The sequence below is a fragment of the Paenibacillus sp. JT31N17 genome, assembly GCF_056269255.1.
The window spans coordinates 115,344-173,014 of sequence record NZ_JBWDNP010000016.1; the positions used below are offsets into that span (position 1 = coordinate 115,344).

54 protein-coding genes (2 of these 54 cut by a window edge) are annotated in these 57,671 nt (G+C 47.0%); 28 read left to right on the forward strand and 26 right to left on the reverse strand.

The features are described from left to right. The 4 genes from AC0YOB_RS31865 to AC0YOB_RS31880 all read left to right on the forward strand — a co-directional run. Positions 1-59: the final stretch of a carbohydrate ABC transporter permease gene (locus AC0YOB_RS31865; protein ID WP_475796206.1), read on the forward strand. 868 nt of this gene lie to the left of the window's left edge; only the last 59 of its 927 coding nucleotides appear in the window; the start codon falls outside the window, past its left edge; it ends in the stop codon at positions 57-59. A gap of 10 nt (positions 60-69) precedes the next feature. Beyond that, positions 70-882: a carbohydrate ABC transporter permease gene (locus tag AC0YOB_RS31870; RefSeq protein WP_210044684.1), complete on the forward strand. Its 813-nt coding sequence runs from the start codon at positions 70-72 to the stop codon at positions 880-882. Positions 883-977: 95 nt separating this feature from the next. Continuing rightward, positions 978-2,453 carry an ABC transporter substrate-binding protein gene (locus tag AC0YOB_RS31875; RefSeq protein ID WP_475796207.1) on the forward strand — a complete coding sequence of 492 codons (1,476 nt, stop codon included), beginning with the start codon at positions 978-980 and terminating at the stop codon, positions 2,451-2,453. Between the two features lie 29 nt (positions 2,454-2,482). Next, positions 2,483-3,973 carry a sulfatase family protein gene (locus AC0YOB_RS31880; RefSeq protein ID WP_475796208.1) on the forward strand — a complete coding sequence of 497 codons (1,491 nt, stop codon included), beginning with the start codon at positions 2,483-2,485 and terminating at the stop codon, positions 3,971-3,973. Positions 3,974-4,036: 63 nt separating this feature from the next. On the opposite strand, the gene AC0YOB_RS31885 is transcribed toward AC0YOB_RS31880, so the two are convergent. Both AC0YOB_RS31885 and AC0YOB_RS31890 read right to left on the reverse strand, forming a co-directional pair. Next, entirely contained in the window at positions 4,037-4,849 is an 813-nt protein-coding gene (locus tag AC0YOB_RS31885; RefSeq protein WP_475796209.1) for an AraC family transcriptional regulator, read from the reverse strand. Positions 4,850-4,865: 16 nt separating this feature from the next. Then, complete coding sequence (locus tag AC0YOB_RS31890) at positions 4,866-5,624, reverse strand: phytanoyl-CoA dioxygenase family protein (protein WP_475769966.1); 759 nt, start codon at positions 5,622-5,624, stop codon at positions 4,866-4,868. A gap of 469 nt (positions 5,625-6,093) precedes the next feature. Here AC0YOB_RS31890 and AC0YOB_RS31895 point away from each other — a divergent pair, with 469 nt between their 5' ends. After that, positions 6,094-11,052 carry an S-layer homology domain-containing protein gene (locus AC0YOB_RS31895; RefSeq protein ID WP_475796210.1) on the forward strand — a complete coding sequence of 1,653 codons (4,959 nt, stop codon included), beginning with the start codon at positions 6,094-6,096 and terminating at the stop codon, positions 11,050-11,052. A gap of 377 nt (positions 11,053-11,429) precedes the next feature. Here AC0YOB_RS31895 and AC0YOB_RS31900 read toward each other — a convergent pair whose 3' ends face one another. After that, positions 11,430-11,975, reverse strand: a complete 546-nt coding sequence (locus AC0YOB_RS31900; protein ID WP_210044678.1) for a GbsR/MarR family transcriptional regulator — start codon at positions 11,973-11,975, stop codon at positions 11,430-11,432. A 316-nt stretch (positions 11,976-12,291) separates the two neighbouring features. Here AC0YOB_RS31900 and AC0YOB_RS31905 point away from each other — a divergent pair, with 316 nt between their 5' ends. The 6 genes from AC0YOB_RS31905 to AC0YOB_RS31930 all read left to right on the forward strand — a co-directional run bounded on the left by AC0YOB_RS31905 (position 12,292) and on the right by AC0YOB_RS31930 (position 17,537). Next, positions 12,292-13,116: a carbohydrate ABC transporter permease gene (locus tag AC0YOB_RS31905; RefSeq protein WP_475770050.1), complete on the forward strand. Its 825-nt coding sequence runs from the start codon at positions 12,292-12,294 to the stop codon at positions 13,114-13,116. Between the two features lie 29 nt (positions 13,117-13,145). After that, complete coding sequence (locus AC0YOB_RS31910) at positions 13,146-13,988, forward strand: carbohydrate ABC transporter permease (protein WP_475769968.1); 843 nt, start codon at positions 13,146-13,148, stop codon at positions 13,986-13,988. 28 nt (positions 13,989-14,016) lie between these two features. Further along, positions 14,017-15,387, forward strand: coding sequence for an ABC transporter substrate-binding protein (locus tag AC0YOB_RS31915; protein ID WP_475796211.1), 1,371 nt, complete (start codon positions 14,017-14,019; stop codon positions 15,385-15,387). 14 nt (positions 15,388-15,401) lie between these two features. Next, complete coding sequence (locus AC0YOB_RS31920) at positions 15,402-16,187, forward strand: HAD family hydrolase (RefSeq protein WP_475796212.1); 786 nt, start codon at positions 15,402-15,404, stop codon at positions 16,185-16,187. Next, positions 16,184-16,525: a DMT family transporter gene (locus AC0YOB_RS31925; protein WP_379114647.1), complete on the forward strand. Its 342-nt coding sequence runs from the start codon at positions 16,184-16,186 to the stop codon at positions 16,523-16,525. Before AC0YOB_RS31920 ends, AC0YOB_RS31925 begins: the two co-directional genes overlap by 4 nt. Before the next feature lie 130 nt (positions 16,526-16,655). Next, complete coding sequence (locus AC0YOB_RS31930) at positions 16,656-17,537, forward strand: metallophosphoesterase family protein (RefSeq protein WP_475796213.1); 882 nt, start codon at positions 16,656-16,658, stop codon at positions 17,535-17,537. 645 nt (positions 17,538-18,182) lie between these two features. On the opposite strand, the gene katA is transcribed toward AC0YOB_RS31930, so the two are convergent. Then, the gene (katA, locus tag AC0YOB_RS31935; protein WP_475796214.1) at positions 18,183-19,640 is read right to left on the reverse strand and encodes a catalase KatA; all 1,458 of its coding nucleotides are present in this window, start codon (positions 19,638-19,640) and stop codon (positions 18,183-18,185) included. A 1,067-nt stretch (positions 19,641-20,707) separates the two neighbouring features. After that, a complete protein-coding gene (locus tag AC0YOB_RS31940; RefSeq protein WP_475796215.1) occupies positions 20,708-21,961 on the reverse strand; it encodes an MFS transporter in 1,254 nt (417 codons plus the stop codon). Positions 21,962-22,645: 684 nt separating this feature from the next. On the opposite strand from AC0YOB_RS31940, the gene AC0YOB_RS31945 reads away from it, so the two are divergent. Next, positions 22,646-23,260 carry a P-loop nucleotide/nucleoside kinase family protein gene (locus tag AC0YOB_RS31945; protein WP_475796216.1) on the forward strand — a complete coding sequence of 205 codons (615 nt, stop codon included), beginning with the start codon at positions 22,646-22,648 and terminating at the stop codon, positions 23,258-23,260. On the opposite strand, the gene AC0YOB_RS31950 is transcribed toward AC0YOB_RS31945, so the two are convergent. Both AC0YOB_RS31950 and AC0YOB_RS31955 read right to left on the reverse strand, forming a co-directional pair. Further along, positions 23,241-23,918: an LrgB family protein gene (locus AC0YOB_RS31950; RefSeq protein ID WP_475796217.1), complete on the reverse strand. Its 678-nt coding sequence runs from the start codon at positions 23,916-23,918 to the stop codon at positions 23,241-23,243. The two genes, AC0YOB_RS31945 and AC0YOB_RS31950, sit on opposite strands and share 20 nt — an antisense overlap. Next, positions 23,918-24,292 (reverse strand): CidA/LrgA family protein, encoded by a 375-nt coding sequence (locus tag AC0YOB_RS31955; protein WP_475796218.1) that lies wholly within the window; start codon positions 24,290-24,292, stop codon positions 23,918-23,920. The genes AC0YOB_RS31950 and AC0YOB_RS31955 overlap by 1 nt, the downstream gene beginning before the upstream one ends. Before the next feature lie 111 nt (positions 24,293-24,403). Between AC0YOB_RS31955 and AC0YOB_RS31960 the strand changes: the two genes are divergently transcribed. From AC0YOB_RS31960 to AC0YOB_RS32015, 12 genes are all read left to right on the forward strand, one after another. Continuing rightward, entirely contained in the window at positions 24,404-25,315 is a 912-nt protein-coding gene (locus AC0YOB_RS31960) for a LysR family transcriptional regulator (protein ID WP_475796219.1), read from the forward strand. A 138-nt stretch (positions 25,316-25,453) separates the two neighbouring features. Then, positions 25,454-26,290, forward strand: a complete 837-nt coding sequence (speD, locus tag AC0YOB_RS31965; protein WP_210044663.1) for an adenosylmethionine decarboxylase — start codon at positions 25,454-25,456, stop codon at positions 26,288-26,290. A gap of 4 nt (positions 26,291-26,294) precedes the next feature. After that, positions 26,295-26,546 carry a hypothetical protein gene (locus AC0YOB_RS31970; RefSeq protein WP_475769981.1) on the forward strand — a complete coding sequence of 84 codons (252 nt, stop codon included), beginning with the start codon at positions 26,295-26,297 and terminating at the stop codon, positions 26,544-26,546. A gap of 423 nt (positions 26,547-26,969) precedes the next feature. Then, positions 26,970-27,956 carry a bile acid:sodium symporter family protein gene (locus AC0YOB_RS31975; RefSeq protein WP_475787836.1) on the forward strand — a complete coding sequence of 329 codons (987 nt, stop codon included), beginning with the start codon at positions 26,970-26,972 and terminating at the stop codon, positions 27,954-27,956. A 124-nt stretch (positions 27,957-28,080) separates the two neighbouring features. Further along, positions 28,081-28,923, forward strand: a complete 843-nt coding sequence (locus AC0YOB_RS31980) for a metallophosphoesterase family protein (protein WP_475796220.1) — start codon at positions 28,081-28,083, stop codon at positions 28,921-28,923. Positions 28,924-28,936: 13 nt separating this feature from the next. Beyond that, on the forward strand, positions 28,937-29,566 hold the full coding sequence (locus tag AC0YOB_RS31985; RefSeq protein WP_475796221.1) for a glycerol-3-phosphate responsive antiterminator: 630 nt from the start codon (positions 28,937-28,939) through the stop codon (positions 29,564-29,566). Between the two features lie 709 nt (positions 29,567-30,275). Further along, positions 30,276-31,631, forward strand: coding sequence for an ABC transporter substrate-binding protein (locus AC0YOB_RS31990; protein WP_475796222.1), 1,356 nt, complete (start codon positions 30,276-30,278; stop codon positions 31,629-31,631). A 167-nt stretch (positions 31,632-31,798) separates the two neighbouring features. Then, entirely contained in the window at positions 31,799-32,710 is a 912-nt protein-coding gene (locus AC0YOB_RS31995) for an HAD family hydrolase (protein ID WP_475796223.1), read from the forward strand. Beyond that, entirely contained in the window at positions 32,664-33,734 is a 1,071-nt protein-coding gene (locus AC0YOB_RS32000) for an ABC transporter ATP-binding protein (RefSeq protein ID WP_475796224.1), read from the forward strand. The genes AC0YOB_RS31995 and AC0YOB_RS32000 overlap by 47 nt, the downstream gene beginning before the upstream one ends. A gap of 1 nt (position 33,735) precedes the next feature. After that, positions 33,736-34,608: a carbohydrate ABC transporter permease gene (locus AC0YOB_RS32005; RefSeq protein WP_475796225.1), complete on the forward strand. Its 873-nt coding sequence runs from the start codon at positions 33,736-33,738 to the stop codon at positions 34,606-34,608. A 156-nt stretch (positions 34,609-34,764) separates the two neighbouring features. Next, entirely contained in the window at positions 34,765-35,547 is a 783-nt protein-coding gene (locus tag AC0YOB_RS32010) for a carbohydrate ABC transporter permease (RefSeq protein ID WP_475770052.1), read from the forward strand. A gap of 25 nt (positions 35,548-35,572) precedes the next feature. Further along, positions 35,573-36,313 carry a glycerophosphodiester phosphodiesterase gene (locus AC0YOB_RS32015; protein WP_475796226.1) on the forward strand — a complete coding sequence of 247 codons (741 nt, stop codon included), beginning with the start codon at positions 35,573-35,575 and terminating at the stop codon, positions 36,311-36,313. Positions 36,314-36,511: 198 nt separating this feature from the next. Here AC0YOB_RS32015 and AC0YOB_RS32020 read toward each other — a convergent pair whose 3' ends face one another. The 19 genes from AC0YOB_RS32020 to AC0YOB_RS32110 all read right to left on the reverse strand — a co-directional run bounded on the left by AC0YOB_RS32020 (position 36,512) and on the right by AC0YOB_RS32110 (position 50,667). After that, positions 36,512-36,793, reverse strand: a complete 282-nt coding sequence (locus AC0YOB_RS32020; RefSeq protein ID WP_475796227.1) for a hypothetical protein — start codon at positions 36,791-36,793, stop codon at positions 36,512-36,514. 85 nt (positions 36,794-36,878) lie between these two features. After that, positions 36,879-37,736, reverse strand: a complete 858-nt coding sequence (locus AC0YOB_RS32025) for an Rpn family recombination-promoting nuclease/putative transposase (RefSeq protein WP_475796228.1) — start codon at positions 37,734-37,736, stop codon at positions 36,879-36,881. A 147-nt stretch (positions 37,737-37,883) separates the two neighbouring features. After that, positions 37,884-38,606 carry a site-specific integrase gene (locus AC0YOB_RS32030; protein ID WP_475796229.1) on the reverse strand — a complete coding sequence of 241 codons (723 nt, stop codon included), beginning with the start codon at positions 38,604-38,606 and terminating at the stop codon, positions 37,884-37,886. After that, positions 38,570-39,103 carry a tyrosine-type recombinase/integrase gene (locus tag AC0YOB_RS32035; RefSeq protein ID WP_475796230.1) on the reverse strand — a complete coding sequence of 178 codons (534 nt, stop codon included), beginning with the start codon at positions 39,101-39,103 and terminating at the stop codon, positions 38,570-38,572. Before AC0YOB_RS32035 ends, AC0YOB_RS32030 begins: the two co-directional genes overlap by 37 nt. Positions 39,104-39,215: 112 nt before the next feature. Then, on the reverse strand, positions 39,216-39,467 hold the full coding sequence (locus AC0YOB_RS32040) for a helix-turn-helix domain-containing protein (RefSeq protein ID WP_475796231.1): 252 nt from the start codon (positions 39,465-39,467) through the stop codon (positions 39,216-39,218). Positions 39,468-39,489: 22 nt separating this feature from the next. Then, complete coding sequence (locus AC0YOB_RS32045; RefSeq protein ID WP_475796232.1) at positions 39,490-39,924, reverse strand: hypothetical protein; 435 nt, start codon at positions 39,922-39,924, stop codon at positions 39,490-39,492. 64 nt (positions 39,925-39,988) lie between these two features. Further along, entirely contained in the window at positions 39,989-40,303 is a 315-nt protein-coding gene (locus AC0YOB_RS32050) for a hypothetical protein (RefSeq protein WP_475796233.1), read from the reverse strand. Between the two features lie 202 nt (positions 40,304-40,505). Continuing rightward, the gene (locus tag AC0YOB_RS32055; protein ID WP_475796234.1) at positions 40,506-42,257 is read right to left on the reverse strand and encodes a DNA primase family protein; all 1,752 of its coding nucleotides are present in this window, start codon (positions 42,255-42,257) and stop codon (positions 40,506-40,508) included. Positions 42,258-42,262: 5 nt separating this feature from the next. After that, positions 42,263-42,805 carry a hypothetical protein gene (locus tag AC0YOB_RS32060; protein ID WP_475796235.1) on the reverse strand — a complete coding sequence of 181 codons (543 nt, stop codon included), beginning with the start codon at positions 42,803-42,805 and terminating at the stop codon, positions 42,263-42,265. 199 nt (positions 42,806-43,004) lie between these two features. Beyond that, on the reverse strand, positions 43,005-44,270 hold the full coding sequence (locus AC0YOB_RS32065; protein WP_475796236.1) for a hypothetical protein: 1,266 nt from the start codon (positions 44,268-44,270) through the stop codon (positions 43,005-43,007). Between the two features lie 57 nt (positions 44,271-44,327). Next, on the reverse strand, positions 44,328-44,513 hold the full coding sequence (locus AC0YOB_RS32070) for a helix-turn-helix domain-containing protein (protein ID WP_475796237.1): 186 nt from the start codon (positions 44,511-44,513) through the stop codon (positions 44,328-44,330). A 425-nt stretch (positions 44,514-44,938) separates the two neighbouring features. Beyond that, on the reverse strand, positions 44,939-45,877 hold the full coding sequence (locus AC0YOB_RS32075; protein ID WP_475796238.1) for a hypothetical protein: 939 nt from the start codon (positions 45,875-45,877) through the stop codon (positions 44,939-44,941). After that, on the reverse strand, positions 45,867-46,229 hold the full coding sequence (locus AC0YOB_RS32080) for a helix-turn-helix domain-containing protein (RefSeq protein ID WP_475796239.1): 363 nt from the start codon (positions 46,227-46,229) through the stop codon (positions 45,867-45,869). Before AC0YOB_RS32080 ends, AC0YOB_RS32075 begins: the two co-directional genes overlap by 11 nt. A gap of 305 nt (positions 46,230-46,534) precedes the next feature. Further along, positions 46,535-46,792, reverse strand: coding sequence for a DUF960 family protein (locus AC0YOB_RS32085; RefSeq protein WP_475796240.1), 258 nt, complete (start codon positions 46,790-46,792; stop codon positions 46,535-46,537). Between the two features lie 120 nt (positions 46,793-46,912). Next, a complete protein-coding gene (locus AC0YOB_RS32090) occupies positions 46,913-47,644 on the reverse strand; it encodes a Rad52/Rad22 family DNA repair protein (protein ID WP_475796241.1) in 732 nt (243 codons plus the stop codon). Further along, the gene (locus tag AC0YOB_RS32095; protein WP_475796242.1) at positions 47,634-48,614 is read right to left on the reverse strand and encodes a YqaJ viral recombinase family nuclease; all 981 of its coding nucleotides are present in this window, start codon (positions 48,612-48,614) and stop codon (positions 47,634-47,636) included. Before AC0YOB_RS32095 ends, AC0YOB_RS32090 begins: the two co-directional genes overlap by 11 nt. Positions 48,615-48,658: 44 nt before the next feature. After that, entirely contained in the window at positions 48,659-49,267 is a 609-nt protein-coding gene (gene radC, locus AC0YOB_RS32100; RefSeq protein ID WP_475796243.1) for a RadC family protein, read from the reverse strand. A gap of 62 nt (positions 49,268-49,329) precedes the next feature. Then, positions 49,330-50,265, reverse strand: a complete 936-nt coding sequence (locus tag AC0YOB_RS32105; RefSeq protein WP_475796244.1) for a DUF932 domain-containing protein — start codon at positions 50,263-50,265, stop codon at positions 49,330-49,332. 102 nt (positions 50,266-50,367) lie between these two features. After that, positions 50,368-50,667 (reverse strand): DUF960 family protein, encoded by a 300-nt coding sequence (locus tag AC0YOB_RS32110; protein ID WP_475796245.1) that lies wholly within the window; start codon positions 50,665-50,667, stop codon positions 50,368-50,370. Positions 50,668-51,171: 504 nt separating this feature from the next. On the opposite strand from AC0YOB_RS32110, the gene AC0YOB_RS32115 reads away from it, so the two are divergent. From AC0YOB_RS32115 to AC0YOB_RS32130, 4 genes are all read left to right on the forward strand, one after another. Next, entirely contained in the window at positions 51,172-52,056 is an 885-nt protein-coding gene (locus AC0YOB_RS32115; RefSeq protein ID WP_475796246.1) for a DUF4007 family protein, read from the forward strand. Beyond that, positions 52,056-55,541, forward strand: a complete 3,486-nt coding sequence (locus tag AC0YOB_RS32120) for a frataxin family protein (protein ID WP_475796247.1) — start codon at positions 52,056-52,058, stop codon at positions 55,539-55,541. Before AC0YOB_RS32115 ends, AC0YOB_RS32120 begins: the two co-directional genes overlap by 1 nt. Before the next feature lie 4 nt (positions 55,542-55,545). Continuing rightward, positions 55,546-56,427: a hypothetical protein gene (locus tag AC0YOB_RS32125; RefSeq protein WP_475796248.1), complete on the forward strand. Its 882-nt coding sequence runs from the start codon at positions 55,546-55,548 to the stop codon at positions 56,425-56,427. 234 nt (positions 56,428-56,661) lie between these two features. Next, on the forward strand, positions 56,662-57,671 hold the 5' portion of the coding sequence (locus tag AC0YOB_RS32130) for a hypothetical protein (RefSeq protein WP_475796249.1). 841 nt of this gene lie beyond the right edge of the window; 1,010 of the gene's 1,851 nt are visible here — the first part of the coding sequence; the start codon lies at positions 56,662-56,664; its stop codon lies beyond the right edge, outside the window.

Sequence of the window (57,671 nt, forward strand, 5' to 3'; positions counted from 1 at the left end):
TGCTTATTCTGACCTTCGTCATTCAGAAGCTTATCAAAAATACAGAAAAAATCGATTAGAGGGTGCAGCATGAAAAAAGGAAGCTTGGGAATCAACCTGACCGCCGTTGCCATTCTCGTTCTGTCTTTATATCCGTTCTTCGTGATGCTGGTCTCGGCATTCAAGCATCAGATGCAAATTTACGAAAATCCCTGGTTTTTCTCGATGCCGCTGCATATGGATAATTTCTCGAGCGCGTTTGAGCAAATATCGCGTCCGATCGTCAACTCGGTCATCATCACGCTCATCGGCATCGTCGTTACGCTGACCGCGTCATCGACGGCTGCCTATGCATTTGCCAAATTTTCATTCCCGTTCAAAAATTTCTTCTATACCTTCATCGTGATGCTGCTGATGATTCCGGGCTTCGTTATCCTGGTTCCGCAGTTTATCAATATCAAGAATCTGGGCATGTACAACACGCTGATCGGCCAGGCGCTTCCGCCGGCGGCGAGCTATACGGCGATGGGGGTCCTGCTGATGCGCACCTTCTTCGAGGGGCTATCCAAAAGCCTGTACGAGGCTGCCGAAATGGAAGGAGCCAGGGATGTCCGGATATTCACGCAAATCGTCATCCCGCTCTCCAAGCCCATTCTCGCAACCGTTGCCATTATGTCGGGTCTGCAGATCTGGAACAACTTTGTATGGTCCCTGGTTGTGACCTCGGGCGACAGCGTCAAGCCGGTTATTCTGGCGATTACCACGATAGCGGGCGGCGTGAATCAAGGCGACGGAGTGAAGCTTGCCGGCTATATCATCGCATCGCTGCCGCTCCTGATCCTGTTCTTCGCGGCCACGAAGCCGTTCGTGTCCGGTCTTACCCAGGGAGCCGTGAAAGGTTAGCCAAATAACCCTGCCCGAGAGGTCAACCTCCGGGAAAGGCTTATATATAATCACCATCCAAATTGAATCATGATCATCAGGAGGGGTATTGCAGGATGCATAAAAAATTAAAGTCGGGTCTTCTGGCGCTGAGCCTCATCATCGCGCTAACCGCATTATCGGCATGCGGAGGGAACAATGCCAACGTGAATTCATCTGAAGCTTCGACAGCCGGTGAAGCTGCGAACACGGGCGGCGAAGCAACCAAAATCACCGTGGCCTATTGGGGCGCCGAATTCGCCACCGCGCAGAAGGTCGAAGAGACGTACAAAGAAATATTCGACGAATACAAAGCGAAAACGGGCACAGAAGTGGAATTCACCTTCATTCCGGACAACAACTACAGAACGTGGATGGTCACGCAGCAGGCTGCCAACAGCATGCCAGAGGTGGTCCTGACCCGGATGGCATGGGTTTGGGAAGATTTTGCCAAGCAGCAGGTTCTGGATCTGACGCCTTATATGGACAAGGAATCGCCGTACAACCCGGGGAAGCCATGGAAAGAAACGTTCCTCCCGTCCTTTTACAAAGACAGCATCAACCCGGCCAACGGGATCATCAACTCCGCTCCGGCGTTTACTGCCATGATCCGGATCCTGTATAACAAGGAACTGTTCGAGCAGGCGGGAATTGCCAAAGCTCCGGAAACCTGGACAGAATTCATTGACGCATGCAAAAAGCTCCAGGAAGCGGGCATTACTCCGATGGCCATGTCGGGACAATCCAACAGCCATATGAGCTGGTTCTTAACCTCGATATTCGGTCAGCTTGATGAGCAGCTCCGCAAAAAAATGGACACGGACGGAGACAACCAGGTTATCAAAAACGAACTGGCGCGCGCTACGGACGAAGGCTTGGTCGACTATACGAAATATCCGTTCAAGGACGGACTTGAGCTGTTCAAGGATTTCTCGCAGTACTGGAATACGGATTTTAACGGCATCGACGAGAAAACGGCTCAGCAGCTTTGGCTGACAGGCAAAGCCGCTATGCTTCCGCTGAATTCCGCCGATCTGTCGCTTGTGGAAGATATGGAAGGCCGGAATTTCGAATACGGCGGCATGCCGATTCCGGTCATCACGAAGGAGCAGTTCCCGGAAGCGATGGGCAAATCCGTTATGCTGGGCGGAGCCGCGAACGAGTCGTGGGCAATCTCCAGCAGCGCCAAGGACGAGAAGCTGGACGCAGCCGCAGACCTGATCATGTACCTGACATCGCCGGAAATTCAGGGCAAGCTTGGAGAAGCCTTGAGCTACCTGCCGACAATCAACAATGCCAATCTGCCTGAGAAGCTGCAGGGCTTCGTGATGCAGAATGAAGACATCCGCAGGGCGAATTACACCGGGCCTGCCACAATCAAGGAATTTTCCGACTTCCTGGTGAAGTCCCTGCAGCTTTATCTGGGCGGTTCGGTAGACGTTGCCAAGCTGACGACGGAACTGAATATGGAATGGAAAAAAGGCATGGATAACGCGAAGACGACAAATGATTGGACGAAAGAGAACGATTACGGCATGAAAAAGGCCGAATAGCGCAGGAGCGCAAGGCGGGAGCGGATCTAATGAAACAACCCAATATTCTGCTGATCATGTGCGATCAGCTGCGTGCGGATGCCATCGGCGCGCTCGGGGACGGCATTGTAAAGACCCCTAATATGGACCGGCTGGTTGCGCGCGGACTAACCTACGACAAAGCCTATTCCACCTGTCCGGTCTGTGTGCCCGCACGGTATACGATCCAGACGGGAAGGGAGCCTTACCATACCGGGTATTACGATAACGGCGGTCTGCATCTTTCGGACCGCCAGCCCCGGGGCCCCGAGGAGCGCTGCGGAGATTACTTGCCGCGGACGATGAAAGCCATGGGCTACAGGACGTTTGGTGTCGGCAAGTTTCATACGGATCCATGGAATGAAGATCTGGGTTATGAGGTTCAGCTGCGAACCGAAGAGCTGATGGACACCGAGGAGCAGCTGCAGGGAGACGACTACGCCAGATTTATCGCCGAGCAGCATCCGGAGTACAGTCATATCGAGCAGCTGCACGGCGAAAGGACCGAAATGTATTACATGCCCCAGACCAGTCCGCTTCCGGCGGAGCTGACTGTGGAGGCATGGGTCGCGGACCGGGCGGTCGAGCTATTGCAGGCGGAAGCGGACGAACGGCCCTATTTCGGGTACGTTTCGTTCATCGGCCCGCATCCGCCGCTCGCTCCTCCCGTACCGTTCAATCGCATGTACAATCCCGACGCGATGCCAAGTCCTATCCGCGGGGATCTGGAGACGGATTTCATGGACGAGCAGCTCAGCTGGATGAATCATCTTATCTGGGCGGAGAATATCGACGATCCCCGCGCCCGGGCGCTGAAGGCGCGTTATTACGGGGAGATTACCTACATTGATCAATGTCTGGGCAGGATCCTCGATGCCGTAGAGAGCAGGCCCGATGCGGATGATACGCTTATTTGCTTTTACAGCGACCATGGCGACCATATGGGCGACCATCATGCCTGGCAGAAGGAAAGCTTCTTCGAAGCGTCGGCCCGCGTGCCGTTCATGGTCAGTTGGCCGGCGCGGCTGCCGAAGGGGGAACGAAGAGATGAGCTCGTCTGCCTTACGGATTTGTTCTCCATCGTCACGCATGCAGGCGGGGACCTTCAGACGAGGGACGGAGTCGATGTGCTGGGAAGCGTAACTGGCAAGGCGGCTCCCCGGGAATTGCTGTTCGGCTGGTACGGCAAGCCGGGAACCCCGAACTTTAAAGTCATGGTCAGGAATCAGGATTATAAGTACATCTACATGTCGAACGGCGGGCGGGAGCAGTTGTTCCATCTCACGGAAGACCGCAACGAGCTAAACCAGCTGGCGGATCTGTATCCTGAGATAACGGCAAGGCTCAGACTGGCGGCTGTCGATGAAATAAGCAGGCATGAACCGCTTGCCGGGGCGCTCACGTTCGGCGGCTTAAGGAGCTTCCCCTTTAAGGAGAGGCCCCTTGCGAGAATCAGGCAGTTTAATCAGGCAATAGGCGTGAAAGATTTTACGGTCAATTAAGGCAAAAGCAGGCAGCAAAAGGCGTCCACCAAGTCGGATTATGGCTTGGCGGACGCCTTTTTTCTATTCATATAACAGGGCTTCCCGCCTGATCTCGCTTGGTGTCATGCCGGTCTGCCGCTTGATCATCCGATTGAAATGGTAGACCGTCTTGAATCCGGCCTGCCCGGATACCTCGCTGATCGACAGACCCGTGCTGCGCAGCAGGCCCAGTCCCTGCTGCAGCCTGTAGCGCCACAGGTACTGAATCGGCGTTACCCCTTCGTCCCGGCGAAACAGCCGGATCAGATGCTCAGGCGACAGGCCTGCGGCGCGGGCGAGGTCATTCAGGCTCAGATTGTCTGCATATCGGATGCGGATTTCATCCTTGGTCACCAATACCGAGGGATGCTTCCGGACATTGGCGCTAATGCGCCCATGCTCCTCGAGGAAGAGCTGCATGGCGGCCCATCCCAGCGTGCGGATCACGTCCGCCTCCGGAGCGGAGCCGCTGCGCTGCAGGGCGAGCATCAGCTCCGCCAGCCGGTTCATTTCATCGGACAGCGGCAGGGCCAACGGCAGCGCGTTGAAGCCGTCCAGCAGGGAAGGAGGCAGCCCGTCAGGACAGACGTTGATCCATAGATGCAGGGTATTCCGATGGGTATCGAATTGAAAAGCTTCATGGTGGTTCGGCTTCAGCAAGGCGGTGTGGCCTGCAGGTACCGCATAAGGAGTGCCATCGATCGACACGGTCATGGAGCCGGTAATCACCAGCACCAGCTGGAGATCCTGCTGCACGCGCGGGCCGAAGGTGCCGCCGGGCGCGTAGGTGACAGAACCCGCAGCAGCACGTCGGACGTCAAACCATGAAGCGGGCTGCAATTCATCCTGATTCAATAACGCTCATCCTCCACTATTCAAGAGAATATTTTTTCTTCAAATCCTCCCGCTCAATTGTGGAATCATGGCGGATATAATGGCAGACATAGGAACGCCGCCAACGCTTAGAGCGGTTGCGGGTCGACGAATGAATCAGCAGGCTGTCGAAGAACAGGATATCCCCTTTATCCAGCACGACGGCAACCTCCCGGCTCAGGTCTACGCCTTCGACCTCGTCCGTCCAGGCCTCGTGCTCCTCCAGATTCTTCACCTTGCCGTGCGGGAGAATGCCGATCTTGTGCGAGCCGGGGATGACGTAGAGGCAGCCGTTCTCCTCGTCCGTGTATTCCATCGCCACCCAAGCGGCCGTGAGCGAGTTGGGTTCGTTGCGGATATAGTAATAATCCTGATGGGCGGCCTGACCGGGCGCTCCTGGCTCCTTGTAGAAATACATGCTCTGAACGCCGGCCGCTTCATCCCCGAGCAGCTGGGCGAGAGCGCCGCGGATAACAGGAAGCTTCATCATCTGCTTTGCGAAACCATCGTGCAGATGAGGATTAAAGAGACGCAGGGAAAAACGGTCCTTGTCTTCCACAACATCCTGTCCCCTCCTGGGCTTTGCCCATTCCGGCATATCCTCAGACAGGCGGATGCTCCGGATATGAGCATTAAAGGCATCGATCAAATCGTCGCTGGCGCTTTTGCGCAGAATGAGATAGCCGTTATCCTTATAAAATTGAAGCTGTTCCCGGGTAAGCGGGGTCAAGCGGTCAGTCGATGTGGACATATTCATGCAGGCACACTCCCTTATATCGGATTAGTCTTGCCTCTTTACGATACCTGCAAATCCCTCTTGTGGAAATGGTTGCAACCGGCATGTTTTTGTCTGAAATTGATATGGGCTGGCGCATGCTTTGAATGCGCTCTATCAAGTTCAGATTTTGTTCAGAATGTACCTGTATGATAGTTTTGAACATCTGAACCGATATACCTATGAATTATTCTGTTTCGTCATCCTTTTCTATTTTTTTGAAAATTAATTGTCGAAGTAGCTGTTTTTTTGTGGGTTTATAAGAAAAAGTTCAGATGATCTAGAATAAAATGATTCTGTAAGACTAGGATTAAGGAACTATATCTATCAGAATCGACATGGAGGGATTGTATGAGGAGGCGGAGGTAGCGAGGCTGCTTCTGGTAGAGGAGGTTTCACCGTTTTGAAGTCATATATCAAATTAAAGTCAACTGAGAGGGGAAAACAAATTTTGAGAAAGAGAACAACGAGCAAACGTATAGTCTCGCTTGTAATGGCCTTGTTTCTGCTGCTGGGAGCGGTCACGCCTTCATTTGCGGCGGAGGGAGGAGTACCTGCGGCCGGCGGTGCTACTTATTTTCAGGGTACTGATAATTGGGGAGGGGGACAAGAGGAAAGTGCTGCAGATGGAGATTTGGATTCATATACGCTTTCGGGCGGCAAACCTTCGGTAGGTTCTGCTATTTCCAATGGGAAAACCAAATATCCATTTGAGTTTAAGATCCAAGCGGATACAGAGCCGCAATCCAGCGTTTATTTGCTAATCAGGGCATATGACGTGGATGAGGAGAATGGGGAATGGGACAGAGTTTATCTTTCCAAGGATCCTTCAAATATAGCTTTGACCGCCGATCCGGGCCTTCCGTCGGGTTATACATTGCCATCCGGGGCACCTTGGAATGACGCTGTCTATAAAAAAGGATTCCCCATTGCATCTTATGTTGGGGCCTTGTCTGGAAACGATGGCATATGGAACACAACCGTATTCAAGCTTGACAAGAACCAAGTGCAAAACGGTGACAACTATGTTGGTATTTCAGTCCATCAAAACCCCTCGGGATCAGACAATTCCCCCTGGGAAACAGCGATTGACTGGGGTCAATTGGTTTTTGACGGAGGTAGCCGAGTAACGGCCGAATTAACCGACGTTCAGGTTGAAGTCATTAATGGCAAGATTACAGTAGAGACAAAGGTCGTTGGCAAGGACCCGGTTCCCGGGCAAGATTTTATCATTGAAGCAAATGTGATCGATGATGAAGGCAACAACCTGATGGCGTCGACTCAAGAAGTTTCTGAAGAGACTCTCGGAGATGAATATACGCTTCTCCTACAAAATGGACAAATAAAAACAGACGAAGAGTATACAGTCAATATCATTTTATTTGATAAGGAGAAAGAAGAGTCAGGGCCAAACAAAGACAATGAAATCCCTACTAAAGCCGAGCACATCTACTCTATGTCCACATTCGATCCGAAGGTGTCGAACATAGCGAAATCCGGCAGCCAGTATGAGCCGACTGCATTTGCCAAAGAGGAATTCAAAAGCAAATTCTCCAAAATTAATGGCGCCACAGACAACGATCTGGAAAAGGTGAAAATCGTTGCGCTGCCAGATCCGGGACTTGGCGTCCTCAAGCTTGGTGAAGCGACTGTCACCGAGGGAATGGATATCGACTATGCCCAATTGGACGAGCTGCAGTTTATCCCCAATTCGAATGGCAGCTTCGATGAGCCGGTCACATTCAAATGGAACGGGTATGACCCTGATCAAGGGAAATACTCCCAATTCGACGCTGATGTTACCATCACGCCTAATCTGGCGCCAACGGTTGATAATACGGTAATACCGGTCAACAAGGGCACTGAAGAAATTCCTTTGGGTGAAAATATTTCAGATGCATATGCCGATCCTACTGTTCCTAATGAACCTCTGACACAAGTGAAGATCGTCCATGTGCCGACTTCAGGCAAATTGGTGTATCTTCCTGATGGAGATACAGAAGAAAAAGTTGTCACAGACGGAGATATTATTTCTGCAGACGAGCTGGAATCTCTGAAATTCATTCCGGATGCAGGCCAAACCGGAACGGTAACCTTCGAATGGAATGGATCGGATGGTTTGCAGTACGCGCAGACACCTGCAACGGTTACCATCAAAATCAACACGCCGCCGGTCGTTAATCCAGTAGCTGAAACGGGACTTGAAGGGCAAAATGTTGCCATTGCGAAGAACGATTTGGGTTATGTAGACAATGACGGCGATGTCTTGACCAAAATCCGTATAACAGGTCCAAGCAGTGACAAGGGAACGCTGAAGTATAATACGGTCACTGATGCAACGTATATCGACATTCCGGTTAACAATGAAATTGATTTCAATGAATTGAACAATCTGATTTTTATTCCGGATCCGGGATTGACTATTGATGAGCCGGTTACTTTTGAGTGGGAAGGGTATGACGGCAAGCAATATTCCGAAGCGCCTGCCGCAATTGTCATTACTTATGACGGTATCCCGATCGCCAAACCGCAAACTGTAAATGTGGAAGAAGGCACGCTGTCCATTCCGATTGTGCTGATCGGGGAAGATGCGGAAAGTTCGCCTTTGACTTATAGCATTACGGTTGATCCGGACAAAGGCGAACTGCAGCAGATAGATTCCGGACATTGGATCTATACGCCGAATGAAGGCTTTCAATGGGGAGAAGATGCATTCTCATTCACAGTAACGGACGATACTTATCATCAGATAAGCTCGCCTGCCGAAGTCACCATCAAGATTCACCGGGCTCTCGACGGTTGGGTTGGCTTCAAGGGGCTGGGGGACCCGAACGTCGTTAAGGCGATTCCCGGGGAGCCGCTTCTGCTGTCTGCGGTAAGCTCGCTGCAGGCTGATTCGGTAACAGCGATTGTGAACGGCCAGCCTGTTGAGCTGACACTCGCGAACCCCGAAACGTACCTTCTGGATGGTTTCAAGTCATGGATGGACAATAATTTCGTTCTCCCGGCCGAGACGGCAACCGGCGTATACACGGTAGCCTTCGAGGCGAGAAAATCCGATGATTCCCTGCTGCCGGCCGAGCCGGAGAACAAGCTGGCGGACAATAAGTTCGAGGTTGTCGGAGTGGATCTTGCGCTAACCGCAAACCCGGATAAAATCGTGGGAGACGGCAAGTCGACTACCGAGCTGACCGCTGTGCTTAAGGATGCAGACGGCAATCCGCTTTCCGGCGTTGAGGTGGAATTCAGCGCGCCAATCGGAGAGTTTGTCGGATCCAATAAAGCCGTTACGGATGAGCAGGGTAAAGCGGTCGTAACCTATAAGTCGGCCAAAATCACCGGCATCGACGAGCAGCAAATTCCGGTTATGGCTACAGTCTACGATCCCGACAAAGGCTTGAGCGGCCGAGATCAAATTACGGTGACCTTCCAGCCCGCTACGATCAAAGGGGTCATCACCAAAGGCGATACGAACGAGCCTGTTCCCGGCGCCAGTGTGAGAGTGACGCTTGATCTGAACGGAGACGGCAAGATCGAAGCCGGCGTCGACTTTGACGGAACGGTCGTAACCGACTCCAACGGCGCTTATTCGATTCCGGTTCCCAAGGGCGATGCGGAATACGATCTGGAGGTTACGCAAACCGTGATTGTCGGCGGTATTGAGACTCCGGTAACCTTTAATCAGAAAGCTCATGTCGGTACGGTTACCGGCAGTGAGGATGAGAGCTTCGATTCCGAGAAGACCGTAACCGGTATCGTTTTGTTCCAGAAGCCGGATGGCAAAACCAGCCTGATCAGCGATGAAATGCTGGGCAAAACGAAAGTATATCTTAAGGATGCCGCCGGAAATTATGTTTCCGAGAACGGCGTTCCCAAAGCATTCGAGCTGCAAGCCCAAGGTCTGTTTAATGCAGATGGGTTGGCAGTAGGCGACTACACGCTGGAAGTCAGCTACGAGCTTGCTCCAGGCCAGGAAATCATTATCAGCCGCGGCACTGTAGGCGTTAGGGCCAACGGCGAAATGAACATTACCGAGGAACTGGTCGATCCGTACGGTACGATCACGGATGCGGTGACAGGAGCCAAGATCGAAGGTGCGAAAGTCGTTCTGCATTTTGCGGATACGCAGCGCAACAAAGACAACGGCAGAACGCCGAATGGCGAGGTTACACTGCCTCTCCTGGTGGGCTTCGACCCGAACGACAACGCGAGCCCGGAACAGCTCAGCGATGAGCATGGCTTCTATGCGTACATGGTATTCCCGGAGACGGATTATTATCTGACCGTTACAAAAGACGGCTACGACAGCTATACAAGCCCAACAATCTCGGTTGAACGGGATATCGTGAAGCATGATCTACAATTGGCTCCGGTTACTCCAGGGCCTGGGCCTGTCTACATTCCGCCAGCCGCACCTGATGTAACGCTGAATCTTTCCGTGGACAAGAACCTTGTGGAAGCAGGCGGCCAATCGACGATTACAGTCGATTACAAAAATCAATCCACAGCCCAACTGGCTGCGGGAGAAATTAAAGTAACGCTTCCCGAGGGCGTGGAAATTATTGATGCCAATGGCGGTAAAGTAGAAGGAAACACGATTTTCTGGCCGATTAAGGATCTTCCGGGTGGAGGATCGGGAAGCTTCAAGATCGTTGTGAAATGGCTTCAGCTGGATGCAAACGACGCATCATTCGACGTATCGGGCGAGTTTACTGTGAACAATAATTCAGCCGCTCCTGTAAAGGCGCAATCGGCTGTGAAAATTCAAGTATTCTCCATTGAAAAGCTGGAGCATCAGCGTTACATTCTGGGCTACCCGGATGGGCTGTTCAAACCGAACCGCTCGCTTACACGAGCGGAGCTTGCGGCGATTGTTGCCCGTCTGACGGAGAACAATCAGCTGGAGGATACGCTCAGCTTTACCGATGTGCCGGCCGATTACTGGGCGGCAAACTATATTAAAATTGCAACGAAGCACGGCTACTTCAGCGGTTTCGAAGACGGCACATTCCGTCCCGACGCTGCAGTAACAAGAGGAGAACTGGCATCGGTTATGGTGCGCTTCCTCAAGCTTGATGTAAGCAAGCCTGGGGAATTGCATTTCAACGATGTTAAAGGCCACTGGGCGGCGTCTGCGATCGAAGAATTGTATCGCAACCATTTCCTCGCCGGTTATCCGGACGGATCGTTCAGGCCTAGCAACAGCATTATCCGTTCCGAAGCGGTAACGTTGATTAACCGCATGCTGTATCGCGGACCTTTGAACGGCCTGGGTGCCATGTTCCCTGACGTACCGACAAGCCACTGGGCATTCGGAGATGTGCAGGAAGCGACTGTATCTCATGAATCGGTCCGGAATTCGGACGGCAGCGAAACATGGGAGAAAAACATCGCGGACGATGTTGAATAAGTAAAAGAAAGACCACCAAAAACCAACCTCCCTCTTGAAGGGCGGTTGGTTTTTGCCGTTTCCCGCAATATTTATTGGTCCGGTTTATAGACCTGTATTAGGAACCTGCACGTGAGGCGTTGTTTCCATACGAAAAGCCCTGGTCGGCGGATTGATCAGGGCCTTTTCAAGCATTTACCATATTGCAGTTTCTGCGGGATCCCACCCTACTGGAAACCTCCGGGATCTTCCCTATTTACCGGATTCAACAGCAACAGCTTCTAACCCGCCAGCTGTGTGGCCGCCCGGGACGAAACGCCGTAAGTGGCGCGCATTAGGAATAACCGCGTCAGCTTCAATTAATGCCGCGGCAGGCAGCATTCGGTTACCGCCCCCGGTCACTCGCTAAAATACCGCCCTGCCTGTAGATTGTTGACGAATTCCTGCAGCCATGTGTAATAGCTGAGCCCATGCCGAAGCTTGTGCAGATCCTTCAGGCACAGCTGACGCTCCTCCTCCGGCGTATCCATCGCCAGAATCAGCTCCGTCAGATCCGGAAGAACCCCGTTGATCGCCTCCGTCATCACATCCACTTCGCGCTGCAGCTTGGTCGTAAAGAAGTTCTGGAACGCGAGGAAGAAATCAGTCTCCGCAAGATACAAATCTTTGCGGTCCTCTTTCTCATCCAGCTTGGTGACCATTTTGGAGGCCATCAGCGAACGGACCGCATAGCTCATATTGCTTTTGCTCATATTCATATGGGTCTTCATCTCTTCGAGTGTCATGGGCTTGTCCTCGAAATACATAATGCCATACAGCTCGCCGAATGAATGGGTCGCGCCATACAAATCCATGGTATCCGCTATCGCATCAATGACCTTGCGGCGAAGCTCCCCGCGCTGCAGCGGCGAGCGCTCTTCCCCATCCGAAGCCGTCTGTTTCATAAGTTCACCTGCAATCGCATTGAATTCATCATGGTTCTCCTTGTATCATTATACGTTTTAAGCACAGGAATGAACATGCGGCATTTATCCTTTTTTACATGATCTTAAATTCTATTTTACACTAAGAAAACCAAACTCTACACTTTTAACTGTACAATAAATTTTGAACGAACCCACATGATAATGCGGAATGAGGGGGATAAACGAGAGAGTTACTTGTTAATGTTAAAAATATATTGAACGATTAGGAGGGGCAGATTTGAAACAATCGAAACTTGCCGCAGACGGAAAGGCACTGCTCTTCACCCTGCCGGCGATGGTTCCGCTCACGGTTTTCTGGCTCGGTCCGCTTGTGTACGCCTTCTACCTGAGCTTCACCGAGTGGGATTTCATGAGCCCGGACAAGCTGTTCGTCGGCCTTGATAATTACACGGAGCTGATCAGCAATCCGCTCTTCTACAAGGCGCTAGGGGTAACGCTGCTGTTCTGTGCCGGAAGCGTGGTACCGACCCTGATCGGCGGACTTGCCTTTGCGATGCTGCTGAACAGCAAGCTGCGGTTCTCGGGTTTGTACCGGGCGCTTATCTTCTCCCCGTGGGTGACGCCGACTGTCGCGGTCTCCATTGTATGGTCGTGGATTTTCGAGCCGGAGGTCGGTCTTGCCAACAATGTGCTGCGGGTATTCGGCTCGGATGGCATCGGCTGGTTGAATGATCCCGATTGGGCGCTCGTCGGCATCCTGATCGTTACGATCTGGAAAGCTGTCGGCTGGGCGATGGTGTTCTATCTCGTGGCGCTGCGCAATGTTCCACCGGATCTGCTGGAGGCGGCCGGGATTGATGGAGCGGGAAGCTGGCGCAGATTCATCCATGTTACGGTGCCGCTCATCTCGCCCACTACCTTCTTCCTGTCGATTGTTCTGATTATCCAATCCGTGCAGGCCTACGATCAGATTAATGTCATGACGCAGGGCGGACCTTCCGGATCCACGCGGACCTTATTGTACATGTATTATCAATCGGCGTTCGAATCCTACAATATTGGCGAAGCGTCCTCTGTAGCGGTGGTGCTTGTCATCGGCTGCGTGCTGCTCTCGCTGGCTTCGTTCACAGTCAGCCGGCGAAGCGTGCACTACCATTAATAATTAAGGGAGAAGGAGAGAGCACACCCATGACTGAGAGAAAAACAATGCCTGCCCTCACAAGGCATCTGCTGCTGGTGCTGGTCGGCGCCGTAATGGCCTTTCCTTTCTACTGGATGGTTACGAGCGGTCTCAAGACCAATGACGAGATCTGGCAGTTCCCGCCAACCTTCTGGCCGGAAGCCCCCAAATGGGGCAATTTCCTGGAGGCCTGGGAGGCGGCGCCCTTCTGGCGTTATATGACCAACAGCATCGGCGTGGCCTGTGCGATCGCATTCATTCAGGTGATCAATTCCGGCATGATGGCCTACGCGCTGACCCATATGAAATTCCGGCTGAAGGGTCTCTTGACCGCCGTGATCCTGCTTGGTTATATGGTGCCGAGCACCGCCGTATATTTGCCCAGCTACATCGTGCTGGCCAAGCTGAATCTGCTTGATTCCTACGCAGGCATGATTTTGTCCAACTGCGTCAGCGTGTTCTCGATCTTTCTGATCAGACAGGCTTTCTTGCAGGTATCTCATGAGATCGTGGAGGCCGGGCAAATCGACGGGGCAGGGCATTCGCGCATATTGTGGACCCTTCTTATTCCGCTTGTGCGTTCCTCGTTTGCGGTACTGGTGCTCATCACGTTCATTGAGCAGTACAACAATTATTTCTGGCCCATGCTCATTACCAAGAATCCGGATCTGCAGCTGGTATCGGCGGGTCTGCGCAGCTTCTTCGTGGAGGGGGGTGCTTATGGCTTGAAATGGCCGCTGATTATGGCAGCCAGCTCATTCACGATTGCGCCGTTACTGCTGCTGTTTCTGCTGACGCAGAAGACGATTATGCAAAGTGTGAATTTATCCGCGGGAGTCAACAAGGGTTAACAAAACGAATGGAGTGGGGGAAATGAACATGATAGTATTCAAAAAGGGTCTGCTGTTCACGATGGTAATGAGCTTTATCCTGCTTGCGGCATGCGGTACCGGTGGGGAAAAAACGAATAATACGGCCAATACAGCGGCCGGGAATGAGGCAGAGACAGCGGTGAACACCGAGCCTGCAGCGCCGGAAGAACCGGAAGTCAAGGAGCCGGTTACCATCGAGTTCTGGTACGGGCTGGGCGGCAAGCTGGGCGAGCATATGAAGACGCTCATCGACGAGTTCAACGCGTCCCAGCAGGAAGTCATTGTGAAGGGAATCGTCCAGGCCGATTACGCGGAGACCGAGCAGAAGCTTCAGGCTGCCATCGCCGCAGGCAAGGTGCCGGCCGCCGTTCTGGCTTCCAACGTGGATTGGGCGCGCAAAGGTTATTTTGCCCCGATGGACGATATGATTGCCCAGTATCCGGATTATAACAAAGAGGATTTCGTGCAGACCTTCCTGACGCAGGGACAGGTGGACGGCAAGCAATATTTCATCCCGATGTACGGCACAACCCAGGTCATGTACTACCGCAAGGATATGTTCGAGAAGGCGGGCATTAAGCCCGAGGAAGTCAAGACCTGGGAAGACCTTGCAGCCGCAGCCGCGAAAATGACGCAAAAGGCGGATGGCAAAACAACCGTATACGGCTGGGAGCCGATGTGGGGCTACGAGAATATGCTTGATGCCGTATTAAGCAAGGGCGGACGTATTCTCAGCGAGGACGGCAAGACGGTTATGATCGATTCCCCGGAATGGGTGGATACCTGGTCATTGTTTGGCAAGTGGATTCATGAGGACGGCATAATGGGCATTCACTCCGGCGGACAAGGCTGGGAATATTGGTACAAGACGATTGACGATGTGATGAAAAGCCAGGCGGCCGGCTATACCGGTTCAAGCGGCGACCAGGGCGATCTCGATTTTGCGCAGCTTGGGGCCATGGAGCAGCCGGGCTGGGCGGGCGTTGGCGAAGGCAAGCCTGTAGCGAATGCGATTATGGCAGGCATTCCGGCAAAAGCAAGCCCGGAGGAGCAGCAGGCGGCGTTCAAATGGTTCGCGTTCTTCAACAATGCCAAAAACACGGCATTCTGGTCGATGAACACCGGTTACATCGCAGTCCGTCAATCTGCGCTTAACGATCCCGATTTTGTGGCCTACAGCGAGCAGAATCCGCAAAGCAAAATCCCGCTGATGCAGGCGTCGCATGGCTCCGCTCCTTTCCAGGACCCAACGGGAGGCAAAATCAACGACGCGCTGAAGATTGCGGCCGACAAGGTGCAGATCGAGAATGTACCGGCGGAGAAGGCGCTTAAGGAAGCGAAGGAAACCGCGCAGAAAGCGCTGGATAATTTGAAATAGGAGTGACTTGTAAAATGCCTGAACTCATGATCCATCATCGCAGCTATGGTATAACGGGCATTTTATTCGATAAAGATGGAACTCTGCTGGACTTCATATCCATGTGGGGCGGCTGGAGCGGGCATATGATGAACAGCTTCAGAAGCAGGCTTGCGGAGCTGGGCCTGGAGCTGCCGGCGTTCGAGCCCTCCCTGTGGGGGACGATCCACAGGCTGGATGGCACGATCAGCGGCTATGACCGGGGCGGCCCACTGGCCATGGGGACGATGCAGGAGCTGTTTGCCCTGCTGATCTGGCAGGGCTACCGCCTCGGCCTGTCATGGGCGAAGTCCAAGGAGCTGGTGGAGTTATGCCGCCTGGATGCGGACGAGGAGCTGGAGCGGGTTCGTCCCGCCCGGCCGATCGCCGGGATCGTGGAATTTCTTGCGGCATGCCATGCGGAGGGTATCCCGCTTGGCGTGGTAACCGCCGATGAAACACAGGCGGCGGAGAAGCATCTGGATTGGCTGGGCATCCGGCAGTACTTCGGCGCTGTAGTCGGCACGGATCAAGTGGAGCGGGGCAAGCCATTCCCGGATATGATGGAGCTTGCCTGCCGCAAGCTGTCCATTGACACCCGGGGAGCGGCCGTGATTGGCGACACGAACGGCGATATGCGGATGGGCCGGGCCGCAGGAGCAAGGCTCTGCATTGGGCTTGGCGAAGCCGGCTCCGAGAATGCGCGGGCTGACGATTTTCCCGATGCGGATATCATCATTGGCGATTATAGGGAGCTTCGGCCGGGGGGAGGTCCAGCATGAAGACGGAGAGCAGTATAGGCTGGCTGTTTCTTGCCCTGGCGATTGCTCTGGAGCTGTCCGGCACGATATCGATGAAAATGTCCGAAGGGTTCACCCGGCTGTGGCCTTCCGTGCTGATGTTCCTCTTCTACGGAGCGAGCTTTACGTTCCTGAATTATGCGCTGCATTACATGAATATGAGCGTTGCCTATGCGATTTGGTCCGGTATCGGCATCGTCCTGATTTCGCTTGCGGGCGTGAAGCTGTTCAATGAGCAGCTTCCGCTTTCCTCTATTATATGGATTATTGTGATTGTCATTGGAGTAATCGGATTAAATATCAGCTCCAAGGTTCATTAACGGCGGTAAATATACAGGGACATATTCGAAGTGAGCAGCTTATGCTATAAGATGCACATATGAAAAGCAGCTAATGCGAAAGATGCACATCCGAAAAGCAGCCTATTTGAAAAGGAGTGCGGGCATTCCAATGAAGCGAAACGATCATAACGAAGCGGGGAAACCGCTGGTTACCTTCCAGGTCATAACAGATACTCATGTGACTGCAGATGCCGATCATGAACACAACCGGAATTTGGACAGAGCGCTAAAGGATATTATCGCCAATAGTATGGGCAGCAGCGGTATTATGCATGTCGGCGATCTGACGGATCACGGTTTTATAAAGGAATACGAGCAGCTGAACCACATCATAGAAGCGAATAAAGAAGGGCTCCCCGCAATCCGGTTTGCGGTGGGCAATCACGATGTCGCTTTTGGCGAATGGGCTTCGAGGCTAGGGAATTACACCGCATACAGCGGTATGACGGGCGCCTATCATGATCACTGGATTGATGGGTATCATTTTATTTTTCTGGGGACGGAGCAGGGGCTGAAGGACTTCTGTCATCTGACGCAGGAGCAGCTGGAGTGGCTCGATATGAAGCTGGGCGAGGAAGCCTCCGCGGACCGGCCGGTATTTGTTTTCCTGCACCAGCCGCTTATGGACACGGTGGCAGGCTCTTTGCAGGCTCAGGGGTGGTACGGCGTTGTGCAGGACAGCGAGCTGAAGCAGGTGCTGGGCGGGCATCCGCAAGCGATTATGTTCAGCGGGCATACGCATTGGCAGCTGGAAGCCAGACATACGATGTTCGATGGCCGGGGGGTTACGGCAACCATGTTTAATGCGGCCTCGGTCGCCTATCTCTGGACGGATGAGGACGAGCATCTTGCGGGCAGTCAAGGCTATTACGTGGAAGTATTCGCAGATAAGGTGCTGGTGAAAGGCCGGGACTTCGCATCAGGCAGTTGGGTGGAATCCGCGCAATTCCAGGTGGATTATCCGGCTTCTAAATATATAACAGGTATTTGATGGGCGGTGCTGACAGCATTCGGGTCAACGGGATTGAGGCGGCAGATTCGGCGGGACATCCTGCGTACGGCAGGTAAATGCCGCATCGGGCAAGTGCAGGAAACGTTCAAAAACCGGCAGCACGTTCGCGTGAACAAGCGGATAGGAAACTGGACCATGGACAGATGTGGGCCAATGGCTATTATGCCGCCTACAGATGTGCGCCGTAATGAAACGCGTTTGTGTGAAAATATGCAAAAAAGACTTCTTCCCCGTTTGGGAAAGAGTCCTTTTGATAAAACGGAATGTATAAAAAGTTAAAAAGTATCAAACTAACTGCCCTTCATAGGACCGCGATAGCGCCGTTTCTTCCTGTCTGTATAGAATTATTGGCTTCACGCTGTAATTTTTCTATAAAGTCTAAGGAAAGAAACTAACTGCCCCGTCATAGGACCGCGATAGCGCCGTTTCTTCCTGTCTGTATAGAATTATTGGCTTCACGCTGTAATTTTTCTATAAAGTCTAAGGAAAGAAACTAACTGCCCCGCCACGGGACCGCGACAACCGTTTTTCCTGCCCTTATCGTTCACATGTGGTTCTATCACCGTCATACGATGCCACAATGCGCACCGGGAGCTGTGCGCATTGCCAAACAATCATAGCTCCTTACAGCCCTGGAGGAACTTCCAGTCCAAGCCCCTCTGCAACGCGTCTTCCGTATTCCGGATCCGCTTTGTAGAAGTGTCCGATCTGGCGCAGCTTGATCTCGTCTTTCTCAACGGGAGCCATGGCGCCGACGATGTTCTTGATCAGGCGTGCCCGTTCCTCTTCGCTCAGCAGGCGGTACAGGTCTCCCGGCTGCGTATAATGATCATGCTCATTATAAGCGACGCTTGCCGCGAGGCCGGATACGGGGTACGCGGCTTGCTTGCTTTCCGGGGACTCTGCAGGTCCGCCATAGCTGTTGGGCTCATAGTAGACGGAGCCTCCGCCATTGCTGTCAAACCGCATTTGACCGTCACGCTGGTAGTTGTTCACCTCATTGCGCGGCCGGTTGACCGGCAGCGCCTGATGGTTGGCGCCCACACGATAACGATGCGCATCCGCATAAGCGAACAAGCGCCCCTGAAGCATTTTGTCAGGCGAAACATCGATGCCCGGTACGAGCGTGCCCGGCGAGAAGGTAGCCTGCTCCACCTCGGCAAAATAATTATCCGGATTCCGGTCGAGAACCATCCGCCCGACTTCTATGAGCGGATAATCCTTTTGCGACCATACCTTGGTCACGTCGAAGGGGTCGAAGCGGTACGTATCCGCATCTTCAAGCGGCATAATCTGCACGAATAATTTCCATGCCGGGAAATCCCCGTTCTTAATGGCGTTAAACAAATCCCCGGTATGATGATCGGGATTTTCTCCCGCTATTTGGGTGCCGACCTCCTCGGTCAGATTGCGGATGCCCTGCTCCGTCTTGAAATGGTATTTCACCCAAACGGCGTTTCCCTCCTGATTCACCCATTTGAAGGTGTGGCTGGAGAAGCCGTGCATATGACGGTAGGTGGCGGGAATGCCGCGGTCCGACATCAGAATCGTGACCTGGTGCAGCGATTCCGGGGAGAGGGACCAGAAATCCCATACCGCATTCGGATTTTTCAGATGTGTGGCAGGGTGGCGCTTTTGCGTATGGATAAAGTCCGGGAACTTGATGGCGTCGCGAATGAAGAAAACCGGTGTATTATTGCCGACCAGATCATAATTGCCGTCTTCGGTATAAAATTTCAGGGCAAAGCCGCGCGGATCCCGCACGGAATCGGCAGAGCCGTTCTCGCCGGCCACGGTAGAGAACCGGGCGAACATGGGGGTGCGTTTTCCCACCTCGGACAGAAAGCTTGCTTTCGTATATTTCGAAACATCCGCTGTAACCTCGAAATAACCGTGCGCACCTGCGCCTTTGGCATGAACGACCCGCTCCGGAACGCGCTCTCTGTTGAAATGAGCCAGCTTCTCGAGCAGGTGGACATCCTGGATCAGAGTCGGTCCGCGGGAGCCTGCCGTAATGGAGTTCTGATTATCTCCAACCGGAGCGCCCCAGCTTGTGGTAAGCTTATTTTTATCTGTGGTCATCGTTCAATCACCTCTTCTGTTTGATTATGTTTTTAACTATAAATTATATGATAATAATTATCAATATAAAACTAATATTAAATTATAATAAATATAATTAAAGAAATAGAATGGGCCTGTTTAGAACACAAAAAGACTGGAAGCACATCTGAAAATGTGCCGCCCAGTCTTTTTTTAATGTGTAATTGCGTTAACCCTTATGGTGCTTGGTTTACAGGTTGTTCACCTGATTTGGGCCAAGATGGCAATACTCCGTCCTGTTTTTGGAGATATGAGTTTGGACTGTGACGGGGTTTGGGCATTCGGCAAGCGCGCCAGCAGCGGTATCCGGCGCTGAAAACCGGAAAAACCTTGTTGCAGCGCTGATGGGAGCCGCTCGAGGACCAACAGTCAGCTCCAACAAGGAAAAATCGGTTTACAAGCGCCCCGGCACCGGTATCCGGCGCTGTAAACTGGAAAAACCTTGCTGCAGCACTGATGGGGGCCGCTCGAGGCCCAACAGTCATCCCCAACAAGGAAAAACCGGCTTACACGCGCCCCAGCACCGGTATCCGGCGCTGAAAACCGGAAAAACCTTGCTGCAGCACTGATGGGGGCCGCTCGAGGCCCAACAGTCAGCTCCAACAAGGAAAAATCGGTTTACAAGCGCCCCGGCACCGGTATCCGGCGCTGTAAACTGGAAAAACCTTGCTGCAGCACTGATGGGGGCCACTCGAGGCCCAACAGTCATCCCCAACAAGGAAAAACCGGCTTACACGCGCCCCAGCACCGGTATCCGGCGCTGAAAACCGGAAAAACCTTGTTGCAGCGCTGATGGGAGCCGCTCGAGGCCAACAGTCAGCTCCACGAGTATTCATTTTCCTCAAATCTCTTCTTGTCGCCATACTTTCACCATGTTCGCAGACGCTGTAAATAGCGATGATAAGACACATCAGAGAGAACGCAGGGGCGCTGAACTTGAAGCACGGGAACATTGGAGGTTCAAGCAAATCATGAATAGGAATTCTTCATGGAAACAATCATCACGAAATGTAGCTGGAGCACGGCAAGCTTCATGTCTATGCAGCTCAACGCGCTGGCGAACGCCGCCCAGCGCCACTCCTCGAGCCGTTTGGCCGACTCTTCGCCCCGGGGCGAATCGTAATGAGCGTGATGACAGCGGAGGCGAGCGCCGTCGATGCAATAATGGTAAAAAGCAGTACCATCGACCGGTCCATCAGCAGTGCGCTTGCCGGCGGTCCTGCCGCAACCCCGATAAACCGCATGCTGCTGTACAAAGAGGTCACTGTACCTCTTTGTTCCTTTTCTATGCCTTCCGTGATCAGGGCGTCCAGGCTTGGCAGCGCAGCGCCGATTCCGGTCGAGGAGACACCCAGCATAGCGACCATCCACCATGTATGACTCCACTGCAGCCATCCGAGTATATACAGGCTTGCAGCCGCAACAACCAATCCGGTGAAGCACGACCATTTCATCACAACTTTATTCTCGCCGATCCATTTGCCGCTCAGATACGAGGTCAGGCAAAGGCAGGCGAGCGGAACGGCGAGCACCAGCCCTTTGATGATCGAATTCAGCCCCCGGTCCTCCAGGGTTTCCGACAAATAAAACAGGCTGCCGAAGATGACAAACATGCAGATGCCGCCAATCGCGAAGATGCCGTACAGCCATTTGCCCTTCGATCGCAGCAGGGAGCCGGTGGTTTTCAGGAAGGTCCTCAGGCCGGTATCGGCTGTTTCCCGCTCTTTGGAAGGGGATTTGACCAGAAGAAGGACCAGCACGAATGAAAGCATGCTGAATAATGGAATGGCGAAAAAGGGAATATACCATGCCCAAATCGCCAGCGATGCGCCCAGAATAGGGCTAAGCACCTTGCCGAAGGTATTGGAGGTCTCCACCACACCCAGCCCGCTGCTGACATCTTCTTTCTTCTTGAACAGATCTCCGACTAGCGGAATGACAACCGGAAAACATCCCGCAGAGCCGAGTCCCTGGACCAGACGAGCCGCGATGATCAGCCCGTAGGCGTGATTGGCCCACAATGCCGCGAGGCCAGCTCCCACGCCGGCAGCCGAGACCAGAATAAGGCCGGGAAGAATAACCGCTTTGCGGCTGAACCGGTCCGATAAATAGCCTGCCAGCGGAATGAACAGAATGGCCACCGCCGCGTAGACAGTGATGATCAGACTGGCCCGGAATGCACTGATGCCCAAAGCCTTCTGCATAGCGGGAAGAATGGGAATGAGCATGGAGTTGGCCAGTGTCATGGTTAAGGGAATTGAAGCTATCGAGAGCAAATCCCATTTCTTTTTCGCTTCCATGCCGGCTGATTCTCCTTATTTAAAGTTTATCGGTTTAGAGGGAATTAAGGCTTCTGGTCCTTGTATTCGGCGCGCTGATACTCAAACAAGCTTAACCATAATGGTACAGGATTATGCAATACGGGGCGGTGCTCTTACGATAGCTGAATTCAGGCGACGCTATATGCGGCCGGTCCAGAAAGAATACGTTGTCAAATGCTGGGTGACGGCATTATGAAAAACAAAATTAATGAAAGGAGGCCGATGAATATGACCGCATACCAACCGTTTTATACAAATAGGCAAGGAAAGTCCATTCACGGCCCTCTGACGGGATCTGTGAGCATTAAATAAGATTTTGCGCGTATGAACGGTGAAGCTTAGATAATGAAGCTGCTTGTGAAGCTGTGGACCCTGGCAAGACGGTCCGCAGCTTTTTTACGTTAGTCACTTTTATGGGAGCAATGAAGTCTGGCTGGCCGATCAAGTCCTTGCCGGTTGCCGCAGCCGCAAGGGAAATTAGCTCGAATTGCGATATTCAAAGACAAGGTGAAAGGGATGCTTTCCTCCCGGAGCCTTGTCTTTTGCCTCTGCGCGTATTTAAATAGGAGTAGCAATTACGCTTCAATTGGAATCGGAGATCGTGTTTGGAGAGACGATGAAGACAGACAGGATAGACATGAAGACAGGATGGAGGAACAAAATATGCGCAAGCTGGTCTTTTTTATCGGGGGCGCCGGGGCGGGGAAAACAACGGTGGCCAAAGCTTTGGCGGCCAGGCGGCATGCCCCGCTGTTCGATATGGATACGTTGTCGAGGCCGGCGTCCGAGGCGATTATGAAGCTTTCCGGCCTTGATCCGAACGACCGCGATTCCCCTGTTTACAAGACGCTATGCCGCGATCTGGGGTACAGAATCACGATGGACGCCGCGCTGGAGAATGTGGATCTGGGCAGCGACGCTTATGTGATCGGACCCTTCACCAAGGAGACCGAAGATCCGCTGTGGCTGGAGCGGGAGCTTGCCGGCATTGGAGCCGCGCTTCAGGATGTGGAGGTCAAGGTCATCTTCGTTGAGCTGCAGAATGAGGAGCTCTATCGCCAGCGGATCCAGCGCAGAGGCTCCATTCTGGATGCCTGGAAGCTTGCGAACTGGAGCGCGTTCAGCCAGTCTCTTGCTCCCCGCCATACCCGCTGGAGGCTGCCAGCTTCGTCCGTGCTTCATTATGACAACTCCGCATCATTGGATCATGAGAGACTGTCGCTAATTGAGCAGTTCATCTATGGCGGCAATACCGACCTTATTGAAATAAAGCCATGAGCCAGGGAGCTGCGCATAAGGTAATGAAGGCGGTGCAAATCATCGCAATTCCGGCCACCGAGCCGGATACCGCGCCGTACTCCAATGCTTTGCTGATTCCGGCCGAGTGGGCACCGGTACCAAGCAGCAGTCCCCGGGCAATGGGATGCCTTATGCGGAGCCATTTGACAAGCAGCGGCCCCATAATCATTCCCATAAGTCCCGTAATGACCGTAGCGGCAGCCGTAATGGCGGGGACCCCTCCGATCATCGAGGACACCGAGACGGCAATCGGAGTCGTTGCCGAGCGCGGCGCGAGGCTGCTGGCGATCTCATCAGACAGTCCGAATAAATGGGCGAGCCCCTCAGTAGTCACAATCGCAGCAAGAGCGCCGCATCCGACACTGGCGAGGATGACCGCGGCGTTCTTTTTTAATAGATCAACATTCTTGTAGAGGATGACGGCAAGCGCAATCGCAGCAGGCTCCACCATATCGGAGAGAAGGCCCGCGCCTTGATCATAGTCCGCATAGGTGACGCCGCTTAAGCAGATAACCGCGATGACGATAATCGGCGTAATGAGCAGCGGCGTCAGATACGTTTTGTTGAACGTACGGTAGAACCGTTTCGCTGCCCAATAGATGGCAATCGTGCAGCCAAGCCAGAATAAAGCCTCCATCAGCTCATCCCCTCCTTCTTTTGCCTCCCGGATATCCATTGACCGATCAGTCCGCTGAACAGCATAACGGCAATTGTGCTCGCAGCGATCGTAAGCATGATGACGAAGCCGCTGTGCACGATCAGACTTGTATAATTCATAATCCCCACCGTGGCCGGAATGAAGAACAGCAGCATCTCTGCAAGCAGCCACCTGGAGCCCCGTTCAATCCAGTTCAGGCGGACGAGCTTCAGCTTGAGCAGCGCGAGTGTGAGCAGGATGCCCGCAATGCTGCCAGGGACAGGAAGATTCAGCCATTCCACGAGATGATCCGCGATTTGAGCCATTAATATGAAGAACAGGATCTGCAGAATCAGGTTAAATAATGATTTCATGGCCTTCTCTCTCCTTCGTTTGTAATGCTAGTATACGAAGTCACCTTTCATGAGTAAAATGAATATAATGAATTGTTTACATTCCATTCGTCTATGTGAGAAGGGGCTATCATGGAAATTCGCCATTTGCAGGTCGTCGCCGAAATTGTACGCCAGAACAGCTTCACCAGAGCCGCCGAAACGCTTCATCTCACGCAGCCGACCATCAGCAAGACCATCAAGAATTTGGAGAACGAACTGAACGTTGAAGTGTTCGTCCGTGACGGCAAGGCTATTAAGCTGACGGATGCGGGACAGGCCATCATGAATTATACCGGTCCTATTCTCAAGCTGTTCGATCAGCTGCAGTCGGAGCTTCATGATCTGACCTATTTGAACAAGGGGCATATCTCGCTGGGTCTGCCGCCTATGGCAGGGGCGAATTTCTTTCCCTCTGTAATCAAAAGCTTCCAGGAGACTTACCCCGGGATTGCCATCCGGATGGTGGAGGAGGGTTCCGTTAAAGTGGAAGAGAGCGTCGCAAGCGGAGAGCTGGATGTTGGCGTCGTGCTGACCCCGGTCGATGATGAGCTGTTTGAATCCTTCCCCGTCATTGAGGAGGAGCTGAGGGTGATCATGCACCCGTCCAATGCGCTTGCTGGAAAGCAGCTGGTGGAGCTTGCCGAATTGGCTGAGGAGAGGTTTATTCTGTTCAACAGCGATTTTGCCCTGCATAACCGCATCATTGCGGAATGCCGCGCGGTCGGTTATACGCCGCGGATTGAATATGAAAGCACGCAGTGGGATTTCATCGGGGAAATGGTAGCGGCGAATCTGGGTATCGCCATGCTGCCGGATACGATTTGCCGGTTCTTTGATAAGGACAAGATATGCTCGGTTCCGCTTGTCAGTCCCGTCATCCCTTGGCAGCTGGCTATGGTATGGAGGCGGGAAGGCTATTTGTCGCGTGCCGCGCGTGAATGGATTTTATTTACAAAAGATTTATTTGCGGACTCAAGCCTGAAGAGAACGAATCTGAGATAATGCAAGGGACGGCTTGGGATGAGGGGCGGGGTTCATCACTTGGCTTTAGTTATGGATTAATGGGTAATATATTAGAAGAATAAGGGTGCTGCCGGAAGAAGAACGGCTCTGAAACCATCAAAAGAGAGGTATTCCACGATGAAACTGACACCAGAGCAGCTCATCACGCTGCACGGTTTTAACAATCTGACCAAATCCCTGAGCTTCAATATGTACGATGTTTGCTATACCAAGACCAAGGAAGAACGAGAGGCCTACATTGAATATATCGACGAGCAGTACAACTCCGACCGGCTGACGGGGATTCTGCAATCTGTTACCGATATTATTGGCGCGCATGTGCTCAATATCGCCAAGCAGGACTATATTCCGCAAGGGGCCAGCGTCACCTTCCTGATTTCCGAGGGTCCTGTGGAGGAGGCTCCGACCGAATCATTCGAGCAGTCCCCGGGGCCGCTGCCCAAATCCGTGGTGATGCATCTGAATAAAAGCCATATTACGGTCCATACTTACCCCGAATACCATCCGGATGAAGGCATCAGCACCTTCCGCGCGGATGTGGACGTGTCGACCTGCGGCGAGATTTCTCCGCTGAAGGCGCTGAATTATCTCATTCATTCCTTCGACACCGACATCATGACGATCGATTACCGCGTGCGCGGCTTTACCCGCGACATCCACGGCCATAAATTGTTTATAGACCACGATATCAGCTCGATTCAGAATTATATTCCGGATCAAATCAAGAGCATGTATGATATGATTGATGTCAATGTCTATCAGGAGAATATTTTCCATACCAAATGCAAGCTCAAGCAGTTCGATCTCAACAATTATTTGTTTGGCTACACCAAGGACAAGCTGGGCCCGGGGGAAGAGCAGGAGATTACGGAGCAGCTGAAGATGGAGATGGACGAAATTTTCTACGGCAAAAATATGAGCGTTGGTTCCATCGGGCAGGGCTCTAAGGAGTGAAGAATTGAACAACAGCATTCTGGACAAATATTGCATCGTGATGATCGGCTATGCCGTCTCCCGGATCGGCCAGGTCAAGAAAGTAACGGGCCGGACGGTGCATGTGGATTGGGGCAACAAGACGATGATCTATATCAACAAGGATTTCAAATGGATTCCCGTGACCAGGGAAGAGATCGAGACGAAGTACAGGAAGAGCAAGTTCACTCCCGAGTCGCTGAAGCGGGCGGAGGAATTGGGACTGGCTATTCGGTAGCGGGGAGCGGATGGGACTAGAAGCGCGGCGGGATATTTGAGGCAATAACTATCTTTAGCCAGGCTGGTTGTGCAAAGAGTAGATGATGCTTACGTACGGCCATGAGTATGCTGCCGCCTGCAGCGGGTTCATGTTCTTAGCTTTCCGGATCTTTCCGGAGAGCTTTTTTAACTTTATGTCTCGTTCGAATCATTCGCGGCGAGCTGGATAAGGGTCAAAAACAGTTCTGGATGAAGGATACGAACGCTTCTCAGCTAGGGTTTTTGTGAGGGTAGGATTATCCTACTCTCAGCCCATTTTACTGCGGCTGGCCGGGAAATCTTCTATTTTGGATGTAAGTACGGCAGGCATCTGGTAGAATACGAGTATAGAATTCCACCTGCCATGTGGTGCTTGGAGTGAAAAAAAGGGAGTCCTGTGACCATGCTTCAGCAGTTTAACCGCCGCTTAGAGCGTTTCTTGCCGCTGCTTACACCTACCAGTGTCCTGATCGGAGTGCTGCTGGGGAATCATTTGTCGGGTTTTACTTTCCTGTCAACCTGGATCTTCGCCTTCATGACCTTCTCGGGGAGCATCAGCTCCAGCTTCAAGGAATTTATTAAAGTACTGACGCAGCCCGTTCCACTGTTCATTACGCTGCTCATTCTCCATATCATTATGCCGCTGGTCGCCCTGGGAGCGGGGCATCTGTTTTACGCGCAGGACGCGTTTACCATGACTGGCTTCATTCTGGCCATGGCGATCCCGACTGGCATATCGAGCTTTGTGTGGGTCGCCATTTACAAAGGAAATACAGCGCTTACTTTGTCGATTATTCTCATTGATACGATTCTGTCGCCGCTGGTCGTGCCTTATACGCTGTCGCTTCTTGTCGGAACCCAGGTCGAGATGGACACCTATGCCATGATGCGTGGGCTCCTGCTGATGATCGTACTGCCGTCCATGCTGGGAATGCTGCTGAATCAATGGACGGGAGGCGGCATCCGGGATCACTGGGGACCGCGCCTGAGTCCTTTCTCGAAAATCGCGATGGGCGTTGTCGTGGCGATCAACAGCTCGGTCGTATCCCCCTATCTGCGCCACTTCAACGCCAAAATCCTGGGGATCGCCTGCACGACGCTTGTCCTGGCCAGCTTGGGCTACATACTCGGCTGGCTCATTGCCAGGCTGCTGGGCTGGGAGAAGGATCTGGTCATTGCCCTCACCTTCAACGGGGGCATGCGCAATATTAGCGCCGGAGCCGTAATGGCCGTGTCGTATTTTGCCGCACCGGTCGCCCTTCCTGTCGTGCTCGGGATGCTGTTCCAGCAATCGCTCGCTTCGCTATTCGGGTATCTGATCAACCGGCGGTATAATCTGAAGCGTAAACCAGAGTCCGGGGTTGTGGCTGACAGTAATTTCTCGGCATAATCTCTCTTACGCTTTTCATATACCTTTACAAAAACTCCATCCCTATTTAACGGATAATCAATACTTGCTCTATAGCATGAGGGAGTGAGTTACAAATTTGGTTTAAGCCAGGAGGAGAAAAGTAATGAGATTGGTTCTGATGGGCGACTTGCATTATCACGAGATTGATGCAACGATTCCGGGACTGCCGGAGGCTAGGACTGCTTTCTATCACACCTTGCTGGAGAATTTTCTGAATACGGATGCCGATTTGCATATATCGCTCGGAGACCTGACGAATTTTGGATCACCCTCGGAGCTGCAGGAGGTTTATGAGCTGCTGCGTCGTGAGGAACGGACATTCATTCACGTGCTGGGCAATCACGATGTCTACTCGCAGACACGCAATCAGGTGCTGGAGATTACGGGGCAGCAGCGTTATCATGCGATTGACACCGACTCGGCCTTCCTGGTCTTTCTGGATACGGCCAGAGAGATGAACACCGCCGATTGGAGCGGCTGGATCGACGAAGAGCAGCTGCAGTGGCTGGAGGCCATGGTGGAGAAGTCAAGTACGAAGCCGCTGCTCGTCTTCGGCCATCACCCCGTCTATCAGACGACGGCAAGATCGGAGATGGACAAAGGCTCCATTCATCCGAGCATCGACATGTGGCGCATTCTGAACCGGAAAAACGGGGCAGGCGTCTATTTCAACGGCCATACGCATGTGAATTCGATTGTGGCCCAGAACAACTGGACCTTCGTACAGCTTGCGGCCTGTCTGGATCAACCCGGCTTCCGGATCATTGAGCTTGAGGGCGAGAAAATCCGCATCTCCGCTGTGGATATGATGGACGAAGCCATGCTGGAGCATGCTTCTACGATGCACCGGCATATGTCGCATTTTCACCACAATCCCAACGCCCGCGGTCTAGACGCCGACCGACAGTTCGAAATTTCCTTGCCGACAGCGGCGCAGCCCCAATAGTGGAGGTTAGAGGATGAAGAACGACGTAAACCATGCCGCGTTCCTGAAAGGCCTCGCCGCGCACAGAATGATAGCTTCGATCAAGGATCCGAGGCATATTGAGATCGCCCTGTCGCTGCGCGGCCAGTTGAGCGGCATCTTCCTGCTGACCGGCCACATCGGCGTTGTGAAGGGCTACGTGGACGTGTTCAAGGAGCATCAGCTCCCGGTCTTCCTGCATCTGGAGAAGATGGGCGGCCTCAGCACGGACAATTACGGTCTTGATTATTTGGCGAAGGTGATCAAGCCGACCGGCATTATTTCGACAAAAACGAATGTGGTGAAAACCGCGAAAAAAATGGGTCTGATCACCATTCAGCGCTTCTTCCTCGTCGACAGCGAAGGCCTGGACAACATCGCCAAGAGCCTCTGCCAGAGCGAGCCGGACATCATCGAAGTCATGCCTGCCCGCATTCCCGACATGATCGGCAAAGTGAAGGCGTTCACCTCGCTGCCGATCATAACAGGAGGGTTGTTGTACGAGCAGAGTCAGGCGGAGGAGTGCCTCAGGTACGGAGCGACAGCGATCTCCACGTCCAAGCCCGAGCTGTGGAGAGGCGCAGGCCCCTCTTCGGACAAGTCCAAGGACCGGCAGGTTATATAGGCTCCTCCCCCCTCCTGAATAGTAAGCCGGTGATTAACCGGCGGAGCAGGCGGAAATAGTCTGTAGAAGCGTAAGCTGAAAAGCTGCTTCGAAACTTTACCGCCAAGCCCGAGCAGTGAAGAGGCGCGGGCCCCTTGTCTGATAAGTCCAAGGACCCGCAGGTTATTTAGGCCTTTCCCCACTCCCGAATAGAAAGCCGGTGACTAACCGGCGGAGCAGGCGGAAATAGTCTGTAGAAGCGACAGCTGAAAGCTTTCGTAAGAAAGCTGCTTCGGAAGCATCTACTTACGACCTTTGTACCCCGAATTTATCAGATACAGGTGACAAAGCGATTCACGATGTTGATTGTGGATCGCTTTGCACCAAAGGTATCCAAAATAAAAAAAATTCAGGGGTACAACAGCTCCTCGACAAGTGACAAGCGGCTAACTCGCTTGTAACACTTGCGAGTATCGGAAGACGGTTCCGCCTGCGCAGCCTGCTTTTAATCACCGCACCAATCTATGAAAATTCATATAATCTTAGCAATCAGATAACATAGATTTAATAAATATCACGTATCATTCGATATGAAAAGTAAATAGCAATCGGTTGGAGTATTGGAGAAACCTTATCCGCTGGAGGACATGAAATGTCCTCGGCAGGATTAAGGTTTCTTTTTTTGCGCCCCGGTTGTAACTCAAGAAAAGAAAAGGTGGAGGATCAGACAATGGTTAAGAAGCTTACTGCATTGACACTGGCGATTTTCATGACAGGGGTTCTCTCGGCTTGCGGAGCGGGCGGCGCGAACACGAACAACACCGGCACGAACGCAAACACAAGCACAGACAACGCAACAACCGGGGCTGCAGCCGAGCCGGCAGAAGCCGATGCATCCAAGAAGGTTGTCATCAAGTACTGGTACGCGTTCGGTGAGAAGATTGAGGAAGCGAAGCTGCACATGGTCAAGGAATTCAATGAGTCGCAGGACAAAATCGAAGTGGTGGCCGAGCACCAAGGCAACTACGACGATCTTCATGCCAAAGTACAGGCGGCATTCGCAGCCGGAGACGCGCCTGCGGTAACCGACCTCGAGATCGCATCAACCGGCGTATTCGCACGCTCGGGCATGCTGGAAGAGCTCACGACCTATGCAGAGCGCGACAAGGATCAGCTGCAGATTGATGACTTCAATCCCGGCCTGATGGGAAATGCCTATGTGGACGGCAAGCTGTACGGCCTTCCTTTCATGCGCAGCACCCCGATCCTGTACAAAAATGTCACCATGCTCAAGGATGCCGGCCTCGATCCGGCTGGTCCGAAGACATGGGATGAGCTGGAGCAATATTCCCGCGTCCTGAAGGAGAAGGGCAAAGTCGGCATGACCGTGCCCATAGATATCTGGTTCTACGAAGGTCTGGTTGCTCAAAGCGGCGGCCAAATGCTGAGCGAAGACGGCAAATCGGCCGCGTTCAATTCGCCTGAAGGCGTGGCGCCGGTAGAGTTCTGGAAGAAGCTGTCCAGCGAAGGACTGATCAAGATCCCGATGGGCGACGAAGCGGGACCAACCGCGGATAAAGACTGGTCCAACCAGTTGTCGGCCTTCAAATTCGCTTCCACAGCCGGTGTAACCGGAAGCCTGGAAATTGCCAAAGGCAATGGTTTTGAAATGGAAACGTCGTTCATGCCTTCCAACGTAAGCTACGGCGTTCCGACAGGCGGCTGTCAGCTTGTCATTACGTCGAAGAGCAGCGATGAAGAGAAGCAAGCGGCCTGGGAATTCCTCAAATGGATGACGTCGAAGGAAAACACGATTTACCAGCATAAGCATGTCGGTTACCTGCCGACCCGTCTGTCTGCCGTAGAGAGCGATGAGCTGAAGGCGCATTTTGCCGAGTTCCCGCAGTTCAAGGTTGCCGTCGATCAATTGGAGTTTGCAAGACCGCGTCCGATGGAGAATGCGTATCCGGAAGTGGCGAAGATCATCAAGGAAGCCATTGAGAAGGCGATTCTCGATCCGAAGGTGTCTCCGCAGGATTCGCTCAATCAAGCGGCGGAGAAAGCCAACAAGCTGCTTGGCAAATAATATTTTGCACATCCCGCCATGCGGTCCGGCTGCATCATGCACCACCGCTATCCTGCACTTGGAGCTATGAATTCTGAAGTAACTGCTTAAACCATGGAGGAGCTTCCGCTTCATTGGAAGTCGGAAGTCTTCTCCTTCCAATCATAAGAGCTGAGAGGTTACACCCTATGTACAAGGAGAATTGGTTGTCCGCGATCAAAGTTATTATTTTCGATATGGACGGAACGCTCTACCAGGAAGATACCTTCCTCGAGCGGTATATCCGTTATCTGCTGGAGGGAACGGAGCACGAAGGGGAAACCGAAGCGGCCATGAGCATAGGAAGAGCCATTCTGGCAGGAGAGCATGCGATCCAATTCGGCCATTTCTATCATACAGAGGACGATCTCGGATTGGTGCGCGAGGGGGACCGTTTCGTCCAGGGCTTTACCTGGGATGGGGCAGCGATCGATGAACATGCCAGCGCTTATGGACCTTTATCCTCCCAGGCGCCCCATCTGATTCATATTGGCGACCCGTGGGGCATTGCGACGGTTCTCAGCCACAAATACAAGCTTCCCGAGCAGAAATTAAGATCGGCGTTCGATCGTGTCCGCAAGGAGATGGTCCTCACACCCTATCAATTCGAATGCCACAGCGACCTGTTCCGGGCCATTGAAGAGCTTACTGCCGTCGAGAAAAAAAGCCTCATGACCAACACCCACCTCGAGTCCGGCGTCGAGTTCATGAGCTACATGCAGATCCGCCATTTGTTCGAGGATGTGGTGTACGGCGCGAATAAGCCTTTTGGCCTCCAGTCGTACTTCACGTCCCTGCTTGCGCAAGGTTACCAGGCTCATGAAATTCTGTCCATCGGGGATAACCCGTGGAATGATCTGCATCCGGCCAAGAAGCTGGGCGGCAGAACCTGCTTTATTTCCCCTTACCCGAGCAGCGATCCGGAGGTCTGGGATTTGCGGCTTAACCATCTGGAAGAGCTGGAGCAGCTCATGCGTGCGATTCAGGAATCCATCACTAGGAGGAACATATCGGATGGCGAAGATCGAGCTGAAGCATATAAGCAAGAAATTCAAGGATGAGACTATTATTGAGAATTTGAACCTGACAATCAAGGACGGTTCGTTCACCGTTCTCGTCGGACCGTCGGGCTGCGGCAAATCCACGACACTGCGCATGGTAGCCGGGCTTGAGAAGGTGACGAGCGGCGAGATATGGATCGATGACAAATGCGTGAACGATACGGCGCCCGGACTGCGGGATGTTGCGATGGTGTTTCAGAACTATGCCCTGTACCCGACCATGACCGTTCGCGGCAATATCGAATTCGGGCTCAAGAACAGAGGCATTGCCAAGAGCGAGCGCGAGAAGCTGATCACGGATATTTCCGAGATTGTCGGCTTAACACCGCATCTGAACAAGAAGCCGCAGAACCTGTCCGGCGGACAGCGTCAGCGGGTGGCGCTCGCCCGGGCGATGGTGAAGAAGCCGAAGGTATTCATTCTCGACGAGCCGTTGTCCAATCTGGACGCCAAGCTGCGCAACCAGATGAGAACCGAGCTGATCCAGCTTCACAAGCGTCTTGGAACCACCTTCGTCTACGTTACGCATGATCAGGTGGAAGCCATGTCGATGGGCGATGAGATCGTTGTCATGAACAAGGGTGTCATCCAGCAGGCGGACACGCCGATGAAGCTTTATCACGATCCGGCTAACCAGTTCACTGCGGAGTTCATCGGAACGCCGGCCATGAACATGATGAATATGCGGGATGTACAGGGGTTGGATATCCGTTCAGCCGCCACTATCGGCTATGTAGGGTTCCGTCCGGAGCAGGCGCTTATTGGCGTGGGAGCAGAAGTCGAAGGATATGACATTGAAGGCGAGATTCTGACCCGCGAGAGTCTGGGAGCGGAAAATATTTATCAGATCCAGTCGCGGACCGGCGTCTTCTTCGTCAAGACCTTCCTTGCGCCTCTGGAGACGGCCGAGCGCGTGAAGGTGACGATTCCGCATGACCAGCTCTATTATTTCGGGCTGAACGGGGAAAGGCTGCGCGGCGTCGAGGCAAGCTCGAAGCGTCTTGTGGCGGCTGGAGGAAGATGACATGACCGTATGGGAAAAGCTGCGTCCGTACAGCATGGTCGCTCCGGCCATTATCATTTTCTCCCTGTTCTTCATCTATCCGATCTTCTATATGATCTACCTGAGCATGTTCGACTGGAATTTTGTCAGCCCGACCAAGACGTTCGTGGGCTTCCAGAATTTCAAGGACCTGCTGACGGAGCCGGACTTCCGGCAGGTGCTCACCAATACGACCATCTACACCCTGCTCACGGTAACGCTGACGACCGGAATCTCCTTGCTGCTCGCGCTGTGGCTGAACCGCAAAAGCTTCTTCCACGGCTTCGTGCAGGGGGCGATCTTCAGTCCGCATATTATTTCGCTCGTGTCCATCTCGCTGCTGTGGAGCTGGCTGATGGATCCCGAATACGGGCTGCTCAACTGGGTGATCGGGCTCGTGGGCTTCGGAAAGCTGGACTGGCTGTCCCATCCGAGCACCTCGCTCATCTCGCTGGTCATCGTGGCCGTATGGAAAGGGCTTGGCTACAACGCTCTTGTATTCATAGCGGGGCTGCAGAGCATCCCGTCAGATATCTACGAAGCGGCTTCCCTGGACCGTTCCAAGCCTTGGACGACCTTCACGAAGCTGATCCTGCCCATGCTGTCGCCTTCGATCTTCTTCCTGGTAGTCATCAACATGATCGGATCGTTCCAGGTATTCGAGACCATCGCGATCATGACCCAGGGCGGTCCGGTCAACTCCACCAACACCCTGGTGTATTACATCTATGAATACGGCTTCCGGTTCTTCAAGATCGGCTATGCCTCCGCGGCAGGCGTTATCCTGCTGGTCATTGTCGGCGTACTTACGATTATCTACTTCAAACTGCTGTCGAAACGCGTTCATTACCGTTAGGAAGAGGTGAAGCTCTTGAAAGCTGTAGACAATACGATCGGCGGAGCCCCGATTGGGACTGCCACTGCCGGCAGCCAGTTGAGCCATGTCCGTACCCGCAAATCGACGATCAAGAAGGTGATATCCGCCATACTGAGCGTATTCAATATTGCCGGCATGCTGGCGCTGGTGCTGATCTTCGCTTTGCCGTTCATCTGGATGGTCTCCACATCGCTCAAGACGCTGCCGGAGACGATGATTTTCCCGCCGGTGTGGATTCCGACGAGTCCCGTCTGGCAGAATTACGCGGATGCCTGGAACACCGGGCCGTTCCTCAGTTATTTCACAAACAGCATCATCATTGCAGTCGGCATCCTGATCCTGCAGATGCTGACGATTATTCCGGCCGCGTATGCTTTTGCCCGGTACAGGTTCATCGGCTCGGGCTTCCTGTTCGGCATCGTCATGGTGACCCTGATGATTCCCGCCCAGCTGATCTTCCTGCCCGTGTACCTGGAGCTGAGCGCGTTCAAGCTGCTCAATACGCATCTTGGCCTTATCCTGCCATTCGCGTCCAGCGCCTTCGGCATCTTCCTGCTGCGGCAGGCGTTCATGCAGATCTCCGATGAGCTGCTTGAAGCGGCAAGACTGGATCAGGCGGCCGAGTGGAAAATCATCCTGCGCATCATGGTGCCGCTTGTGAAGCCGGTGCTGGTCACCTTCGCCTTGTTCAGCTTCATTGCCCATTGGAACGACTACTTCTGGCCGCTCGTCATGACCACCAACGAAACCGCGAGAACGCTGCCGCTCGGCATCGCCAAGATCCGCGAAGTGGAAGGCGTCGCGACCTGGAATATCCTGATGGCCGGCAACCTGATTCTGGTCGCGCCGATTCTGGTTGTATTCTTCTTATCGCAGCGGCAGATTATCAAGGCGTTCGTGTATAACGGAGTGAAATAATAGAACCGAAGGGATGGATGGAACGATGATTACGATAGTGGCACACCGCGGATGTTCGGGAGATGCGCCCGAGAATACGATGGCGGCGTTCAAGCTGGCTCTGGCCGAGCTGGATATTGCGATTATTGAGCTTGACGTGCACTTGTCCAGAGACGGAGTTCCTGTCGTTATTCACGACCATACGCTGGACCGGACGACGAGCGGGACAGGCATGATCCGCGCTTATACGCTTGCGGAGCTGCGCCAATTCGATGCGGGCAGCAAGTTCGCTCCCGAGTTCGCGGCGGAGCGGATTCCGACGCTTGAGGAAGTGCTGGAGCTTGCGAAAGGGCGCTGCAAGCTGCATGTGGAGCTGAAGATGCTTGGTGATGAATATGAGGGGATAGAGGAGAAGGTTATCTCATTGATTCAGCAGCATGGCATGCAGGAGGAGGTCGTGCTGTCCTCCTTCAATCACGATTCCATGAAGCGGGCGCACGAGATCGATCCCTCCATCACGACTGGATTGATCTTCCTGGGCAAGCCGACACTGCTTGCGGAGCAGCTGCGTCATACGGGGGCGTCGAGCGTGTCGATGCATTATGCTTTTGTGACGCGGGAGCTCGTGGATGAGATGGCCGGGCTAGGGATTGATATGGGCGTGTGGACGGTGGATGAGCCGGAGGTTCTCGAGCGGATTATTAGGGAGTATCCGGGGATGAGGATTACGACGAATTATCCGGAGCGGGTGCTGCGGATTGTGTGGGGGGATAGGGTTAGGGGGTAGAGGGGAAGGTCTAGAGTTATTCATGCAAATCCCACATGTTCCCGCATACGACACATATTGAGAGCGTTTGTTCCTTGATCTATAAGGGTTTTGAGTGAGTAGTTAGGGAAGTTGGGGACGAAATGGGGACGCGAGTGATTTCGCGTCCCTAGTTGTTTGTTAAAATGGATTGGATTAGCTAGTGGTAGGGTATGCAACTTAGTTTGTTAAACGCGTGTTTAAACGCTCAATTTCTTCTTCTGAGAGACCGGAAATATCAGCAATGAAAGTAATATCTGCTCCTCTAGCAAGCAGCTTTTTAGCTACTTCAATCGCTTTTTTGTGTTCCCCAGCCGCTTCTCCTTCTTCTCTAGCACCAGCCAACATGGAAGCTTCATCGTGTAGAAATTTTTGCCGCATTTCATACAAGCGTCGAGTTTCGGCATCTTGGCTTAAAAACTCCAATGTATCCATAGCTTTACGTAACGTGGGCTTACTCATGAGCATATCCACAGTTCGATCTAATCATACTTTTCCAATTAAGAATAGAATATACAGAGGAACCTACTATGCAGCCTAATTTCATTTAATGTATTTTTAAACGCCCAATTTCTTCTTGCGAGAGACCAGAAATATCAGCAACGGCGGCAATGTCTGTTCCCTTAGCCAACAGCTTTTTGGCTACTTCGATCGCTTTTTTGTATTCCCCTTTTGCTTCCCCAACCGCTTCTCCTTCTTCTCTAGCACCAGCCAGCATAGAAGCTTCATCGTGAAGGAATTTTTGCCGCATCTCATACAAGCGCCGGGCTTCAGCATCTTGACTTAAAAACTCCAATGTATCCATAGCTTTACGTAACACGGGCTCATTCATCGTCAGTACCTCCCAGTTTGATTTGCTCACGCCTTTCAAAAACAATAACCAGTTCACCAATCCACCTTGGATAGGAATCATTTGCTCATCCAGTTTTGAAAGCTCAATCATATGGATTTCTATATCGTTACTAAGTGGAATGCCGCTTTGGTCTTCCCTCAAATGGAATACATTATGATAACGATCATTCGGAAGAAAGGAGTAGTTGAGAATATTGATCGTTACGCACTTCTTTAACTGGCGGTATCTCTGACCTTCTTCGAGTTGTCCTGAATACTGTTTACTCCAGTAGAAAAGTGTCCGTTTCTCGATATCATATTGATTAAAGAGCTGCATTTCTATATTGATAAGTTCACCGGTAGTTGTTTTGGCTCGAATGTCGAAAATGGATAGCTTGTCACGCGGCGCATCTTTATCGGTGTACGGATTCATTAGGAAAATTTCTGTCAGTGGCGGTTCACCCGCTTCGATAAAGGTGTTATTCAGGAATGCAAGCAGTACGTCCTTGTTCTCTTCGCTTCCGAATATCCGCTTAAAGACAAAATCATTCTTGGGGTCAAGAAGTTCAGTCAATTTAATCAACTCCAATCCGTACTTATCATTATTATAACATGATTGTTGTTCAGGTTGCATAACAAGCATAGCTTAGATGCGGTAGGGTCAATCGTAGTTTATAGAACGATCAGTTTAGCAATCGGGGATAAATGAAACGAGTATCGTTTAGTTGAGGACTTGAGGCTCATTTCCCTTTTTATTTGTTAAAATCGATTCAAACTTATCGGCAGCGGATTGGTCTGCGGCTCGAAGAGCAAATCCGTAGGTGTTCATTGTCACTTGTATATTCCCATGCCCGAGTCTTTCTGAAATGATTTTGGCATGAACTCCCTGATTGATTAGTAGTGTTGCGCTAGTGTGCCGAAGACTGTGGAATTTAATGTATCTAAGATTGCTTTTCTTGAGAAAGGCACGAAACCAGAGATAAGGTCGTTCCTGATGAAACGCTTTGCCGTCTGGGTGACAAAACATAAAATTGTACGTGCCACCATGCCACCGATCTCCGATTTTATTTCTTTCATCAAGCTTGTGTGAATAATATGCCTTCATTTCTTCTAGCATGGAAGGGGGGAGAGCAACTTTACGTTTTGATGATTTGGTCTTGGGCTCTTTAACATGGGCGATACCCGCAGGAGACATAGAAACGCTTTGTATTACGCTAAGGACGCCCGTTTCCCAGTCAATATGATGCCATTCCAATCCAAGCAACTCGCCGCGGCGAAGCCCGGTAGTCAGGGCAAGGGTAATCATGGTCCGCCAATGGATGGGTTCCTTTTGAAGGGCTTGAAGTAACTGCTTGACCTCATTCTCGTCATACGGGATAATTTCCGTGTGCTTGACGATAGGTTTCTTTATCCTGAGAGAGGGTTTTGTTTGAGCAGCTTCCATTCAACGGCTCTTGAAAAAATGTTCTTCAGTACACGGTGATTGATCTCTATCGTACCAGTAGAGAGGTTCCCTTTTCTAAAGCCTTGTCGTGCGCCATCCTTGGTTAAAGAATCGAGGAAGCTAACAATGTGCATAGTTTTGATCTGATCCAATTTCAAATGCCCGAATGTCGGTAAGATTCTAGTTTTTAGGTTGGATCGGTAAGTATAAAAGGTTTTCTCTGCCAAGTGATTTTGAGCATATTTGGCTTCCCATTCTTGGACAAAGGCTTCGAAAGTCATCTTCTCTGGAGAGATATATTCGCCTGCTTCTACTTCGATTTTAAATTTTACCAACTCGTCGTTAAGAAAATCCTTCAGTCGTTTCGTTGTTTTTAACAGAGCTTGATCTTCAATTTTAATGGATTTGAAACGTTTAATGCGTTTTCCGCTGGAGTCATAGCCAACTTCTACCACTAATCGCCACGAATTGAGTCCGCGTTTTTCTATACTCGCCATTTTATTCCCTCCTGATTCAGAGTTATCAGTGATACATTACAGATTAAGAAGTGTTCATAATTCAGAGAGGCTCGTGAGTGACACGAGCCATTCTGATGTCAATACTTGTGAATTATCGAAGGCTGTTAATTTCTTGTTGCTGGAACCAGGCATCCAACGTTGATCGCCTAAATAAAATTTTTGTGCCTACTCTGAGATGAGGTATTCTTCCATGTCGGACCTCACTATAAAGCTTGTCCTTAGAAATTTTCCCCTGGAAAATACTCTCCCAGGCTTCAGAGAATGTTAGTGTATTATAAGAATGAAGTTGGTTATTTTGAGCAACTGATAAATTTGTAGCACTAAGAACGGTTGATTCGCTCATTTGGTTTTCCCTCCCAAAATTGTCATAAGATAAATTTTTGGATGATTAGTTCCGGCAAACGTCTCCTTAAATCGATAGCCTGTAGAGCAACCTTGTAACACGCTGAATCCCATATAGCAATACCTTGGGCAAGGTTAAAATTATGACCATTCCATAGATTCAACGCTAAATGCACAAGTGCAGTTGATTGGCCAGTAAGTGGTGCCGTAGTACCTGCTGTGCTGTGTTCCGTACAACCTGTTTGATATTCAGCAGTTATACACTCGAAATACCAATCGAAAGGTCCATCAATTTGATGCTCAAGCTTGAAGCACTTAAAAATTCCCGGGAGTGCTGCAATATAACAAGTGGATAAATATTCTCGACTTGTCGACTTAAATTTGTCGGTACAGAGTACATAGTTCAGCTTATGTTGCGTGTCATAAAAATACAGTGCTCCATTGGAACTGGTTAGCATGTTGATCACCCCATCTTTTATTATCAAATGAATAATATATATTTATAGGGTTCAAATAGACGTCTCATCCTTTAGATTGAACTGGTGCACGTTTCTTTGGTTGGTATTTTTGCTCGAATTTGCTAAGTATCTTTCTGTCAATACCATAAATAAACTTAAGTCTCTTTAGGATTTCTAATTTTACTAAATAGACATGCTGGGAAGGGATTCTCAAGCCATCACTAATTGTTAAGTCGGACTCATCCATATCATAAAGATCAGCAAATGATCTTCTGACATTGAGATGGAAGTCATAATGATCATAGGTACATTGAGTAGTTTCATTTATAAATTTCCGCAGTTCATTTGTTATCTTTTCCAATGTTACTGTCTGTGCCATAATATAAACGCCTCCTGATTTCATTTAGTCGTAAAGGGGTGTCTGAACATGAATGTTAAGCAGTGCCTTATAAAAGTTGTAAGATGTAGTCACTTGTTGACACAACGTAGCTGGTATTGTCTACGCTTATTTTAACTGGAATGCTTGGTGTATATAGCCGCCAGACCGATGTAGTCAACGTAGACGTTAAAAGCCACTTGCTTTATATATCTGAGGTTCCTTCAAGTAGCTGTGCCATAAGTTTTATTCCGCGAAAGCCTCTTAATGGGCTGGAACCGTACATACGGAATTTGTCCTTTTTGACTCCGAGTCTCATAACCTCATCGAAGAATTCGGATTGGTTGAAGGCTTTAATACAATTATCCCTACAGAATTGGATGTACGCTGAATACAAGTGTTTTCTTAGCACCTTAAACTCTTGATTTTTCAGATCGACATCACACATATCAGTAATAAAATGTTTAATACTATCCAGGCTCTCGCTTAACTGCTTCTTGTACTGGTGAGCATCCTCGCACTCCGTAAAGACAAAATCATTGTTTACGAGCTCTTGTAGCTCCTCTAAGGCCCACTTTGCAATGAAGTTTTTTTGTGAGAGGATTTTTTCCAATAAATCCTTATCACGATTTTTTTCTTCTATGCTGTGATTAAATATGATAAAGCACATCCTATCTGCGATTGCTTTATCGAGTTTGGATATTTCAGGAAAATGATTCCCGACCGCAATGATTTTTGCTTTGTTCTGGAAGAAGAAGGGTGATTCTCCCTTCCGTTCAGCTTTCACGAGATCATTTCCAGTCAGCGCCTTAATCGTATCTACTCCTTTAAGAATTCCTTCGCCAATTTCCGGTGAGACATTCAGCTTCTTATTGAACAGTTCTGCTGTTTGAAATCTACCTCCCAATTCATGAAGTGGAAGAGCAGATGTGTGTTTTTTACCGATTAAATCTATTAATATATTGGCTATTAAGCTCTTACCGGAATGAGCTTTTCCTAGAAGGATAAAAAACTTCTTGGCTCTGGTATAATTGCTGATAACGTAAGCAAATATCTGACGAATACTCTTGACCTTAGTTGGGTCACCTTGAGAGATATCATCAATCAGTTTTAAAAAGTGTTCACCCTCGTCCAAAACTTGCTTTCCTTGTCGATATAAGCGCAAGTTATCAACATTGGTGGATTCACTAGCAACATAGGCGGCGTTGATATAACTCGTAAACAGATAGTTAGGGCTGTGTGGCAGCAGCTTATTTTTAGAAATATTGAAAACTCCATTACTTAGATTGACTAGATGGGAATACTGATCGAAATCATCGTATTCAATTTGTATTCCAGGATGGCTTTGAATTCTTTTAATAATTTCGATTATTTTGTAATCCGTCAATTGTTTATCAATTTCAGTGCTAACGTTGGTTCGGATGAAGACCTTCAAATCGCTCTCAAGCATTTCATGGTAGCAACCGTATTGTTCCTTATAGAGGTAAACAAACCTTCCCTGACAGCATTTGAGATGATGCTTTCGAAGTAACTGTTTGAATACCTCAAAGTCAAGATATCGAGAGTCATATTTTTTAACGCTGTCTTTGTTTTTCTCCTCAACTGATGATTCTTGTAATTCGTTTGATTCCTTTTGGAGATCCTCTTTGCTTACTGTCATAAATGCTTTGTCATCGAAGCTGGCAGTATGTTTTTCTTGATAACTGTCCAATGGTTCCTTGTAAGAGACATCGTATAAACATGAGGAAGAATCCTCTGTTTCGTTATCCATATTGTTTTTCTTCTGGTAACTGTGAGATGGATTATCAACGGTGGTACTGTAAACGTCAGTTATTTCTGGTTCTACAGAACTGTTATCAATAGTATTTTTTGACTGATAATTACTTTTGGGTTCTCCAAAGGATTGCCTTGAAAATTGATCCCACCATTCTTGATCCTTACTACTTTGTTTCCACACATATTTCACCTCGTACTCAGTTGGCGAATATTCGGATATAAATTTCCAATATAGCTGAATGCTAATGTTCGCAATTGTTTTTTTGTGTTCTCGTGTTTTGTAAATGTATTAACGTAGCCATGTTTAAGACTGTGATCATAAAGGATAAATTGAGAAAATGAATTGTTCTCAATGTATGCAACGGTAAGACCTTCATTGTGAGTTTTTTCGTTATCGTCATAAGTTTCTTTTGAATACTCGGTCTCAAAATCGTTATGCTTGTAATGGCAGCTAATGCTCTGGTCGTTTCTCGCATCCAGAATCAATTTCATGTCAAGAGTTTTTAAGTCAGTAGGCGAAGTTATGATGGTTTCTCCAATCTTTCCAAAGTAAAATTGATTGTGAGGACTTTGGTGACAAAATAGAATTATTGAAGAGAAGACTCGGCTCCCACCAATAAAAGTAAACTGTTTACTTTCATTTAAAAATATAATTTGGATGTCCTCGTCATTCTCTGTAAACGCCTTTTCAACCAGCTTTTGAACTTTTGATTTTTCATTCTTATCCATTTGTACATCTCCTGTCGATTTGATTTCTTACACTGCAACTGTACACTTTAAGGGGGAAATGGCGCTAAGTATTCGAAAAATCAAAAAATGTTTAGATTTTTCTTGAAAGCTATGATATAATTTATCGATTTAAAAATGCGCCTTTCACTCAGAGTGAAAGGCGCATTTTTAAATCTATTCAAATTTTTATATTTGTTTACTAAACGAAGCGTTCCTTTAATTCATTTAGAGGCTGTTCGATCAAAAATTTATAGTGTTCATCATAAAACATTGTTTTTTGATAGATGTCCATTTCAATGGAAGGTGATTTTTTTTCACTGTTAACTAGAAAGTGATGAATTATTTCGTCTGTTGTGAAAAGATTTTTAATTGAATCTATTTCGGTATAAGCACACGAAAAGTTTATATGATCTTCATCTGATAAATCTTTTGCAATATTAATGGAAGCGTCAAAGTTTGATTGGATATCCTCGATTAGATTATCATAAGGGATCTTAGTCTTACAACATAAGTGCAAGTAGTAAGTTTCCATTATTGGGATTGCAATTAACGATAGTTGTAATAAAATATCAACGGTTCTCTCCATCCACAATTCTTCATCATTTTGATGACTTCCACTGAAACTAATTGAATAAGAATCATCATCCAAATCCACTAAGTCACGTCTCATATCGGAAAGACTTTCAGCTAAAACTTGGACATATTTAAGTCTCCCATCTATATTTGGACATAAAGATGCTAGTCCCAATATCTTGATCATATTTGATTCGTTCTTTGCAGTAAATCTCCCAGAATGGATGATTATTTGCTTGCAAAGTCCTAGATTAAAATGGTTTTCGAAATAATATAAGCAATTGATCTTTTGTAATAAATTGCTATTATATCCATTAATAAAATCTCCGAATGCTTGTATTTTTTTTGATAAATAGTTCATTGAATAACCTTTCATTCTTTTTGGATTAAGAGAAAAATTGTTGTTGATTGTTATGAAAAATATAAAAGGTGCTAAAGATTCTGGAACGGCTACATGTTTTACAGTTTTATTTTGGTTTCTTGTTGTGTGTAGATATTTTGAACGTTCCTTTGTTACTAAATCGAGGTCAAATTGATTTCGTACTACGTTCATTAGATACTTTAAATAGTTACTAGTAGTATCCTTATACAAATACGGCTTTTCATATGTTTGAACCGATTTTATGAGGTTTTCAATAAACTTATCATTGTGATCGACAACCTTGTTCTTTTGCTCGTTATAGTAATAAATCATTGCAGCTTTTAACTTAAGATGTTTTTCTAAATCTTCAATAAATTCTTTCAATCGTCCTTTTCTAAAAAAGAGTTCTTTGATTTTGTGTGGAATGAGATGTTGGCACTGGTTATATGTGAATCTAGCTAAATCGATTTTATCTGTATTTGTAGTTTCTAATACTTTTTTTAACCTTGTTTCTAGATTGAAATGTTTCATAATCTTGTACCTGTTTCGCGGCAACAAATAATAAGGTATATCCATTTAACACTATCCTTATCTTCTATTAGTATTTTGAATTATGTAATCGATAACCTGTTCACGTGGAATACGATACATTTTCCCGATTTTTACCGAATTTATCTGTTTCGTTTTAAGTAAGCGGTAGACACTATTTCGACCCAAGTGAAGTATTTCCATGACATCATCAACGGTTAAAATATCCCCATATTCATGAAACATTTTCTACACCAACCTTCGGTTTATTTTACATTATTGTTGCTTATCTTTCACCATAAATCATTATTCGTGCGCTTTTATCACCTAAGTATTTACCTTAAAAAAGGTCATAATCCTACCTTGAACTAATTTAATCTAAAAAAAATAGAGGGTTTCCCCTCAAGCCAAAGTAGCACATGTACATTTATTTTTGTTTGATTATGTTTTTGTCGAACGAGATCCTATATAGCGTACCAACCTAAACATATATGATATCAAATAAAACGGTGTTACGGCCCAGCCAGTTAACAATGCTAGTATTGCTTTAACCACAATATAATTTGAGATCGTGGTGAAGATGATGAAGCTTCGCTGCAACTTAGAAATGAACATCCATCCGAAAATGGAGGAAAACACGATATATAGCTCCATTAGGTTTTTCCTCCGATCTATTTAACCGACAATTCGACATATTGGATTTTATTGCTAGAGTTATATGCACTAACGATAATCGTGCTATCTGGAACCGTATCACTAGAATTGAAAAGATACTGGGTTGTGTTTTTAATGCCTTCCTTGGATTGAGTAGGGGTGCCCAATATCCGATTTGCTTTGTCCAGTGAATCGCTCGGTCTTAGTCCTGCAACATTGTATACACTATCTGTGTTGATAATAACCTTTGTTACCATATGAGATTTATTGTCTACGACGATTTGGAAGCCTTCGATCATGTATAAGGTTGTCGTAGCATCTGTGCTTTTCTCCTTCAGTACAAAACTCTTCTTGATATCCTCCTCTGTTGCCTGATGATGAAGCAAACTGCTGATATCCAGTGCCATTGCAATTGAGCTGGAATCATACGGACTAAGCTCAACGGCAGTAACTTTATCTTCATTTGCCGTTGAAGAGAAGGTGAGCAGCACTCCTTCATTTGTAAGGTATGCTACCAGATTTCTGTTATCTTGCTTTAACTGTATACTTGGTTTACCCAACCGTTTTACATGTTCTGAAAAAGTCGAATTTAATTGAATGTCGAAAATCTTATATGCATGAGCGGCTTTCCCTTTAACCAATTCATTTGAGAGCATAATTGAAGCTGCTCCATTACTGTCTCCATTAATGGTAAATCCGCTGTCGTAGCTGTATAAATAACCTTCAGCATCTTCTCGTACAACTTCACTTGGCTTTCCGAACTTTTCAACGATCTGCTGCTTATTCATAGCTTGGGCTTGACCAAGTTCATAGACTATCGATTCATCGCTACTATCTGAAGCAGCCACAATGACAATAAATAATACAATAATGGCAATAACCCAAAACCACCATTTTTTTAGAATCGTTTTTTTCTTTTTGGTTTCAGATGATAAGATTGTTGCTTCATTCGACATCGTTTTTGCCTCCTATACGGCTAGAGTTGTGGATTGTTTTTTCATCTTTCAAAATTCCAAGCATGTAGCGCTTAATATCATCGGGGGTAAGAATAGCAAGAAACTGTTGATTTCGGCTGTTTTGTTCACTTAATCTCGAAGAATCCTGTAGTAAAAATAAGTCAGTAATGTTGATGTCCAAGGCTGTTGCAATTTTTTCTAGCGTCTTTACAGTGGGATTTTTCTCGCCGCGTTCGATCTGCCCGATATAAGATGTATTCATGCCAGAATGTAACGCGAGTTGTTCTTGGCTTAAGCCTCTTTTTTGTCGGACAAGTCGAATATTCTCGCCAATGATTTCTATATTTTTCAAGCTTCTCACCCCCTATAAAACGATATTGCAATTTTCAAATATGCTCAATATGATAAAACCGCTAAATAAATGGATATAACCATCAAATAATGCTGCTGGCATTATTTGGAGGCTAGACTTGTTGCTTATATTTGAACTAAGCGTGCTTTTAAAGAAATGGAGGATCGTTTTGCAATATATCTATGAACCTGCGTCACTATGTTCCGCACTTAACGGATGACCGCTATCAAGCATAGCGTCAACGTGTCTATAGCTATAATATATATATCAATCGTATAACACTGCGTTAAGGCTGCGAAAGCGTGTTAATATTCATCAGAGCACAACATCGTACAATGCTTCTGGTCATCAATGACATAGATTTTTTTCGTTACAATTTGTCTTGCACATATGATATAAACTTGCTGAAAGGATGGTTGCTCTTGCATATGCACGATCCTTTGTTTAGTCTTACCATTTACAGTAGTAGGACTTAGCTCAAATACCTGAAGGTAATCTTTTTCAGGAGCATTCATTGAATCAATGAAGCACCAAAGGATAAGTTGCAAAAAGGGGGACTTCACGACGAATCCCTTGTGTTACATATTTAGTACCGGTAAACATGACTTCATCTCCTCATTGTTCTGGAAAATGAAATGAACGGTTAGGTAACCCCGACCGTTCATACATGCCAGTTTTTATAATTAAGCAGTTGCGCCGCTTCGTTTATCTTGCAGCTTTTTATGAAGTAAGTTGATGATTTGTTGATCGGAAATTCGTTCTTGTCTTTTTTTGGCATGCCATTCATCAAGACCATCGAGACTTCCTGCGAGCTCCTGCCATAATGCTTTGATTTGATTTTGAGTTGTAGTGCCCTTGCTTTTCAGTTTATCGGTCAGATCCGTTTTTTTAGTCGTGCGATTGTTTGTCGATGAGGTGGAGGGGGTTGTGGGCTCTATCCATCCTTTGTCTCGATAATAATGCTGATAGTGATCCGGTACGTTAATAGCCTGTCTCTGTTTATCCCAGGTGATAATGCCCTTGTATAAGTCGCTGGCTACGCCGATCCGGCTTGCACATTTCTTCATCCCATCTGTGATCGCTGATTTAGTTGCGTCCCCCTCATTCATGCCAGGCTTCACTTGTTCGCTTCCAGCGTCGATAAGTGTAATCCATTTCTTCAGTTCAGCATTATAGAAGCTGAACTGAACATATATTTTCACACGCAGATTTTTGCCGCTAGGTTCTTGTACAATTTTCTCGGTGCCATATAATCCTTCATATCTCCAATAGCCAACACCAAACACCTCATTTAATCGTTCTGTAATGGCTTGTCCGGAAATATAGCAACGATCACCGAAGCTGTCATACTGATATTCGGCATAAGGAAATGGAGCATTCAGGCGCTGAAATAAGCTTGATACATTACTGGTCACCCCGCTCGACCTCCTTCTTGATGCTGAACTGACGGAAGTGGGTAGTCTTAAGACATTCTTGATAAACGTCAGGATTGAGCTCTTTGAGCTGTTTGCTGTCCACTCCAGTTCGGCTGCGGTTTTCCCACTTTACTTTATAATAACCAGCGATACCGACCTCATGATTTCCCAATAGAGATTTAATTCTGTTTTCGAATTCATGTATGGTTGACTCTAAAACCTTGAGATGTTGCTTGTTATCAAAATATGCTTCAATGTGCATGAGTTGATCCAGTGGAATAATAGTGCTATTTTCGGCTTTAGGATAGAGTCGATTCAATAGCTTTGTAGACGCCTCAGAGCCGTCAACAGGAGGACAGTTGCCGACAAGAACATAATAATGCCAAAAATCATAGGCTAGCCGTAGTAGCTGGTTTATGAGCTCGTCGTCACGCATGACCTCGTACTCCCTATATTTGTTACCGCCAATTAGAGTAGCGAAATAGCCCCAATCTAGTCCGGTGACGAACATATACCATTGCAATTGTACGTAATAGTAGTCAGGAATATTGCCGTTGTCCCACTCCTGACGCAGAAATTCACTTGCAGTTTTGATTTCTAGAATGCCGCGGCCGCGGTTTGGACAAATAATCATACGGTCAAGATTACCAAGAGCCCAGCAATGTTCAGGATGGCAGTAAATAACCTTCTTTTCGGTAATTGCCCTCTCTGGATGCTCATTGGCGAATTTATCTGCAATAAGAGGTTCAAGGCGTGATCCCCATTCTGCAGCTTCACTCATTTGATCTTCCGGTGCTTCTCCAATCTTCTCAAGGTAGACATGGACAGGTGTACGCCATTTGGATATCCCACAGATGGCTGCGAGGTCGGAACCGCCAATACCGTTCCGACGATGGACGAGCCACTCTTCATAGGATAGATTTTCAGTTTCAACAAGAATTTCTGCATGAAATTTTATAGCTGTTGCCACGTTGGTATGCACCTCCAAAAATAAATGGAGGGTTAATGTGTGCGTCACATTAACCCTCGTTCTTTTAAGCTTACATATTGAGAATGACCGACGATGATATGATCGAGAACATCAATCCCGATTATGGTACCAACCTCCACTAAACGTCTGGTAATCTCTATATCTTCTGGACTCGGATCGGGAATGCCGCTGGGGTGGTTATGGACGCAGATAATAGATGCGCTGCTTCGCTTAATGGCAGGACGGAATACTTCTCTTGGGTGAACAATACTGGCATTTAAAGTGCCTATAGACACATGCTCTCTAGCAATAACCAAATTTTTTGTATTAAGGAATAAACAAACAAAATGTTCTTTCTTCAGGTAACGAAATTCCGGTTCAACAAGCTTGTATACATCCTCAGGTTTACTAATTTTAAATGTTGGTGGATTTATAGACAATGATAATGTTTGAGCAAGCTTAAGCGCGGCGAGTATTTGCCGCGCTTTCATTTGCCCAATACCTTTAATTGTAATTAGCTCCTGTTCGGTCACTTCGATCAAGTCTTCTGCGGTAGGAAACCGAGTAAAAATTTCTTCAATAATGTAGCTTCCTTGCTTTTCACGCAGGGAATTAGCGAGTAATGATTTTAATTCAAGCTGAGTTTTTTCCATGTAACGAGCAACCTCCTTAACCCATTGAATATTTTGTTCCATAATCAGAAGTACAGAGAGGTTCAGGCTGAAGCCAAAATCAACTCATAAGCTTTGTCGATAAGTGGATTACCCTCCATCGTGCGTAGAAACAAGTTTTCTTTGTAGGATGCTGTTTCTCTGAGAGGCTTGGCATGGGTAGCAAAGTCTGATACGGCGTTAATAAAGCGATAGCCATTTTTGCCAACTTGTTTTAAATCTGGAGCTTCGAAATATCTTGCCTGTAAATCGTCACGTAGATGCTGAACATTCTTTTCTTGAAGGTTCGTTGCATTGTCTGGCATAGGAAGAAGGAATTCAATATACTCCTGAACTTTATGATCTGGTGTTTTGATCTTATGAAGTTTATTCACTTCGGCTCCAAGCCTGTCCATATAAAGTTCAGCGTGGAGTAATGTCTTTTTTGCTTCTTCTAACTTAGACTGGATATTACCGGTATGAATTGTCGTCCATATTCGTTTGGCATTGTTGAGAGCAAGATTCAAGGTGTTCTGACAGACAATGCGGATAGGGGTCATTGCGACCTTGATGCTTCCACTTCCATCGTGACTATTGGAAAACACCATATAGGGAGAGATTCGGTCACCTGCAATTATGTAGTTCTCTGGCAACTTGGCGAGGAGCCACACTTTTTTGCCATTCTGCAGGCTACCGGCAGTCTCAAATCGTACACCTTCGCCAAGCAATTCATCAGCGAAAGCAAATGCTTCATGGTTTTGGACAATCTTATATCTGTCCGTAACGACACCGAGCATCCTCTGGTCGGATGCTCGGATGTTTGCTTTGTAGCCTGGGATTTCGGCTAAATCTTCGGTTTGAATTGATTTTTGAATGACTGTCCAATCTAGTCCGGCTGCTTGTAATGCTTCATCTGAACTGAGTGCGTGTGCGACTCGATTACCGAGTCCGTGCCAAGGTGCTTCCCTTACATAAAACATAGTTTCGACATTTGCTGGCATAAGATCGTCTCCCTTTGAGTGAATTAGTATAACGGATTTTTTGATGCGATGGATTATTATAGTAGAATTATATATATCCTATCTGTATTCAAGTAACCTTTATTAATATTCAGAGGCTAAAAGCATAGTGCTATAAGGCCCATCATCAATTACATAGATCTTTTGGTTGATTAGAATAGTCGTAACAATGACATGTTCTTTAACATAGTTAGGTTCTTCCTGTGAATGAACAATGGTTAATTTGAAAACCCTTTCTTTATGAATTGAAGTTATCTTGAATACTTGCAAATAATCCTTTTTTTCAACTTTCATAGTGTCTATTAAACTCCAAAGTGTCAGTTGAAGATCAATCGGTATTTTGGCATTAATACCGCCTGTTACATATTTGAGTTTATCGAACATCGTCTAAGCTCCCTCGTAATTGAGTAATACAACAACTTCTATACACTAGGAGAAGTTGTGCATTCTAATTAGTGTTCGTTATACCTAACTATTTGCAAATAAGACATTAGGTCCCACTCCCCCCTTTAAACAAAATAAATAGACTGACACCTAATGCGGAGTCAGTCTATTTAGACAATAGTGATATTTAAAACGAGAATAAACTATTGCTTCAAATTTATAATATAGAATTAATAAATTTGATAATGCTTAAAATCATGATTAGATAATTTAATAAAATGATGAGAATCATTACGAAGTCTAAATAAGTATTTATGTATTTGAATTTCTTAGATTCGATGAACCAAAGATTCAAAACTACTTTAGAAATTAGTGATAATGACAATGAAAAGAACGAACGTTCCTATCTGAATGTTTATTTTTAAGCTAATTTGGTGTATAATCACTGCTGGAGACTATTCTCCAGCAGTGATTTTGTTTGACGACGAAAAGGAGATTTATCTTATGGCGTACGCAAGACATCAGAGTTTCTATATTCGAGATAAATGGTTGAGTAAGGGACTAAATGCAGTCAATCATGATAATAGATTTTTTTACGATGATTTTGCCTTTGAAAAAATAGGTTTAGGAAAAAATATGGTAGAAGCGCTGAAGTTTTGGCTGATTGCATTTAATACAATTGTTGAAACAAATGCTGATGGTCAAAAAAGACACGAACTTACTCCACTCGGCGCATTAATTTTAAACGAAGATAGGCTACTACAAATAAATGATACATTATCGATCCTACATTATGAATTAATAAGAAATGAAAACGATCAATCTACGGTATTTGATTGGTTTTTTAATCATTATAAGGAAACAGTGGTCAGTAAGCCTGATTTACTAAAATCATTTGTTTTTTGGGTTAGTCAAAGAGAGCCAAAAGAAATCTCAGAAAAATCTTTAAAAAGGGATATAGATTGTATTATACAGTTCTATACAAAATCGGAGGATGAAAACGACCCCGAAGATGTATTATTTTGCCCATTTTTTAAACTTGGCTTAGTTAAGAGTGAACCATCGGGTGAAGGCTACGAAATAATTAGAAAGACCTCTCCTGATGTACATGATATCGGAATAATGGCACTACATTACGTGTTACTTCGTTATTGTTATTTAAAGGACGTAGAGTTAATTAGCGTAAATGAAATTGTAACCAATGATTATATGTGGGGAAGAACATTTAACTTATCGCGAAATAAGATAATCGAAGCATTAAACATATTATCTAACCATCAAAGATTTCCGATTCAATATGTTAGGACTAACAATCTCGACTATATTCGGGTGACGAAAGTTTTACCAATGGAATTGCTTACTGAGTACGGCAGAGGGAGAAGAGAATAATGGCTTTTAAGACAAGTATTAATATTAAATTTGACATTGGAAATGACGAATTCATCAAAAGGTATATTCCAACTCCTTCTCATACGGAAGCGATGAAGGGTATAGTTGATGGGTTTTTAAATAAACAAGCGAACAGGTCGCATATAATTGTTGGTCCATATGGGACTGGAAAGTCTCTGTTGGCTAATGTTATTGGAAGTATAGTAGCAAAACTGGTGAATCATGAGGAGATTAAGTCATTAACTAGAAGAATGGAACAAGTCGATGATTATGCCTCATTTAAGATTAATGGGTTAAGAAAAATAGAGAAAACTTATCTGCCTATCGTTCTTAGTGGTAATGAAGGGAGATTTAGGAAATCTATTATTTCCAATATTGCAAAAGTATTAAAAGAAAAAAGAATTGAAATTATGTTACCGGGTTTATCTTCAAAAGTAATAGATTCAGTAGTTGTTTGGGAAACTCAATTTCCCCACACATATGATTCTTTTTGTCAAAGGTTAAAACAGGATGGGAAAGATATTGAGAAGTGGATTGAAGAAATTAAAAAACAAAATCCAGTTGAATTAGAGTATTTTTCGAAAATATATCCTTTATTAACATCTGGCTCGGCATTTGATATAGACTACAATCATAGTTTTTTGAATCAAATGGAATATATAGTTTCCATATTAGAAGCAAATAACTTAGGCGTTTTTATAGTATACGATGAGTTTGCTCGGTTTTTACAAGGGCTAAGTAATACAAGACTAAATGAAACAATGCAGGATCTTCAGGATCTTGCAGAACTAGCGAATAGAACTAATTCGATCCACTTCTTACTAATCACACATAAAAGTTTACGCTTATATTTTAGCCGTTTTAATGATGAAATCTCTGAGGAATTTCAACGAATTGAAAAAAGATTTAGACAGTACTATCTACAAAGTGATCAAGTAACTTTTTTAAGAATTTCAGAAATAATTATTTCTGAAAATATAGAGAAGAAGCCTATCATTTCATCTTCCGAGTATTTGAAAATTCAAACAGAACTCAGAAAGTTCCCTTTATTTCCAAGTCTAAATCAGACAGAACGTGAGAAGTTAGTTCTCGAGGGGATGTATCCGCTCCATCCTGTATCTTTATTTATGTTGCCTTATTTAACGAGAGTATTTGGTCAAAATGAAAGAACCCTATTTACATTTTTAGAGAGTGAGGATACAGGCGGATTTTATAATCATATACACAACTCTAAAAAATACTATCTAGCGCATCAATTATTTGATTACTTTTTTCCGGATAATAATGATTCTATCAATGATGAAGTAAATGAACAATTTATGCTTTATAAAAAAGCTTTGGCGAGAATTCCAAGTAATATTAAAAATAAAAAACAAGCATTGAACATTATTAAGGTCGTTGCACTTTGGAATATATGTGTGTTACAAAACGAGCAGCAGCTAACAAATGAATTTCTTTTGTTTGCAACACAAATGAAGGAAGATGATTTCTATAATTTAATTGAAATTTTAATAGATAATAAAATAATTCGCTTTAATAGAATTAATAATTTCTGGGAATTATTTTCTGGCAACTCCATTGATCTACAATTAGCGATAGAGAAAGAAAAACAATCAATTATTGTAGATGATGTAACAATTCTTGATACATTAAATAAAAATTTAAAGTCGAAGTTTTACACAGCAGATCGTTTTAATGATGAAAAGGGGATGACTAGATATGCTTCTGTTTTACTTATTCAAGAAAAGGATATTTTAGAGGATAGAATGCCCAAGACCGATTTATTCGATTTACTGATTTACTATGTATTATTGGATGATGTAAGAAATGCTGAAAAAATTGAAAGCATTCTTTTAGAAAGAAGCAAGAGTCAACAATTTTTGTTTTTTATGCACCCAGTGTCGGTTAAGACTATAGAAAAAGAAATTAGTAGTGCTGTGGCATTAGAATCACTTAAGAGAAATAAATATCTTTTTTCAGAAGATAAGGGTGTAAAAGAAGAAGTAGATATTCTTATTAAAGAGGCAAATTATGTTATTACAAAATATTTATCAGAAATGGATAGCTTCAAGGAAGATAATTCATGGATTATAGATGCTAGGAAATGTCTAATCAATAGTAAACTTGAACTAACCGAAATTCTATCCAATAAATGCACCATCTTATTTGAGTTAACCCCCGTGATATTAAATGACACTTTTAATAGGAAGGCTATTTCCGCCGCGCAAAAAAGTGCAGCAGTTATTTTAATAGATCGCATTTTAAATAATACAACAGAGGTTAAATTTGGAATTGAAGGAAACGGACCGGAGTATGCGATCTTTGCTTCAGTTTTTAAAAATAATAATCGTTTTGATCTTAATGTTAACCAGCTTCAATTCAATCATATTGAATATTTACCTTATAGAGAATTAAGAAGAGAACTGGTCAATGCACTAGATGCAAATAATACAGGGGACTTACAAGGAATTATTGAGATATTTACTAGACCACCGTTTGGAATTAGATTGCCAATGATACCTGTATTATTGGTTTCACTATTAAGAGATCGTTGGAATGAGTTTGCGTTATACCATAATGAAATGTACGTGCCTGGTCTAGATGGTGCCAAGTTGTTTGAAATTGTTTACGAGGGACGAGCTAAAAACTATCGATATGCTTACGAGCACTTCGATGAGCGATATATCGAGTTTTTCAATAAAATAGAAGCACACTTTAAAGAATTTCTTGAACTAAGACTAGTGAATCATTCAAGACTCATATACATTTGCGGTTCGTTGATGAAATGGGTAAAGACGCTGCCAAGATTTACACAAACATCAGAAAGAGTAAACAAGGATTTCTTAAGATTAAGAGAAAGCATTAAACGTACTGAAATTAATCCACAACAAAATTTTTCATTAATCTTTGATGAGTTCCATAAGGATTTTGAAAGAATGTTATCATTGAAACAGTATGGAGAAAATATTTTAGATGAAATGAAAAGAGAATTAATACAGGAAATTTTACAAATTACAGAAATATCTGAAGAACTAAATTTGGAGAAATGGGCAATTGACCAGAACGAAGTGTTCACAGGTACAAGTAATAAATTTATAAGAAACCTATTCACGGCTTTCAAGGAGAAGAACGACTCAGTGCACTGGGTTGAAGTATTTGCTGAAAAATACATTGGAATTAAAATAGACGATTGGTCGGATACAACATATAATTTACTAGTTAGCCAATTAATACATGATTTCAAAAAATCTATTATTGCTAATTCCAATGATGCTGATGTTGAATCAAACAATAATGAAGTCGTAACAATTCAATTAAATAACAAGAAGAAAATAATTAACAGGACTGAGTTATCTGCAAAATCAACTACAATATACAATAACTTAGAGCGCTTAATCAATACAGCTGGTCGTAATGTGCCGAAATATGAGTTAGAATTTCTTATTTATAAATTATTTGAAAACCATGTCATAAAATCGGAGTAAAGTTATGAACACTAATGAAACCAAGAGAAAAGTGCATATAGCGATGTTTAGTGGGGGGGCGGGAAGCGCATATGTGGCCCGCCATATGGTGGAAACATACGGAAAAGAAAATTGTATTTTATTTTTTACGAATACTCTTTGGGAAGACGAAGATAACTATCGTTTCATGGAAGAAGTAGCGAATTATATTGGAATTGAAGTCACACATAGGATGGATGGAAGAACGCCAGAAGAAGTATTCCACGATACCCGCTTCCTTGGTAATGCAAGATTAGCAAAATGTTCTGAAGAACTTAAAGTAAGACAAACGGTAATTTTCTTAGAAGAAGAACTTAGGCTTCAAAAGAACCTAGAACCTATTTTGTATTTCGGGATTGGTCCACATGAAGAACATCGAGCAGATAATTTAAGGGAATTCTATACTCATTTTCCTATAGAACCTATTGAAACTAGATTTCCATTAATAGATTTAATCAGAGCGGATCTTGATGCAAAAAGTATTATTAGAGATGAGTGGGGAATTGAACTTCCACGAATGTATAATATTGCAGAGCAGCTTGCTGAAAAAGAGGATAATGAGAATGCTAAGATTTTAATGAAGAATAAAATCAAAGGATTTTCACATGCCAATTGTGCGGGGAGATGTGTCCGCGGCGGATTCCAACATTATGCTATTTTATTTGCTATATGGCCTGAGAGATATATGGAACAAGAGGAAATGGAAGAAAGGTTTCGTGAATCGTTTAAAAAAGATGTCTCGATTCTGAAAAAAGATGGTAGCTCCTATACTATGAAGCAATTTCGGGAACTAATGGAGAAAGAAGGTTTTGAGAAGTTCTTGTTTAAAGAAGATGCGGATATTCCATGTGTTTGTTCGTTTTCTTAGAAGATAAAAAAAAGTTCGAAAGACATACATCAGATGAGATCCGTGTATGTCTTTTTGTTATATACTTATTTAGGTATTCGGGTACAACTGACGTTGTAGATCCAACAGATGCAAAAAATGTGGGCGTTCCATTTTAATACAATTTCCTTGTAAAAAGAGGAAAAAGATTGAAATGCGTCGAAATTAACAGAATGATATTTGAAACGGATATATTAATACGAGGTGGTTTGGAATATGAGTTTTGTTAGCTCGGCGTGGATAAACTTTCTTAGACAATATGGACCTATTCCAAGGAACGATAATATGTATGATGAGTTAATTCAACCTATATTAAAGAAGAAAAATATCCAACCTATTCAAATAGAATCTATGCACACGGAAATGTTAGTAATGAATTTTAAAAGTAATTGTCCGAAATCAGTCATATTAACTGGGGTAGCAGGCGATGGTAAAACCTATCATTGCAGAGAAGTTTGGTCTGCTTTAGGTGGAGAAATGGATGTATGGTCAAATAACGATAAATTTAAAAAGATAGAGTTACCGAATCAGAAAAGGCTCTTTGTAATCAAGGATTTAAGCGAATTAATGGATGGGGAGAAAGACATATTATATAGATTATTTGACGCGGTTATGAATCCAGAAAGTAATGAGGTATTCCTAATTGCGGCGAATGACGGACAACTCATCGAAACATGGAAATACCTAGAACCTAATCTGTATAGCGATAAAGTCAGAGCATGCGTTGAAGAGCTATTAGTCAATGAGGTTTCTGAAAAAGATGGATTCCATTTACAATTATACAATTTAAGTCAGATAAATGCTGCGATGCTTTTCAAAAATATCGTGAAAGCAGTCTTAGATCATTCCGGATGGAAAGAATGTGAAGGATGTTTCTTACGAGATAACATAGACATATCAAGAAGATGTCCGATTTGGGAGAATCGTAAGAGACTTGAAGGTGAAGAAGACAACAAATTGATACAATCTAGAATGATTGACTTATTGGAATTATGCGAATTAAATGGGGTGCATCTTCCAATTAGGCAAATTTTATTACTCGTATCTAATATGCTGCTAGGACATCCACAAGCAAAAGATAAGTTGATGAATTGTACAGAAGTTATCAAAGTACTTGATGCTAGTACAGCATCACAAGCGAGCATTTATAGGAATATCTTTGGAGAGAATCTATCAGAACGGCGGAGAGATTCTACAGATATTTTTTCGGCAATTGGAAGATTTGG

Excerpts from the sequence above, each read along its gene's own strand:
- AC0YOB_RS31870 (WP_210044684.1), top strand. The coding sequence starts at position 70 with ATGAAAAAAGGAAGCTTGGGAATCAACCTGACCGCCGTTGCCATTCTC.
- AC0YOB_RS31875 (WP_475796207.1), top strand. The coding sequence starts at position 978 with ATGCATAAAAAATTAAAGTCGGGTCTTCTGGCGCTGAGCCTCATCATC.
- AC0YOB_RS31880 (WP_475796208.1), top strand. The coding sequence starts at position 2,483 with ATGAAACAACCCAATATTCTGCTGATCATGTGCGATCAGCTGCGTGCG.
- AC0YOB_RS31890 (WP_475769966.1), bottom strand. The coding sequence starts at position 5,624 with ATGAATATGTCCACATCGACTGACCGCTTGACCCCGCTTACCCGGGAA.
- AC0YOB_RS31900 (WP_210044678.1), bottom strand. The coding sequence starts at position 11,975 with ATGAAACAGACGGCTTCGGATGGGGAAGAGCGCTCGCCGCTGCAGCGC.
- AC0YOB_RS31905 (WP_475770050.1), top strand. The coding sequence starts at position 12,292 with ATGGTTCCGCTCACGGTTTTCTGGCTCGGTCCGCTTGTGTACGCCTTC.
- AC0YOB_RS31910 (WP_475769968.1), top strand. The coding sequence starts at position 13,146 with ATGACTGAGAGAAAAACAATGCCTGCCCTCACAAGGCATCTGCTGCTG.
- AC0YOB_RS31915 (WP_475796211.1), top strand. The coding sequence starts at position 14,017 with ATGATAGTATTCAAAAAGGGTCTGCTGTTCACGATGGTAATGAGCTTT.
- AC0YOB_RS31920 (WP_475796212.1), top strand. The coding sequence starts at position 15,402 with ATGCCTGAACTCATGATCCATCATCGCAGCTATGGTATAACGGGCATT.
- AC0YOB_RS31925 (WP_379114647.1), top strand. The coding sequence starts at position 16,184 with ATGAAGACGGAGAGCAGTATAGGCTGGCTGTTTCTTGCCCTGGCGATT.
- AC0YOB_RS31930 (WP_475796213.1), top strand. The coding sequence starts at position 16,656 with ATGAAGCGAAACGATCATAACGAAGCGGGGAAACCGCTGGTTACCTTC.
- katA (WP_475796214.1), bottom strand. The coding sequence starts at position 19,640 with ATGACCACAGATAAAAATAAGCTTACCACAAGCTGGGGCGCTCCGGTT.
- AC0YOB_RS31940 (WP_475796215.1), bottom strand. The coding sequence starts at position 21,961 with ATGGAAGCGAAAAAGAAATGGGATTTGCTCTCGATAGCTTCAATTCCC.
- AC0YOB_RS31945 (WP_475796216.1), top strand. The coding sequence starts at position 22,646 with ATGCGCAAGCTGGTCTTTTTTATCGGGGGCGCCGGGGCGGGGAAAACA.
- AC0YOB_RS31950 (WP_475796217.1), bottom strand. The coding sequence starts at position 23,918 with ATGGAGGCTTTATTCTGGCTTGGCTGCACGATTGCCATCTATTGGGCA.
- AC0YOB_RS31955 (WP_475796218.1), bottom strand. The coding sequence starts at position 24,292 with ATGAAATCATTATTTAACCTGATTCTGCAGATCCTGTTCTTCATATTA.
- AC0YOB_RS31960 (WP_475796219.1), top strand. The coding sequence starts at position 24,404 with ATGGAAATTCGCCATTTGCAGGTCGTCGCCGAAATTGTACGCCAGAAC.
- speD (WP_210044663.1), top strand. The coding sequence starts at position 25,454 with ATGAAACTGACACCAGAGCAGCTCATCACGCTGCACGGTTTTAACAAT.
- AC0YOB_RS31975 (WP_475787836.1), top strand. The coding sequence starts at position 26,970 with ATGCTTCAGCAGTTTAACCGCCGCTTAGAGCGTTTCTTGCCGCTGCTT.
- AC0YOB_RS31980 (WP_475796220.1), top strand. The coding sequence starts at position 28,081 with ATGAGATTGGTTCTGATGGGCGACTTGCATTATCACGAGATTGATGCA.
- AC0YOB_RS31985 (WP_475796221.1), top strand. The coding sequence starts at position 28,937 with ATGAAGAACGACGTAAACCATGCCGCGTTCCTGAAAGGCCTCGCCGCG.
- AC0YOB_RS31990 (WP_475796222.1), top strand. The coding sequence starts at position 30,276 with ATGGTTAAGAAGCTTACTGCATTGACACTGGCGATTTTCATGACAGGG.
- AC0YOB_RS31995 (WP_475796223.1), top strand. The coding sequence starts at position 31,799 with ATGTACAAGGAGAATTGGTTGTCCGCGATCAAAGTTATTATTTTCGAT.
- AC0YOB_RS32000 (WP_475796224.1), top strand. The coding sequence starts at position 32,664 with ATGGCGAAGATCGAGCTGAAGCATATAAGCAAGAAATTCAAGGATGAG.
- AC0YOB_RS32005 (WP_475796225.1), top strand. The coding sequence starts at position 33,736 with ATGACCGTATGGGAAAAGCTGCGTCCGTACAGCATGGTCGCTCCGGCC.
- AC0YOB_RS32010 (WP_475770052.1), top strand. The coding sequence starts at position 34,765 with ATGCTGGCGCTGGTGCTGATCTTCGCTTTGCCGTTCATCTGGATGGTC.
- AC0YOB_RS32015 (WP_475796226.1), top strand. The coding sequence starts at position 35,573 with ATGATTACGATAGTGGCACACCGCGGATGTTCGGGAGATGCGCCCGAG.
- AC0YOB_RS32020 (WP_475796227.1), bottom strand. The coding sequence starts at position 36,793 with ATGAGTAAGCCCACGTTACGTAAAGCTATGGATACATTGGAGTTTTTA.
- AC0YOB_RS32030 (WP_475796229.1), bottom strand. The coding sequence starts at position 38,606 with ATGGAAGCTGCTCAAACAAAACCCTCTCTCAGGATAAAGAAACCTATC.
- AC0YOB_RS32035 (WP_475796230.1), bottom strand. The coding sequence starts at position 39,103 with ATGGCGAGTATAGAAAAACGCGGACTCAATTCGTGGCGATTAGTGGTA.
- AC0YOB_RS32040 (WP_475796231.1), bottom strand. The coding sequence starts at position 39,467 with ATGAGCGAATCAACCGTTCTTAGTGCTACAAATTTATCAGTTGCTCAA.
- AC0YOB_RS32045 (WP_475796232.1), bottom strand. The coding sequence starts at position 39,924 with ATGCTAACCAGTTCCAATGGAGCACTGTATTTTTATGACACGCAACAT.
- AC0YOB_RS32050 (WP_475796233.1), bottom strand. The coding sequence starts at position 40,303 with ATGGCACAGACAGTAACATTGGAAAAGATAACAAATGAACTGCGGAAA.
- AC0YOB_RS32060 (WP_475796235.1), bottom strand. The coding sequence starts at position 42,805 with ATGGATAAGAATGAAAAATCAAAAGTTCAAAAGCTGGTTGAAAAGGCG.
- AC0YOB_RS32065 (WP_475796236.1), bottom strand. The coding sequence starts at position 44,270 with ATGAAACATTTCAATCTAGAAACAAGGTTAAAAAAAGTATTAGAAACT.
- AC0YOB_RS32070 (WP_475796237.1), bottom strand. The coding sequence starts at position 44,513 with ATGTTTCATGAATATGGGGATATTTTAACCGTTGATGATGTCATGGAA.
- AC0YOB_RS32075 (WP_475796238.1), bottom strand. The coding sequence starts at position 45,877 with ATGTCGAATGAAGCAACAATCTTATCATCTGAAACCAAAAAGAAAAAA.
- radC (WP_475796243.1), bottom strand. The coding sequence starts at position 49,267 with ATGGAAAAAACTCAGCTTGAATTAAAATCATTACTCGCTAATTCCCTG.
- AC0YOB_RS32105 (WP_475796244.1), bottom strand. The coding sequence starts at position 50,265 with ATGCCAGCAAATGTCGAAACTATGTTTTATGTAAGGGAAGCACCTTGG.
- AC0YOB_RS32110 (WP_475796245.1), bottom strand. The coding sequence starts at position 50,667 with ATGTTCGATAAACTCAAATATGTAACAGGCGGTATTAATGCCAAAATA.
- AC0YOB_RS32115 (WP_475796246.1), top strand. The coding sequence starts at position 51,172 with ATGGCGTACGCAAGACATCAGAGTTTCTATATTCGAGATAAATGGTTG.
- AC0YOB_RS32120 (WP_475796247.1), top strand. The coding sequence starts at position 52,056 with ATGGCTTTTAAGACAAGTATTAATATTAAATTTGACATTGGAAATGAC.
- AC0YOB_RS32125 (WP_475796248.1), top strand. The coding sequence starts at position 55,546 with ATGAACACTAATGAAACCAAGAGAAAAGTGCATATAGCGATGTTTAGT.